The sequence below is a fragment of the Helicobacter sp. T3_23-1059 genome (genome assembly GCF_053654515.1).
In genome coordinates this window covers 1-57,671 of the sequence record NZ_JBSIUV010000015.1, presented here as the reverse complement: position 1 = coordinate 57,671, position 57,671 = coordinate 1, and the positions used below count along the sequence as shown (strand labels likewise).

49 protein-coding genes, 1 tRNA gene and 1 pseudogene (1 of these 51 running past the window's edge) are annotated in these 57,671 nt (G+C 37.8%); 35 read left to right on the top strand and 16 right to left on the bottom strand.

Features of this window, described 5'->3' with window-relative positions:
• The 12 genes and pseudogenes from ilvA to ACWIX0_RS05990 form a co-directional block, all read left to right on the top strand.
• Positions 1-383: the 3' portion of a threonine ammonia-lyase gene (gene ilvA, locus ACWIX0_RS06045; protein WP_454172807.1), read on the top strand. The gene continues 826 nt to the left of window position 1, outside the view; 383 of the gene's 1,209 nt are visible here — the last part of the coding sequence; its start codon lies off the left edge, out of view; its stop codon occupies positions 381-383.
• Positions 384-494: 111 nt separating this feature from the next.
• Entirely contained in the window at positions 495-1,802 is a 1,308-nt protein-coding gene (locus ACWIX0_RS06040) for a hypothetical protein (protein ID WP_454172805.1), read from the top strand.
• A 113-nt stretch (positions 1,803-1,915) separates the two neighbouring features.
• Positions 1,916-2,632, top strand: coding sequence for a pilus assembly FimT family protein (locus ACWIX0_RS06035; protein ID WP_454172804.1), 717 nt, complete (start codon positions 1,916-1,918; stop codon positions 2,630-2,632).
• Positions 2,633-2,772: 140 nt separating this feature from the next.
• Positions 2,773-3,996 carry a DegT/DnrJ/EryC1/StrS family aminotransferase gene (locus ACWIX0_RS06030; protein ID WP_454172803.1) on the top strand — a complete coding sequence of 408 codons (1,224 nt, stop codon included), beginning with the start codon at positions 2,773-2,775 and terminating at the stop codon, positions 3,994-3,996.
• A gap of 551 nt (positions 3,997-4,547) precedes the next feature.
• Positions 4,548-5,180: pseudogene (locus ACWIX0_RS06025) on the top strand (PDC sensor domain-containing protein); the annotation flags it as partial.
• Between the two features lie 291 nt (positions 5,181-5,471).
• Complete coding sequence (locus tag ACWIX0_RS06020; RefSeq protein WP_454172822.1) at positions 5,472-6,647, top strand: methyl-accepting chemotaxis protein; 1,176 nt, start codon at positions 5,472-5,474, stop codon at positions 6,645-6,647.
• Between the two features lie 301 nt (positions 6,648-6,948).
• On the top strand, positions 6,949-7,641 hold the full coding sequence (locus ACWIX0_RS06015) for a chemotaxis protein (protein ID WP_454172801.1): 693 nt from the start codon (positions 6,949-6,951) through the stop codon (positions 7,639-7,641).
• Between the two features lie 109 nt (positions 7,642-7,750).
• Complete coding sequence (locus tag ACWIX0_RS06010; RefSeq protein WP_454172799.1) at positions 7,751-9,100, top strand: peptidase U32 family protein; 1,350 nt, start codon at positions 7,751-7,753, stop codon at positions 9,098-9,100.
• Positions 9,101-9,598: 498 nt separating this feature from the next.
• Positions 9,599-10,333, top strand: coding sequence for a hypothetical protein (locus ACWIX0_RS06005; protein WP_454172798.1), 735 nt, complete (start codon positions 9,599-9,601; stop codon positions 10,331-10,333).
• 11 nt (positions 10,334-10,344) lie between these two features.
• Positions 10,345-10,932, top strand: coding sequence for a hypothetical protein (locus tag ACWIX0_RS06000; protein WP_454172796.1), 588 nt, complete (start codon positions 10,345-10,347; stop codon positions 10,930-10,932).
• Between the two features lie 57 nt (positions 10,933-10,989).
• Positions 10,990-11,427: a hypothetical protein gene (locus ACWIX0_RS05995; protein WP_454172795.1), complete on the top strand. Its 438-nt coding sequence runs from the start codon at positions 10,990-10,992 to the stop codon at positions 11,425-11,427.
• A gap of 9 nt (positions 11,428-11,436) precedes the next feature.
• Positions 11,437-11,826 (top strand): hypothetical protein, encoded by a 390-nt coding sequence (locus ACWIX0_RS05990; protein WP_454172793.1) that lies wholly within the window; start codon positions 11,437-11,439, stop codon positions 11,824-11,826.
• A 171-nt stretch (positions 11,827-11,997) separates the two neighbouring features.
• Here ACWIX0_RS05990 and ACWIX0_RS05985 read toward each other — a convergent pair whose 3' ends face one another.
• Both ACWIX0_RS05985 and ACWIX0_RS05980 read right to left on the bottom strand, forming a co-directional pair.
• Positions 11,998-12,450: an acyltransferase gene (locus tag ACWIX0_RS05985; protein WP_454172820.1), complete on the bottom strand. Its 453-nt coding sequence runs from the start codon at positions 12,448-12,450 to the stop codon at positions 11,998-12,000.
• A gap of 97 nt (positions 12,451-12,547) precedes the next feature.
• Entirely contained in the window at positions 12,548-14,644 is a 2,097-nt protein-coding gene (locus ACWIX0_RS05980; protein WP_454172792.1) for an N-6 DNA methylase, read from the bottom strand.
• A gap of 200 nt (positions 14,645-14,844) precedes the next feature.
• On the opposite strand from ACWIX0_RS05980, the gene hisA reads away from it, so the two are divergent.
• The 11 genes from hisA (at position 14,845) to ACWIX0_RS05925 (ending at position 28,510) form a co-directional block, all read left to right on the top strand.
• The gene (gene hisA / locus ACWIX0_RS05975) at positions 14,845-15,576 is read left to right on the top strand and encodes a 1-(5-phosphoribosyl)-5-[(5-phosphoribosylamino)methylideneamino]imidazole-4-carboxamide isomerase (RefSeq protein WP_454172790.1); all 732 of its coding nucleotides are present in this window, start codon (positions 14,845-14,847) and stop codon (positions 15,574-15,576) included.
• A 193-nt stretch (positions 15,577-15,769) separates the two neighbouring features.
• Positions 15,770-16,144: a chemotaxis response regulator CheY gene (locus ACWIX0_RS05970; protein ID WP_023927681.1), complete on the top strand. Its 375-nt coding sequence runs from the start codon at positions 15,770-15,772 to the stop codon at positions 16,142-16,144.
• 62 nt (positions 16,145-16,206) lie between these two features.
• Complete coding sequence (locus tag ACWIX0_RS05965; protein WP_454172788.1) at positions 16,207-17,397, top strand: 50S ribosomal protein L11 methyltransferase; 1,191 nt, start codon at positions 16,207-16,209, stop codon at positions 17,395-17,397.
• 72 nt (positions 17,398-17,469) lie between these two features.
• The gene (gene ftsH, locus ACWIX0_RS05960) at positions 17,470-19,401 is read left to right on the top strand and encodes an ATP-dependent zinc metalloprotease FtsH (RefSeq protein ID WP_454172786.1); all 1,932 of its coding nucleotides are present in this window, start codon (positions 17,470-17,472) and stop codon (positions 19,399-19,401) included.
• Positions 19,402-19,579: 178 nt separating this feature from the next.
• Positions 19,580-20,179 (top strand): phosphatidylserine decarboxylase, encoded by a 600-nt coding sequence (locus ACWIX0_RS05955; RefSeq protein ID WP_454172784.1) that lies wholly within the window; start codon positions 19,580-19,582, stop codon positions 20,177-20,179.
• A 158-nt stretch (positions 20,180-20,337) separates the two neighbouring features.
• On the top strand, positions 20,338-21,075 hold the full coding sequence (gene pssA, locus ACWIX0_RS05950; protein WP_454172782.1) for a CDP-diacylglycerol--serine O-phosphatidyltransferase: 738 nt from the start codon (positions 20,338-20,340) through the stop codon (positions 21,073-21,075).
• 138 nt (positions 21,076-21,213) lie between these two features.
• Positions 21,214-22,902 (top strand): 2-isopropylmalate synthase, encoded by a 1,689-nt coding sequence (locus tag ACWIX0_RS05945; protein WP_454172780.1) that lies wholly within the window; start codon positions 21,214-21,216, stop codon positions 22,900-22,902.
• Between the two features lie 64 nt (positions 22,903-22,966).
• Positions 22,967-25,723: a heavy metal translocating P-type ATPase gene (locus ACWIX0_RS05940; protein ID WP_454172778.1), complete on the top strand. Its 2,757-nt coding sequence runs from the start codon at positions 22,967-22,969 to the stop codon at positions 25,721-25,723.
• A 21-nt stretch (positions 25,724-25,744) separates the two neighbouring features.
• Positions 25,745-25,972: a heavy-metal-associated domain-containing protein gene (locus ACWIX0_RS05935; protein WP_454172776.1), complete on the top strand. Its 228-nt coding sequence runs from the start codon at positions 25,745-25,747 to the stop codon at positions 25,970-25,972.
• 81 nt (positions 25,973-26,053) lie between these two features.
• Positions 26,054-27,808 carry an ABC transporter ATP-binding protein gene (locus ACWIX0_RS05930; protein WP_454172774.1) on the top strand — a complete coding sequence of 585 codons (1,755 nt, stop codon included), beginning with the start codon at positions 26,054-26,056 and terminating at the stop codon, positions 27,806-27,808.
• Positions 27,809-27,847: 39 nt separating this feature from the next.
• Positions 27,848-28,510: a hypothetical protein gene (locus ACWIX0_RS05925; protein ID WP_454172773.1), complete on the top strand. Its 663-nt coding sequence runs from the start codon at positions 27,848-27,850 to the stop codon at positions 28,508-28,510.
• A gap of 79 nt (positions 28,511-28,589) precedes the next feature.
• Here the strand turns inward: ACWIX0_RS05925 and ACWIX0_RS05920 are convergent, their stop codons facing one another.
• Both ACWIX0_RS05920 and ACWIX0_RS05915 read right to left on the bottom strand, forming a co-directional pair.
• Positions 28,590-30,500 (bottom strand): lipoprotein N-acyltransferase Lnb domain-containing protein, encoded by a 1,911-nt coding sequence (locus tag ACWIX0_RS05920; RefSeq protein WP_454172772.1) that lies wholly within the window; start codon positions 30,498-30,500, stop codon positions 28,590-28,592.
• Positions 30,501-30,587: 87 nt separating this feature from the next.
• On the bottom strand, positions 30,588-31,007 hold the full coding sequence (locus tag ACWIX0_RS05915) for a hypothetical protein (protein WP_454172770.1): 420 nt from the start codon (positions 31,005-31,007) through the stop codon (positions 30,588-30,590).
• A gap of 226 nt (positions 31,008-31,233) precedes the next feature.
• Here ACWIX0_RS05915 and ACWIX0_RS05910 point away from each other — a divergent pair, with 226 nt between their 5' ends.
• Complete coding sequence (locus ACWIX0_RS05910) at positions 31,234-32,442, top strand: peptidoglycan DD-metalloendopeptidase family protein (RefSeq protein WP_454172768.1); 1,209 nt, start codon at positions 31,234-31,236, stop codon at positions 32,440-32,442.
• Positions 32,443-32,544: 102 nt separating this feature from the next.
• Here the strand turns inward: ACWIX0_RS05910 and ACWIX0_RS05905 are convergent, their stop codons facing one another.
• Both ACWIX0_RS05905 and ACWIX0_RS05900 read right to left on the bottom strand, forming a co-directional pair.
• Positions 32,545-33,858: an MFS transporter gene (locus ACWIX0_RS05905; protein ID WP_454172766.1), complete on the bottom strand. Its 1,314-nt coding sequence runs from the start codon at positions 33,856-33,858 to the stop codon at positions 32,545-32,547.
• 222 nt (positions 33,859-34,080) lie between these two features.
• On the bottom strand, positions 34,081-35,595 hold the full coding sequence (locus ACWIX0_RS05900; RefSeq protein ID WP_454172764.1) for a phospholipase A: 1,515 nt from the start codon (positions 35,593-35,595) through the stop codon (positions 34,081-34,083).
• Positions 35,596-35,898: 303 nt separating this feature from the next.
• On the opposite strand from ACWIX0_RS05900, the gene ACWIX0_RS05895 reads away from it, so the two are divergent.
• From ACWIX0_RS05895 to ACWIX0_RS05880, 4 genes are all read left to right on the top strand, one after another.
• Complete coding sequence (locus ACWIX0_RS05895) at positions 35,899-37,344, top strand: phosphomannomutase/phosphoglucomutase (protein WP_454172762.1); 1,446 nt, start codon at positions 35,899-35,901, stop codon at positions 37,342-37,344.
• A gap of 328 nt (positions 37,345-37,672) precedes the next feature.
• Positions 37,673-37,957, top strand: a complete 285-nt coding sequence (locus ACWIX0_RS05890) for an HU family DNA-binding protein (RefSeq protein WP_454172760.1) — start codon at positions 37,673-37,675, stop codon at positions 37,955-37,957.
• Positions 37,958-38,013: 56 nt separating this feature from the next.
• A tRNA-Arg gene (locus tag ACWIX0_RS05885) sits at positions 38,014-38,090 on the top strand.
• Positions 38,091-38,193: 103 nt separating this feature from the next.
• Complete coding sequence (locus ACWIX0_RS05880; RefSeq protein ID WP_454172818.1) at positions 38,194-38,886, top strand: YggS family pyridoxal phosphate-dependent enzyme; 693 nt, start codon at positions 38,194-38,196, stop codon at positions 38,884-38,886.
• 435 nt (positions 38,887-39,321) lie between these two features.
• Here the strand turns inward: ACWIX0_RS05880 and ACWIX0_RS05875 are convergent, their stop codons facing one another.
• Both ACWIX0_RS05875 and corA read right to left on the bottom strand, forming a co-directional pair.
• The gene (locus tag ACWIX0_RS05875) at positions 39,322-40,044 is read right to left on the bottom strand and encodes a TerC family protein (protein WP_454172759.1); all 723 of its coding nucleotides are present in this window, start codon (positions 40,042-40,044) and stop codon (positions 39,322-39,324) included.
• Between the two features lie 131 nt (positions 40,045-40,175).
• Positions 40,176-41,135 (bottom strand): magnesium/cobalt transporter CorA, encoded by a 960-nt coding sequence (corA, locus tag ACWIX0_RS05870; RefSeq protein WP_454172757.1) that lies wholly within the window; start codon positions 41,133-41,135, stop codon positions 40,176-40,178.
• A 622-nt stretch (positions 41,136-41,757) separates the two neighbouring features.
• Between corA and ACWIX0_RS05865 the strand changes: the two genes are divergently transcribed.
• Positions 41,758-42,966, top strand: coding sequence for an outer membrane beta-barrel protein (locus ACWIX0_RS05865; RefSeq protein WP_454172755.1), 1,209 nt, complete (start codon positions 41,758-41,760; stop codon positions 42,964-42,966).
• Here ACWIX0_RS05865 and ACWIX0_RS05860 read toward each other — a convergent pair.
• Positions 42,963-43,181, bottom strand: a complete 219-nt coding sequence (locus ACWIX0_RS05860; protein ID WP_454172754.1) for a hypothetical protein — start codon at positions 43,179-43,181, stop codon at positions 42,963-42,965. The two genes, ACWIX0_RS05865 and ACWIX0_RS05860, sit on opposite strands and share 4 nt — an antisense overlap.
• A gap of 178 nt (positions 43,182-43,359) precedes the next feature.
• On the opposite strand from ACWIX0_RS05860, the gene ACWIX0_RS05855 reads away from it, so the two are divergent.
• Positions 43,360-43,482, top strand: a complete 123-nt coding sequence (locus ACWIX0_RS05855) for a hypothetical protein (protein ID WP_454172753.1) — start codon at positions 43,360-43,362, stop codon at positions 43,480-43,482.
• 17 nt (positions 43,483-43,499) lie between these two features.
• Here the strand turns inward: ACWIX0_RS05855 and ACWIX0_RS05850 are convergent, their stop codons facing one another.
• The 4 genes from ACWIX0_RS05850 to ACWIX0_RS05835 all read right to left on the bottom strand — a co-directional run bounded on the left by ACWIX0_RS05850 (position 43,500) and on the right by ACWIX0_RS05835 (position 47,234).
• Complete coding sequence (locus tag ACWIX0_RS05850; protein WP_454172751.1) at positions 43,500-43,706, bottom strand: hypothetical protein; 207 nt, start codon at positions 43,704-43,706, stop codon at positions 43,500-43,502.
• Between the two features lie 360 nt (positions 43,707-44,066).
• Positions 44,067-45,047 carry a TIGR01212 family radical SAM protein gene (locus ACWIX0_RS05845; RefSeq protein WP_454172816.1) on the bottom strand — a complete coding sequence of 327 codons (981 nt, stop codon included), beginning with the start codon at positions 45,045-45,047 and terminating at the stop codon, positions 44,067-44,069.
• Between the two features lie 170 nt (positions 45,048-45,217).
• Entirely contained in the window at positions 45,218-45,622 is a 405-nt protein-coding gene (locus ACWIX0_RS05840) for a hypothetical protein (RefSeq protein WP_454172749.1), read from the bottom strand.
• A 16-nt stretch (positions 45,623-45,638) separates the two neighbouring features.
• On the bottom strand, positions 45,639-47,234 hold the full coding sequence (locus ACWIX0_RS05835; RefSeq protein WP_454172747.1) for a hypothetical protein: 1,596 nt from the start codon (positions 47,232-47,234) through the stop codon (positions 45,639-45,641).
• On the opposite strand from ACWIX0_RS05835, the gene ACWIX0_RS05830 reads away from it, so the two are divergent.
• Entirely contained in the window at positions 47,227-47,406 is a 180-nt protein-coding gene (locus ACWIX0_RS05830; protein ID WP_454172746.1) for a hypothetical protein, read from the top strand. The two genes, ACWIX0_RS05835 and ACWIX0_RS05830, sit on opposite strands and share 8 nt — an antisense overlap.
• Positions 47,407-47,574: 168 nt before the next feature.
• Positions 47,575-48,486, top strand: a complete 912-nt coding sequence (gene cysK, locus ACWIX0_RS05825; RefSeq protein WP_454172745.1) for a cysteine synthase A — start codon at positions 47,575-47,577, stop codon at positions 48,484-48,486.
• Between the two features lie 526 nt (positions 48,487-49,012).
• Here the strand turns inward: cysK and ACWIX0_RS05820 are convergent.
• Entirely contained in the window at positions 49,013-49,672 is a 660-nt protein-coding gene (locus ACWIX0_RS05820) for a hypothetical protein (protein WP_454172743.1), read from the bottom strand.
• A gap of 119 nt (positions 49,673-49,791) precedes the next feature.
• Positions 49,792-50,679, bottom strand: coding sequence for a hypothetical protein (locus ACWIX0_RS05815; protein ID WP_454172741.1), 888 nt, complete (start codon positions 50,677-50,679; stop codon positions 49,792-49,794).
• Between the two features lie 183 nt (positions 50,680-50,862).
• Between ACWIX0_RS05815 and ACWIX0_RS05810 the strand changes: the two genes are divergently transcribed.
• The 3 genes from ACWIX0_RS05810 (at position 50,863) to ACWIX0_RS05800 (ending at position 56,917) form a co-directional block, all read left to right on the top strand.
• Entirely contained in the window at positions 50,863-54,369 is a 3,507-nt protein-coding gene (locus tag ACWIX0_RS05810) for a UvrD-helicase domain-containing protein (protein WP_454172814.1), read from the top strand.
• 88 nt (positions 54,370-54,457) lie between these two features.
• The gene (locus ACWIX0_RS05805) at positions 54,458-56,245 is read left to right on the top strand and encodes a sensor histidine kinase (protein ID WP_454172739.1); all 1,788 of its coding nucleotides are present in this window, start codon (positions 54,458-54,460) and stop codon (positions 56,243-56,245) included.
• Positions 56,246-56,266: 21 nt separating this feature from the next.
• Positions 56,267-56,917 carry a response regulator gene (locus ACWIX0_RS05800; RefSeq protein ID WP_454172737.1) on the top strand — a complete coding sequence of 217 codons (651 nt, stop codon included), beginning with the start codon at positions 56,267-56,269 and terminating at the stop codon, positions 56,915-56,917.
• 300 nt (positions 56,918-57,217) lie between these two features.
• Here the strand turns inward: ACWIX0_RS05800 and ACWIX0_RS05795 are convergent, their stop codons facing one another.
• Entirely contained in the window at positions 57,218-57,427 is a 210-nt protein-coding gene (locus ACWIX0_RS05795; protein WP_454172735.1) for a hypothetical protein, read from the bottom strand.
• Between the last annotated feature and the right edge of the window lie 244 nt (positions 57,428-57,671).

The window sequence follows — 57,671 nt, the reverse complement described above, 5'->3', positions numbered from 1 at the left end:
CAGGAGCTAGCGGAGTGGCAGCCCTGCTTCATCGCAAGCTAGAAATCAAGCCAAATGAGCGCGTAGGCGTGGTGCTAAGCGGTGGAAATATCGATGTAACAATGCTAAATCTTATCATTCAAAAAGGGCTTATCAAAACCCATAGACGATTGCAACTCCAAATCGTGCTTATGGATAAGCCCGGTGCCTTGCAACGCTTGACAGAGATTTTGGCAAGTGCAAATGCAAATATCGTCCAAACCGATTATGATAGGACTTCGATAAATCTAGCCTATGGTGATGTATATATCACGCTAGCTATTGAAACAAAAGGCGAGGCACATAAGCAACAAATCTGCAAAGAGCTAAAAGCAAATGGCTATGAGTTTAGCGAGATTTTGTAGGTTTGTGGCGTTGGATTTTGCTAAAAAAAAATGTAAAAAAATGGATTTTATAAAATCGATTTTGTGGTGCAGGATTTTTTAAGATTTTCAAACTTATGGGATAAACATTAAATGGCAACTGATACTAATTTGACAACCAAAATGAGTCAAATCCTTAAAAAAATCTATTTTTATGCAGCGATTTGGGCGGATTCTACCAAGCGAGTGGAGCGCAAATACGATTTAGTGGATTTGGGATTTTTGTGCATTGTGCTAGCTAGTGTCGCCACGCTTAGTGTTATGATAAACCAAATCTCTATCAGTAGCAAAGAAATAAACTCACTTCTAAACGCAAAAGATTCTTATCTTTTTTCGTGGGTAAATTTGTGTCTTGAGATTTTTGGGAGCAGTGATTATGGACTTCGCGGAAGTTTTGTAGCATTGCATTGCCTAAATATGCTACTTATGTATAATCTAGGCAGAATCTACCTAAAAAAACCTAGCGATTCGTTGCTACTTATGGCGTTATACGCGCTTTTGCCCGCGACAAATCTAAGCGCGATTTTGCTATATAAAAGCGGGTTTATTTTGTTTGTTTTATTGCTTATTTGCTATTTGCAGATGAGATTTTCTCGTCCGCCTTATGTGATTATTTTTGTAGCAGGGTTATTAGATTTTGCCTTTAGCGCGGTATTTGTAGCGCTTGGGGCATTTGCGATAAAAAAAGGCAAGACAAAGACATTTATCGCTTCGATTTTGGGATTTGGCATAAATATGTATTTGTATGAGGATTCTATCGGTGGCGTGCCAAAGGCGTATTGTTTGGATTTGCTAGGAAATATGGCTATGCTTTTTTCGCCATTTTTGTTTTTGTATTATGTTTATACGCTTTATGCAGCACTTGCACGCAGGAGGGAGGATTCTCTTATGGTGTATATTGCCACTAGCTCTTTGGTGCTTATGTTGCTATTATCATTGCGTCAAAAGGTGGATATTACGCAATGGACACCATTGCTTTTGGTAGGGCTTCCCGTGCTTGTGTTTGGATTTTTTAGTGATATTCGAGTGAGGCTAAAACCTTATAAAAAACGATTCAAAATCCGTCTAAGTTTAATAGTCGGGCTACTTGTGCTTGAGACATTGCTACTTTTTGGCAACAAAATCACTTATCTTTTTTCGCCTAAGCCAAATTTTGCTTACTCTTATTATGTCGCAAAAGATTTAGCAAATGAGCTAAAAAAGCGCGAGATTTTTGCCATAAAGACGCAAGATTCTAGCCTTGCTTTGAGATTAGGATTTTATGACATAGGAGTTGGCAATAACGCCTGCCTTTATCACTCTAAACCAAAAGGATACAAATCTGAAAAAATCGATATAAATTATTTTGGTGTCTTGGTGGAGAGATTTTTTTTGGTTCGGCATAATGGTTGCCGTGTCTAAATTATGTAGATTTTGCTAGATTATGATAAAGTAACGATTTTGCAACATAGATTTTAGAAAATCGTGGTTTTTATCAAAATCGTTTTTTGATTTTTGAAAGGTTTTATATAGTTATGCGTGATGGTTTTAGTTTGCTAGAGCTTGTTTTTGGCGTTGTGATTTTGGGGCTTTTTGTCTTTTTTGCTATGCCAAACAAATCGATAAATACGCATATTTCTTTGCAAAATGCCACCTTGCATACACTCTCTCATATTCGCTATACACAGCATTTAGCACTAAATGATTCACTAGATTTTGCAAATACTGCCCAAACTAGCACGCTAAGTAAAATGCACCCCTCAATTAGCCCAGACAAACTCACAGAGCCACATAAAAACTTTTGGCAAATCCAATTTCATCAAAGCGGAATCTACACGCCACAAAGTTTTAGTGTGTATTTTGATACGCCTAGATTTTCGCCTACCACCGATAGAGATGAGCAGCCAAGCGTGGGCGATATAATCGCTGTGAGCGGCAAAAACAAACGATGTCTATCAGGGTATAGCAATGTAAATATTTCCATAGAATGTCGCAACAATGCTGAAATTTCTGTGCGTTTGGGAGAGTATTTTGGGATAGATTTTATCTCGCTAGATTCTATTTTTTACTGCCAAGAGATGGGGACTTTTCGCATAAAATTTGACAAATTTGGTAAGCCTTATTGTGGCAAAAACGCCCTTGCGCTAAACGCACCGCTAAAAATCACACTGCATAAAAAAGAGGCAAAAAAATCCATTTGTATCCTGCCAAATACGGGCTATGCTTTTATCTCGCAAAATGGCGTATGTTAGATTTTCTTACACAAAGCTAAACATATAAAAAGCATAAATAAAAAATATTGTTAAAAAAACTTGCCGATTTAAAATTTGCTTGCGGGTTCAAAAAGCCCCGCAAAATAACTGCTATGCAAATAACATAAAAAGGCAAGGAGATGAAAGAAGTAAAAAAAGTCCCATTTTTGGACTTAAAAGCGCAGTTTGAGGATTTGCAAAAAGAAGTGCTAAAGGGCATAAAAAGCGTATGTGAAAATGCGGATTTTGTGCTAGGAAGCGCAGTTAGGGAGTTTGAGGAAAATTTTAGTAGTTTAGTTTTTAGTCAAACGCCTAAAAAACCAAAAGAAAAACTAGATGAAGCGGTAGAGGAGCTACTACATAGCGCGTATCACAAAAATCACTGCGTAGGCGTGGGTAATGGCACAGACGCGCTTCAAATCGCGCTAAGGGCGTTAGATTTGCCACCTCATAGCGAAGTGATAATCCCTGCAAATACTTATTTTGCCTGCGCAGAAGCTGTGCTAAATGCGGGGCTAAATCTCGCCATAATTGATTGTGATAAAAAAGGTAGATTTCACATAAGCAAAGAGAATCTAAGCCCTAATACTCGCGCTTTTATCGCTGTGCATTTATATGGCAGGGTGCTTGATTTGGATTTTTTAAGTGATTTTGCTAAGCAGCATAATCTAGCCTTTGTCGAGGACTGCGCTCAAGCACACGGAGGTGCTGATAAAAAAGGGCGAAGCGTGGGCAGTGTGGGCGATATAGCGACTTTTAGTTTTTATCCGGGTAAAAATCTAGGTGCGTATGGCGATGGCGGAGCGGTGCTATCAAAAGATATAAATCTACTCCAAAAAGCTAGACAAATCGCAAATCACGGGCAAGAATACGCAAATGACGCGTTTGTAAAAAATCACCACATAGCAATAGGATACAACTCAAGGCTAGATTCTATCCAAGCAAAGATTCTAAACATTAAGCTAGCATTGCTCCAAACGCATAATGAATATCGCACTAGGGCTGCTAGGAGGTATTATCTTAGATTAGAATCTTTAGCGAAAAAGGGACATTTTATCTTGCCAGAATTTAGCGAATCGCATGTATGGCATCTTTTTGTCATAGAATGGCTTATGGAGGGCGAAAAAAGCAGGGATAAACTATGCGAATTTTTGCGACAAAACGGCATAGAATGCGGTATGCACTATCCAACCGCGCTTAGTGATATAGAGGTGCTAAAAAATGATAATCGCGTGCGGATAATGTCTACGCCAAATGCTTCAAGACGCGCCAAAACTATCTTAAGCCTGCCTATGGGAGAGCATCTAAAAAACAAGCATATCGAATATATTAGCGATAAAATCGAGGAGTTTATCAAAAAATAGATTTTGATTAAGTTTGTATCATACTTTGGTTTTAATCTAAAATCAAAGTATCCAAACGATTTTTTGATTTTTTGCTTTGTGTGAGAAAAATCGCATTTAATAGATTTTGGGTTTTTTTTGTGCTATCTAAATATCATAAAATATAATAAAAAGTGTCGCAAAAAAGTATCGCTAAAAACATAAAAAACTTGCCAAATTCCACAAACAACATAAAAAAATCACAACAAATAAAAATCTAAAATGTGTATAAAATCCATAAAAAAACCTAAAAAACTTTGATATTTCATTGTGTAAGAAAATGTTTGCAAAATCTAAGCAAAACAAGCAAAATCTAAGCGCATAAATATCACAAATAAACTACATATATTTATAAAAAATGCCGATAAAAATCAAAGCGAAATGTTTGGAAAAACTTTTGTAATTTGTCCTTATTTTACGCTAATAAATTTTGTATTTTTGGTGTATTTTTTGTGTTTTGTTAGCCTAAATTAAGGAAAAATTTGCAAAAATTCCACCACTTCAAATCCAAATGCAAAAGGAAGGAAAAAGCAATGTTGCAAAATATGAAACTTGGGACAAAAGTCGTGCTGTTTATAAACGGCATTGTTATGGCGATTATGGCGATTATGTGCATCACTATCTATATGCGCTCCGCTAGCATACAGACAGAAGAGAGCAACGCCCTAATCAAGTCGATTTCAGAGCGATATTCTCAATATATGAGAAGATATATGGGCGAAGTGGTTAGCTCACTAAAAACAACTGAAGTCGTGCTAGAATCGCTTATCCAAAGAGGTGGTGGCAGTGCGTATAGCCAAGAAATGATGCAAAATGTCTTAATCGGTGCGCTAAATAGTAATGTAACGGCTAGCTGGACATATCTGTATCTAAAAGACCCCGCTTATAAGGGGGAAGCTATCGTAAATCCAAAACATAGGCTATCAAATGGAGAATTTTTGATTCTCACAGAAGATATTAACCACACGCAAAAAGGCTCTTTAGTATCTGCTGATGATATTGTGCTAAGTTTTAAAGGACTAAAAAGGGCGATAGAGAGCAAAAATATCGCTATAAGTCCGCCCGCGTTTAAAAAAGTCAATGGCAGACAAATGTATGGCGTATCTGTGAATGTGCCTATTTTTGATGCTAATAGAAATGTCATCGGCGTGATTGGCACGCTAGTAGAGACAGATAGATTTAGAGAGAGAATCATAGAAGGGCTAAAAGCTGGGCATATAGAAGGGGCATTTCCTTTTGTGTTGCTAGATGATGGGACGATTTTGGTGCATAATGACTTAAAGCTACAAGGGGATAATCTTGCAAATGTAAATAAAGACGCCACCGTATCAAAGCTGCTTCAAGTAGTAAAATCCCACCAAGATAGCGTGCAAATCTACAAAACCACAGCTGGATTATCTGGCTATGCGAGTATCAGCTCTTTTGAAGTATCACCGGGTAGCGGGACTTATTGGAGTATGGTAGTGGCTGCGCCTGAAGATTCTGTGATGGCGCCTGTGTATGCTCTGCGAAATGTCATCGTGCTAGGCTGTATCGTGGGGCTTATCGCTATTGCGTTGCTTGTGGCGTGGTATATTAAATCTCGCGTGGTGATGAGAATCGGCAAAGTTTCTGCGACACTTCTAGCGTTTTTTAAATATTTAAACCACGAGACAAATACCCCTCCACCACCGCTTAAAATCATAGTCGCAGGCGATGAAATCGGTGCTATGGGAATCGCGCTAAATGAAAATACCAAACGCACGCAAGAAACCCTTGAGCAAGATGCAAGCGTGATAAAAGAAGTGGTGCATATGGTAGATGAAGCAAAAGCGGGTAGATTTGGCAAAAATATCACACAAAGCACCAACAACCCTCAAGTAAATACGCTAAAAGAGAAAATCAACGAAATGTCTCAAACGCTATTTAACCTTGTCGGTGGGGATTTGGAAAATCCTGCAAGAGTGTTTGCTTCATACCAAAAAAATGACTTTACGCCAAGAATCAATAATCCTCAAGGACTAGAAAAAAGCATAAATCAGCTAGGGGATTCTATCGTGGATATGCTAAAAGTCTCTGCAAACTTCGCAAAAGAGCTAAAAGGGCAGGCAGAAGAGCTAAGCAAGTCTATGCAGATTTTGACAGAAGGCTCACAAACCCAAGCTAGCTCTGTGGAGCAAACCGCCGCAGCAGTGGAGCAAATCAACTCATCTATGCAAAATGTCGCAAGCAAGACAAACGAAGCTACACAACAAGCTGAAGACATAAAAAATATCGTAAGCGTGATAAAAGACATAGCCGAGCAAACAAACTTGCTAGCTCTAAATGCTGCTATCGAAGCAGCAAGGGCTGGAGAGCACGGACGCGGATTTGCAGTCGTAGCAGATGAGGTGCGAAAGCTAGCAGAGCGCACCACACGAAGCCTTAGCGAAATCGAAGCAAATGTAAATATCCTCGTGCAATCAGTAAATGAGATGAGTGAATCTATCAATGAGCAAACAGAGGGCTTAGGACAGATAAACGAAGCCATCGAGCAGTTTGAGAGTATCACTCAACAAAACTTGCAAGTGGCAAACAGCACAAATGAGGTTACTAAGCGCGTAAATGGCATCGCCCTAGAAATCGCTAATGACACGGACAAAAAGAAATTCTAAGCCTTTTTGAATGTGTTTAGATTTTGTGCTTTTTTGCGCGTGATTTTTGTGCTTGAGAGGTTTTGATGGCTTTTTATTAGGCGTCAAAACTTCTCATTAAAGTTTTGTAATTTATAAATTTTTTAGAGAATCTTTGCTTTTTTAGAGTTGTTTTTTACAAATTATTGTTTATATTTTATGTCATTTTTTTTAGTTGATTACGCTTATTTTGCAAACGCAACGCAAAAACAAAGTCCCTAAATCTACCCAAAAATTTCAAAAAAATGCTATAATCGCGCAACTTCTATCGTTAGGAGCGATAATGACCCAAGAAGAATTAGACGCGCTAATGAGTGCAGGTGCTACCAGCGCGGAAAATGCCGAGTTAGATTCTGCTACACAAGAATCTAACTCTCAATCCAAAGCCAAAGATGATTTTGATACAAGCAATTTTCGTGTAGATGCTTCCAAAGAGTGGCCCCCACCTCCACCAAATAGCGACCATAAAGTCGTTCATCAGCTTGATGATGTTACGCGTGATACAGAGGCAAAAGCGGGCGAAGTGTTTGACCAGCTAGATATTATCGGGGCAAACGCTGATGATGTCGCAAAAGCTGCAAAATCCCTAAAAGAATACCTAGCAAAACAAGAAGAAATATTTGCAAAACTTACAGAAAAATTCCCAAATGTCAAGGCATTTGCAGAATCTGCTGAAAATACAAAAACTGCCAAAGATAGCGTGGCAAAAATCATTGATGGAGCAAATGCCTGCTCTGATGCTATGCTACAAGCGATGGATATAATGCAATTTCAAGATATTAACAGGCAGAGAATCGAGCGCGTTATCAATGTGATGCGTGCATTAGCGCAATATATGAACTCCCTCTTTGAAAGCAAAATCGATGATAGCAAACGCGTATCAAGTGCCGTGTATATACAGGGCGATGATAATGCTGATGTGGCAAATGCCGAAGAAATCGAAAATCTAATCGCCTCTTTTGGTGCAAAAAACTAGACAAACTAGAAAAAAACTAATGGCGCAAAAAAACCAAGCAATGCAAAATCTAGCTAATAAATCATAGATTTTGAAGCGACACTTACCAAAGATTTACCAACACTAAAAAATGCAACATAAAAAATATCCACAAATCCCGCAACTACTATCCCCCGCAGGCAATCTACACAAACTAAAAGTATCCATAGCTTACGGCGCAGACGCGGTGTATGGTAGCCCTAGTCAGTTTTCTTTGCGCTCGCGTGCGGGGCAGGATTTTGGGATAAAAGATTTTGCTTTAGGCATAGACTACGCACACAAAAAAGGCAAAAAAGTTTTTGTAACCATAAATGGATTCCCGTTTAACTCCCAACTAGAATCCTTAAAATCCCATATCTTAAAAATGGCAGAGCTAAAACCAGATGCCTTTATCGTAGCCGCCCCGGGCATAGTAAGGCTTTGCAAAAATCTAGCCCCGCAAGTGCCTATCCATCTATCCACCCAAGCAAATGTGCTAAATGTGCTTGATGCGCAGGTGTTTTTTGATATGGGGGTAAAGCGCATAGTCGCCGCACGCGAGCTAAGCCTAAAAGACGCGCTAATCATCAAAAAAGAGATTCCCAAACTTGAATTAGAGATTTTCATACACGGCAGTATGTGTTTTGCATTTTCAGGCCGTTGCCTTATCTCATCGCTACAAAATGGACGAATGCCAAATCGCGGAAGTTGCGCAAATGACTGCCGATTTGACTACACATATTTTGTGCGCTCAAAAAAAAGTGGCGAGTTAGTAGAATTTGATGAAAATGAATTTTATGCTAAAAACCCCGATAATGGCGTGCTTTTGCGACTACAAGAAGAAGAGGGGTTTGGCACGCATATTTTTAACTCCAAAGACTTAAATCTAGCTAGCCACATAAAAGAAATCATCGATAGCGACTGCATATCCGCGCTAAAAATCGAAGGACGCACCAAAAGCACATATTACGCAGGCGTTACCGCACGCACTTACAAAATGGCATTAAATGACTATGAGCGCGGAATCTTTACCCCACAAATCTACCAAGATGAGCTTCACACGCTTAAAAATCGCGGATTTACCGATGGATTTTTGGTGCGAAAGCCATTTGAGCGACTAGATACGCAAAATCACTTCACAGCCATAAGCGAGGGAAGTTACCAAGTGAATGCCGAAGTAAGCGAGTGTGGCGAGCTAGCGATGTGTCGGCATACTATCCGCGCAGGCGAGGAAAAAGAAATAATAACGCCGCTAGATTCTCATATTTGCGAAAAAAAGGGAGTTTTTGGCGAAATCTACAAAAAAATCGAAAATGGACGCGAAAAATATTTTATGCGATTTGAAAAAATCCTGCTAGAAAATGGCAAAGAGCTAGATTCTATCCATAGTGGCAATACAAACGCATTTGCATTGCCCGTGCCGCTCCCGCCTTTTAGCTTTTTGCGTGAGCGGATTTTGTGAGTTTTGGTGTTTTTAGATTTTATGGATTTTGCGCGTTTGTAGATTTTTGTGTTTTTAGCGTTGTTTAGGGGTTTGCTACCCATAAATCGTGTCAAAATCTATTTAAAATCTACCCAAAATTTAGCAACAAAAACAGCTTAAGCAAAAAAATTACGCGTTTTTTAGAATCTCACATTTTGTTTATAAAAAACAAAATTCATTTTTTTAATTTACTTTTTTTGTGTGTTTATGCGTTATGATTCTTACTTGTTTTTTGCTTGAAGCTAAAATGCACAAAACACATTTCAAAAGGAGTTTATCTATGAACTACAAAGCCTCTCTCTCTCTCTTGTAAATAGCTTTTTTCTTTTATCGTGTCTAGCGTGTCTTTCACTCGCACAGGCTAATCAACTTGAAAATTCGTTAGATTTTTCATCTAATAGCACTCAAACTACACAGCCAAATCAATCAAATCAACCAACAACGCAAGATTTTCAAACCACCAAACAACTAAATCAAGTGCCTACAAAACTGCAAAATCGAAATAAAGGCAATTTTTCTTTTGAATTTGGAATAGGATATGTCGCAAGCTGGTTTAGTGCTAGACAAAATTTTGCAGAACCTGTAATATTTGCAGACGGAAGCGTGCGACAAGAATTGCACAAAGACAAATCCCGAGCAGATGGCGTAGATTTGTATTTCAATGGAAACTATTACATAAAAGAACGATTTGGCTGGACTTTTGGCGTAGGAATGGAATTTATAGATATAAATTGGAAAAATGGTGGGCTTGCTGAATTTTCTTATTACAGCACGAGTAGCGTGAGTGTAGAAGCAAACAAAAGTGATTTTTTATACGCTATGTATTATCACACAGGATTTTTTGGCGATGTGTGGAGGCGCAAAAATCAATCATTGCGACTTTTTGGGACGATTGGTGTGTCGATAGATTTTTTAATCGGCGGTTTGTATGAAAAAGAAAAACCTGATTGTAAAAATTCATACTACGGTGGAATCTGCACGCCAACATACACAAGCATTTATAGCACAAAAGACAAAACCATTTCTGCTACCCTGCCTATCCAACTAGGGCTACGATATAGCTTTGCTACGCGACACGGAATCGAAGTTTTTAGCAAATATCACGCATTAAGTTGGAATTTCACGCAAGCGCATAATAGCTTACCAAATCTATACACAAGGATTTCGCGCGGTGCAAGCGTGGGCGTGCGCTATGTGTATGAATACAAATAAAGGAGCAAGAAATGAAAAAACTTATCATAAGCCTTTGTGCTATTGCGCTATTTTCTAACGCAACCCAAGTAAAGCAAAAATATGATACAAACAAAGATTATGGATTTGTGCTAAATGAAAAAATAAATGGCATACAAAATCCACCGCAAAACAAAGCTAGAATCTATGGCTTTATGCCAAATAAAACTTTTTACTATTTCACTCGCTACAACGCCACTATACACACGCTAGAGCAAGCAAATAATGATTTTAGTGAAGGATATTTCTTTGGATTTGCGCGACCGGGCGAGGTGTTTTATATCGATATTGTGCCAAGTGGAGAGCCTGTATTTATTTCTGTTAAGACGGTCGCTAGGAAGCATATTTATTTTACTCCACAAGCTGGGAAAATCTATTGTGTCAAAATGGAGCTAAGAGGAGGGGCAAAATTCACGCTCGTTGAAAAACAAGAATGCACCACCTATGTATCACAGCATATTAGAAGCGATTTTATGAGGCAATGGCTTGAGGATAAGCAGAGGTTTGAAAATCCACCAAAAAAAGAGGAAAAACAAACCAACTCAAAAAGCAACTCACAAGATGGCGAATGGGATTGGTAAAAAAACTTAAAAAACATAGAAATATCAACACATATCAACACAAAGGAGAATCTAAGTATGAAAACAGAGCTACATTTGTTATGTATGGTGATTTTTGGGATTTTGTTTAGTGGCTGTGCTACGATGATAGATGGAGCAAAACAAAAAGTGTGGCTTATAGCACAAGATAGGCAAAGTGTAGTCGCAACTATTGGCAAAGAAAAAGTGCAACTGCCCGCAGAAGTAGAGCTACCACGAAAAGGCGTGCTTATCGAAGTGTTAGAAGTAGATAATGCGGGCTATAAAGATAGCAGGGTGCATTCAAGCAGTATTGGGGCTACAATAGCAAATCAAAGTGTGGCTAGTCGTATTAGTTCAGGTATTGGCGGAGCTATTTTTATAATTCCTATAAACTTGATACCAAAGATCGTTGATGGGATTTCAGGTGCTGCATATCAATATGGCAATGAGCAACTAATAATCCCCGTATATCCACAAAAATGCAACATAAAATAAGGATACAAAATGAAGTATGTTTTGAATAATATTTTGAAAATATCAGCATTTGGTTTAATGGCGTTTCTTTTTAGCGGTTGTCAAAAAGCGTTTGTAACAATGATAAGCTCTGATGGAGGCAATCCTATCATCACAATCGATGGGCAAAAAGCTAGGCTTCCTGCAAAAGTGTGTTTTAACTGCAACAAAAAACAAGCACAAATCAAAGTAAAACGCAAAATGTTTAAAGGTGGCAAAGAAGTGCAGATTCTAAATGAGGATAACCCAAGCTATGAAAATAGTTCGGTAAATGCGGAGTTTTTGATTTTTGGCGCGCAAAAGGCAAAAAATCTAGGAATAAAAAATGGGGATAAAAAATCAAAATATGTGATTGTCCCTGCTTATCCAAAATGTCAATAAAGCCATAAAATCCTAACCCGACAAAAAAGCGCAAGCACAAAAATCCTAAACCCAAAAAATTACAATCAAGTAGCAAAATCTAATATTTGAAAAATGTTAGATTTTAATATACGCAAAAATCCCCTACAAATTTATAAAGATTTTGCAAAATCTTATATCTTGCGATATGTCCTACAAATCGCGTATTTTTTTTGCTGGATTGCCCGCGTAGATTCCGCTTTTTGTTATGTCTTTGGTTACTACGCTTCCTGCGCCGATTACGACATTATCACAGATTTTCACGGGCAAAATCGTAGCATTACTCCCGATACTTACGCGATTTCCTATGTTTGCGCCACGCCATTTGGATTTACTAGCACTAGGCTTACCCTCACTAAACAAATCATTTACAAATACCACGCTATGCCCGATAAAGCAGTCATTGCCAATGCGCGTAAGAGAGCAAATAAAACTATGGCTTTGGATACGGCAGTTATGCCCGATTGTTACTTCGCTTTGCACTTCTACAAATGGTCCTACAAAGCAATTATCCCCAAAATGACAGCCATATAGATTTGTAGGGCTTACCACGCAAAAATTTTTGCCCATTGTGATATTTTCAATCCCGCTTTGCAAAATGTTGATTTTGTTTTTTGGTTGCGTAAAATCGCGTGAATTTTTTCTTTTTTGTGGATTTTTGCTAGGTTTTTGCGTTTTTTGATTTTGTGTGTTTGGATTTTTTTTATTTGCCATCTTTTATGCCCTGTATTTCCCATTCTATCGCATAGATTTTGTTTTTTGCGCTATCTAGTTTTTCCATTTTTTGTGCGGCGTTTTTGTCATAGTCGCTTGGCACGCGCAAAGCTAGCAGGCTTTGGGTATCCATCACGCCATCAGCATTTGTTTTGTATAGCCTTGAGAGGATTTCCTCGCCCTGTGTGGAAAACAAGTAGCAATAAAGCCCGATAGCCACCTTTGCGCTTGGAGCGCGAAGCACGATGATTCCTGCATTTACCACGCTTGGGATTTTGTCTATGCGCGTTGTGTCTATGTTTTTGGTTTGCCACACTTCTTTTTTGTGCATAGCCTGCGTGCCTACGATGGCGATTTTGGGACTTATGCCACGAAGGGATAGCAAAATATCATAGGGTTTTATGTGGTATTTGTGGATTTTAGCGATATTGCCTTTAGTTTTTTTGCTACCAAAACTTTGCGTCCAGCCACAAATCGCAAAATCCGCAATCCCAATATCATAAAACTCAATATCCTCATCTTTGTGTGTGCCTTGCACTCTTTGCCCGCGAAAAATCTCCACGCCTAAATCTTGCAAACTAAAATCTTTTGCAAGATTTAGGGGGGTTTTTATGGCATTGTGGTGGCTAAAATGGTTTAGTGTGCTTTGTGCTAATGGCTGTAAGCGCGAGTTTATGTAGCTTTGGGCGCGCAAATCTTTTGGGTAGATTTTGCTAAGCGGGGTTAGGGCAGAATGCGGGGTTAGCTTTTTGTATCGATAGATTTCTAGGATTCTATCGATATTTTTTAGGCGATTATATTTGCCATCTTTTGTGTAGAAATGCTCATTATTTGTGTTGATATGCAAAATCTCTTTGTTGCCTTTTGAAATCACAAGCACCGAAAAATCATAATTTTGATGAGGGAAAATATTTTTTGGTAGCTCTATGATTGCTTCTATAAGCCCATTTTGGCACAAATATGAGCGGAGTTTGCCCTCTAGTGCGGATTTTAGCAGTGTTTGATTTCGCACGATAAAAACGCCTTTTTGCTTCAAATGCGCTAGAGAATGAGTCAAAAAAACTAATTCTGGATAGGATTTTACTAAGATGCCTGTTTTTGCAAACCTTGAATCATCTTTTAGATTTTCCGTGCTCATTTGCGCATTTAGCGGGGGATTGCAAAGGATTTTATCAAACTTTACAAAAACGCTAGATTCTGTATTTTGCTTAGATTTTGGATTTTTTAGGTTTTTTATATTGTGATTTTGAGCGAGATTTTTTGCAGTATTTTGTGCGGGATTTTGCAATGCGTTGATTCTAAAAAGTGGATTTACCAAAATATCGCTTACACCTAAATGTGTGTTTTTTATCCCGCTAATATGCGCAACCAACCTTGCAATAAATGCTAGCTTAGAATCTAGCTCCTCGCCATAGAGTTTGATATTTGGATTTTTTAGGCTTAAAAATACGCTTCCTATTCCATAGCAGGGATTGTATATTTCTTCGTTTTCTTGTATGTCTAAAATCCCTATTAAAAGATCGTTTATTTCGCTAGGCGTGGAATAAAAATAAAGTTTGTTTGAGGTTTTTTTCTGCGTGATAATGTCTAAAAATCGCTCGATAAAAGCATTGCAAAAAGCAGGATTTTTGCTTGAAATTGGGCTTTGTTCAATAAGTCGCAAAATCTTTTGCATACTTGCTTTAGAATCTAGCGGGATAAACTTCGCGTGGCTAAAATCTACATTTATTTTTGTGGCTTGGGATTTTGTAGCTGGGATTTGACTAAGATTTTGGCTAAAATCTATTTTTGATTCTAAAAGCGTATGAAATAGCTCTCTTGCGCTGTTTTTGTCTAGTTTTAGCAATTTGGCGTAGTCTTTTTTGTAGTGTATTTTTAGCAAGCAGATTTGGAGTATCACGCAAAGCGCGTCAAGCGCGTCAATGTAGTATGGTTTAAGATAATCAAAACATTTTATGAGAGAAAAAAGAGAATCGTTGTCTATACATTGCGGATTTTGGCGCGGATTTTGGCATTGTGTTTTTGGGTTTTGTAGATTTTGGGTTTTAAACTTTTTTGGCTCTAGATTTTGTTTTTTTAATGGCATAAAAACTCCATTTGCTAGAAAATATGCGCAAGATTTTAGCAATTTTTGCCTAAATCTTAGTCTAAAACCTGCTAAAAGGCTATAATTTTGGTTTTGATTTTGCGTAATTTGCATAAATCTAAAAAATAAATGCGAATCTACAAAACAAAATCTACAAAATCTAGGCAAGATTTTTAAAATTTTTGATAAAGGTGGTAAAAATGCTAGAGATTTTTCCTGCGATTGATTTAAAAGGTGGCAAGGCTGTAAGGCTTTATCAAGGGGAGTTTAGTAGCGCTAAAGTGTATGGAGAGGCGTTGGACTTTTTGCGTGAGTTTGAAAAAAGCGGGGCAAAATGGGTGCATATCGTGGATTTAGATGGCGCACTTAGTGGCAAAAAAGAAAATCTAGCCCTTATAGAATCTTTGCGCAAAAACACTGCGCTAAAAATCCAAGTGGGCGGAGGAATCCGCGATGAAGAATCTATCCAAAAATACATAAATATCGGTGTAAATCGCGTGATACTAGGCTCTATCGCGCTACAAAATGTAGATTTTACCAAACAAATGGCAAGCATTTATCCTGTGGCTGTTGGCATAGATGCGAGGGGAGGAAAAGTCGCCATAGAGGGCTGGGGAAGCGTAAGCGAGATAGAGGCGACTACGCTAGCAAAGCGATATGCAGATTCTGCCATCGAGGCGATTATTTGCACGGATATTTCAAAAGATGGGGCATTAAGCGGGGTCAATGTGGATTTTACGCTATCGATTGCCAAAGCCTCTGGCAAGCCAACTATCGCAAGTGGCGGGTGCAAAGGCATAGAAGATGTGGTTGCTTTAGTAGAATCTTTTGCAAAAGAGAATCTAAAAGGAGGGCTTATCATCGGCAAGGCGTTTTATGAGGGAAAAATCGATTTGAAAGAAGCGTTGCAAACAAGCATTTCAAAAAAATAGCTTTTATCTTTTGTAAGATTTTGGCGATTTTATTGCGTTTGTCAATCGCATATCATAATTTCGCAAAATACACAATAAGCTAAGAATAGGAAAATCTTAATGGTTTTTATGCTATTATTCCATAATTTTAAAAGGTGCGTAGCATTTTGCCGATTTGCCCTTTAACTTAAAAAAATAATTAAAGGAGTTTCCCTTGAGATTATTAGTCGTAGATGATAGCTCCACAATGAGACGAATCATAAAAAACACTCTTGAGCGACTAGGCTACCAAGATATTTTAGAGGCTGAACACGGCGTGCAAGCGTGGGAGATTATGGATGGGCAAGAGGGCATAGGGGTTTTGATTACAGATTGGAATATGCCTGAAATGAATGGACTAGATTTGGTAAAAAAAGTCCGCGCTGATGGCAGGTATAAAGAAATCCCAATTATTATGGTAACTACTGAGGGTGGCAAATCTGAAGTCATAACCGCGCTAAAAGCAGGCGTAAATAATTACATTGTAAAGCCATTTACCCCCCAAGTGTTAAAAGAAAAACTAGAAGTCGTGCTAGGGGTAAATGACTAGCCAAAAAGTTATCGGCAAAAGCGTCTTAGTCGCGTCTTGCCACACTTTATTTATTATAGATTATGAATCCTTACTACTACGAAACTTGTATTATTCCCACAGATTATGTTGATATTTTTTGTGATTTTGTGCTAGAAATCACAAAAGAAGCTATCGAGCAAAAAACTATCACTTTACAAGAATGGCAAGAATCCTCAAAAAACACTACAAACAAAAACACCAAAAACACTAAAACTACCAAATCTGCTAAAAATTTCAAATGGGATTTTTGTAGCACAGATTTTAGTAAAATCTGTGCTACCGCAAAAAACACAAAATCTAAAACAATAAATTCCATAATTATCCGCTCAATATCAAATCCTAAAAAATTGCTAGAATCTCTAAAAGATTTTGCAAATGTCTTAAGCGAGCGAGTAGATAAAAAAATCGGCTTTGCTTACAAAAGTCAAAAATGCAAAAACATTGATTGGATAGAGGCTTATAAAAAAGGGGTTAGCCCTATAAAATGCGCTAGATTTTATATCCGTCCCTCTTGGTGTGAGCCTTTGTCTAAATCTTTAGAATCCAAAAATCTATCTACAAACACTACAAACGCCACAAACGCGATAAACGCTGTGCAGGCAAAAAGCCACAAAAACAGCGAAAATAGCGCAGAAATGGTTGAAATGATTATTGATCCTTCGCTTGCATTTGGCTCTGGGCATCACGCAAGCACTTTTTTGTGTTTGGAGAGTTTGCATAGGCTTGATTTAGAAATAGGGCTAAAAGATAAAATGTGCTTAGATTTAGGTTGTGGGAGTGGGATTTTAGGCATAGCGATGGCAAAAATGGGGGCAAAAGTTGAGGTTTGCGATATAGATAAATACGCCATAGAGCAGGCACAAAAAAATTTCGCTCAAAATGCCGTGAGCTATGAAAAAGCGCATATAAGCACGCTTGATAAACTTCTAGCACAAAATGAAACGATGACAAATCGATATGACATTATTTGTGCCAATATTTTAGCTGATGTGTTGTTGCCTTTGCGAGATGATTTTTTGTGCGCGCTAAAACGCGCTTCAAAGCCTACAAATTCCACAAACGCCACGCAAAATCAATCAAAATCTACCAAGCATTTGATATTATCAGGAATCATACAGGATAAAGCAAACCTTATCATTTCACATTTTTGCGCAAAAGATTCTAATTTTGTGCTGTTTAAGGAAACAAGCAAAGATGAATGGGTATGTCTAAATTTTGCTTTATTAGCCTAATTTCTTGCCAAAATATATTATAATTTCGCCTTTAAGTCTTTTGACACAATAAACATTATTTAAGAGGAAACAATGGAGCAAAATACACAAAATAACCAACAAAATGGTGGCAAAAAGCCACCTACACCACCGATTAAGCAAAATCCTATTTTACTTTTTATCGTATTTGCTGTGATTGCTATGTTTGTGGTGAAATTTAGCAGTGGCGAATCTACGCTTTTTAGCACTGCATTTGGTGGCGGTGCTACTCGCAGTGTTGAATATTATGAGCTAAAACAGCTTATTGCTAGCAGGCAGGTTAGCAATGTAAGTATCGGGCAGACGCTCATCAAAGCAAATGGCATAGATTCTAATGGTGCAAAGATTACTTTTGTAGCGAGAAAAGTGGCTGATCCATCGCTTGTGCCTCTGCTAGAGGAGCATAATATTTCTTATGGTGGTTTTAGCGAGAGCAACTTTTTGACTGATATGTTTGGGTGGCTTTTGCCTATTTTGATTTTTCTTGGGCTGTGGATGTTTTTGGCAAGTCGTATGCAAAAAAATATGGGTGGCGGAATCTTTGGTATGGGAAGCTCAAAAAAGCTAGTAAATGCCGAAAAACCAAAAGTCAAATTTGATGATATGGCAGGAAATGAAGAGGCAAAAGAAGAAGTCGTAGAAATCGTAGATTTTCTAAAATACCCTGATAGATATTCCGCTGTGGGTGCAAAAATCCCAAAAGGTGTGCTTTTAGTAGGACCTCCGGGCACAGGCAAAACCCTGCTAGCAAAAGCCGTAGCGGGCGAAGCAAATGTGCCGTTTTTTTCGATGAGTGGGAGTAGCTTTATTGAAATGTTTGTAGGGCTTGGCGCAAGTCGTGTGAGGGATTTGTTTGAAATGGCAAAAAAAGAAGCCCCTAGCATTATTTTTATCGATGAGATTGATGCGATTGGCAAATCTCGTGCGGCAGGAGGAATGGTAGGTGGAAATGATGAGAGAGAGCAAACGCTAAATCAACTTCTAGCAGAAATGGACGGATTTGGTAGTGAAAATGCTCCCGTAATCGTGCTAGCCGCGACAAATCGCCCTGAAGTGCTTGATCCTGCGTTGCTTAGACCGGGTAGGTTTGATAGACAAGTATTGGTAGATAAGCCAGATTTTAGTGGCAGGTTAGAGATTTTAAAAGTCCATATCAAAGCTGTGAAACTTTCTCGCGATGTGGATTTAGAAGAAATCGCAAAACTTACCGCAGGGCTTGCAGGAGCGGATTTAGCAAATATCATCAATGAAGCTGCACTTCTTGCAGGCAGAAATAACCAAAAAGAAGTATCCCAAAGCAATCTAAAAGAAGCCGTAGAGCGCGGAATCGCGGGATTAGAAAAAAAATCTCGCAGAATCTCTCCAAAAGAGAAAAAAATCGTGGCTTACCACGAAAGCGGACACGCCCTAATCGCTGAAATGACAAAAGGAGCTTCAAAGGTAAATAAAGTCTCTATTATCCCTCGTGGTATGGCAGCTCTGGGCTACACGCTAAATACACCCGAAGAAAATAAATACCTTATGCAAAAACACGAATTATTAGCAGAAGTTGATGTATTGCTAGGGGGTAGGGCGGCTGAAGATGTATTTTTGGGCGAAATATCCACAGGTGCTAGCAATGACTTAGAACGCGCCACAGATATATTAAAAGCGATGATAAGCTATTATGGTATGACAAGCGAAAATGGGCTAATGGTGCTAGAAAAACAACGAAACGCATTTTTGGGTGGTGGATTTGGTAGCTCTAGGGAATTTAGCGAAAAAACGGCTGAAAGCGTGGATAGCTTTGTGCGAGGTATGTTAGATTCTCGTTTTGCTGAAGTAAAAAAGACGCTAAAAAGCTATGATGGCGCAATAGAGCTAATGGTAAAAGAGTTATTTGACAAAGAAGTCATCGATGGCTCGCGTGTACGCGAAATCATCACGGATTTTGAAACAAAAAATAATATGCCAACGCGTATTATCCCACAAGAAGAGGAAGCATAAAATCTAGCAAAAATCTAAAAATGGCAAATAATGTCAAAAGTTGTATCAATTTTGCCCTAAAATTTTGTGATAATTTTTATGACAAAGAAGCCAAAAAGTCAAGCAATGTGTGGTAAGATTTTCTTCGTATAGCTTATAGATAGGCTAAAAGTAGTCCGCTAATTAAAAAGGAGTCAAAATGAACAACACACAAATCATTACCAAAGAGAGTTTTAATGGACTTTTTGTGTTTGGAGTTTGGATAGTGTTTTGCTGGTTTTTTTGGGGTTGGGGTTCATTTGGTGTGTTTATAGGCATTGTTGGTGGGCTAGCTTGGATTTGGGCTTATAGAAATCCTGAGCGCATAGCCACACAGCAGGGAAAAGACATAGTCCTAGCTCCCATAGATGGCTATATCACAAATATTGAGCAATTAGAGAATGGTATTTGCATACATATTAAGGTTGGATTTTTTGATGTGGGTTTAGTTCGTGCGCCTACAAGTTGCAAAGAGATTAGCATCTCTAAGCAAGCTGGACTTTTGGCGTATTTTTCCCCTCTAAATGAAAGTCTAAATGAAAGCCTGCACGCAAAATGCAAAAATTTTGAAATGATACTTTTGCCACGCATTTTTAGACATTCTTCATTTTATGCGCCTATCGAATACAGGGCAGGCGATAGAATCGGGTTTATGAAAGTGGGAGAGGTAAAAATGCGCGTTTATGGCAATATTGAAATGATTGCTAGGATTGGGGATAAAACCCAAGCAGGCGTAAGCGTGATAGGCAACCTACGCTAAAAAACGGCACAAAAGGCGAGTTTTGGCAAAAATCAACACAATTTAGATTTTTACCGAAATCTTTATCGCAAAATCGCATAAAAAAAGTCGCATAAACTAGATTTTAGCATTTAAAGAAAAAACACAAAATGGCTAGAATCTGATTTTAAGGATAAGCAATGAATATCAATCCTCTTTTTGTCCTACCAAATCTTTTTACCGCAGGGGGAATCTTTTGCGGTGTGGTAAGCATTATGCTTGCTTCAAATGCTAGATTTGAGCTTGCTGCGTGGCTTATCGTGCTTGCTATGGTGTTTGACGGGCTAGATGGGAGGGTGGCTAGACTTACACACACTACGAGCAAGTTTGGCGTGGAGTTTGATTCTCTAGCCGATATTGTGGCATTTGGGGTAGCTCCTGCTATGTTGCTTTATTATTATATTCCACAGATTGGTGCAAATTACGGATTTGATGGCGAATATGGATTGTATCGCATTTTTGTATGCGCGTTGTTTGTGATTTTTGGTGCGATACGATTAGCGAGGTTTAATGTAACCACAAGCAACATTGAGCCAAATACATTTATAGGGCTTCCCATACCAAGTGCCGCAGTGATTTTGGTGCTTTGGATTTTGCTTGATTTGCGATATGGATTCTTAGCTCCCAAGTTTAGCTATACGCTTCTTATTTTGGCATTTGCTCTAAGTATTTTAATGGTAAGCAATATCCGCTACCCTAGTTTCAAAAAATTGCGCTGGAATCTAAAACTATTTGTTATCTTGCTAATCGCCCTTGCGGCGATTATTAGTTCAAAATTTTATGTGGAGATTTTTTGCGCGTTATTATCCGTGTATATGTTGTATGGCATTGCGCGTTTTATCGTGCTTATGTGCAAAGTCCTCCTTAAAAAATGTTAGAGTTTTTGTGTGAAATTTGTGCTAAAAAAATGTAGCACGATTGCTATTTTGGATTCTAAAAATAGATTTTTAAATGCAAAAAAATCTAAAAACATAGAATCTAGTTTTGTAAATAAGGAAAAATAAAAGGAAAACAAAATGAAAAATACAACTAATGATAGAATCATCATATTTGATACGACATTGCGAGATGGCGAGCAAAGCCCCGGTGCTTCGATGAATATCGAAGAAAAAATCCAAATCGCATTGCAATTAGAAAAACTAGGCGTTGATGTCATAGAAGCGGGTTTTGCAGCATCTAGCCCCGGAGATTTTGAAGCGATACACCAAATCGCCCAAAGGCTTACCACTACGAGCGTTTGCTCCCTAGCACGCGCAGTGGATAGCGATATAGAGTCCGCCGCAAAAGCGATAAAACCCGCAAAATTAAAGCGAATCCACACCTTTATCGCTACAAGTCCCATACATATGCAATACAAGCTAAAACTCCCTCCAAATGAAGTCATAAATCGTGCGATAAATGCCGTGAAATTAGCAAAATCATTGTGCGAAGATGTAGAATTTAGCTGTGAAGATGCGCTTAGAAGCGATATAGGATTTTTAAAAGAAATCTTGCCAGCAGTAGTCCAAGCGGGGGCTAGCACGATAAATCTCCCCGATACTGTTGGGTATCGTTTGCCAAATGAGATTGGAGCATTTATGGGCGAAATCTATGCGTTTTTGCAAGATAGGGTAGGGGATAAGGCATTGTTATCTACGCATTGTCATAATGATTTGGGGCTAGCTGTGGCAAACTCAATCGCAGCAATCCAAAATGGCGTCCGTCAAGTAGAATGCACTATAAATGGTTTGGGTGAGAGGGCAGGAAATACCGCGCTAGAAGAAATTGTGATGATATTAAAAACGCGCAAAGATTTGTTTGCGCAAGATTTTGCAAAAAAAGCCACAAAATCAAATGAGCAAAAAATCTCGCTTGATACGCGCATAAACACCAAAGAGATTTATGCCACAAGCAAGCTAGTAGCAGACATCACAGGTATCCGTCCACAGCCAAATAAAGCAATCGTTGGCAAAAATGCCTTTGCGCATGAAAGCGGAATCCATCAAGATGGTGTGCTAAAAAATCCGCAAACTTATGAAATAATGCGCCCTAGCGATATTGGCATACCTAGTTTTAGTGGCTTAGTGTTGGGCAAGCATTCGGGCAGGGCGGCATTTAGGGATAAAATCAAAGATTTAGGTTTTTCATTAAACGATGATGAAATCCAAGTGGCATTTGAAAAATTTAAGCAACTTTGCGATAGCAAAAAAGAAGTATTTGATGAGGATATTAGCGCGATTTTGCGCGAGCAATCAAACCATATCCCACAAATCTTTAGTCTAAACTTACTTCAAGTGAGCGCGTGTAGCAGTGGCAAATACTGCGCTGCTGTAAGCATAAGCAAACTAGAATCTAAAAACGCTTCAAAAACCTCCAAAGAATCTAAGCACACAAAAGAATCTAAAGATTCTAGCGAAAAAGATTCTAAAGATTCCACAATAGAGGTGGAATACAGCGATTGTGCGCTTGGGAATGGCGCGGTAGATTGCGTGCTAAAGAGCATTGATAGGATTAGTTGCATTAGTGGGCATTTGCTTGACTACAAAGTAGAATCCGTAAGCAAAGGGAAAGACGCCCTAGCAAAAGTCGTAGTCAAAGTCGCCTTTGAGGAAGCAAAAAAGGCGATGATAGGACACGGCATAGATATTGACACGATGAGGGCTACTGCAAAAGCGTATATTTCCGCGCTAAATAGCTATATTTCGATGAAAGAGTTTTTAAAATAAAGTAGGGCTTGTGCAAAAAGCGTTTTTTATAAAAAAAGCAGTTTTTGGAATGTAAGATTTTATGATGAAAAATGCTAGCTTAAAAAATGCAAAATCTAGCGAAGTTTCATTTGATAGATTTTGTGTTGCAAGATTTTATATTGATGGTATGAGCTGTTCTGCGTGCAGTGCGAGCATACAGAGGGCATTAGAGCGTAGAGATTTTGTCAAATCCGCACAGATAAACTTAATCGCAAAATCCGCTATTGTCAAATATGATAGTAAAAAAGCGGATTTAAGCGATATTTTTGCTATTATCTCTAAGCTAGGTTTTAGCCCATATTTAGCGCAATCTAGCTCGACAGAAATCCCAAAATCTAGCCTAGACACTTTTTCAAATCTAACTACAAATTTAGCCCAAAATCAACCCCAAAATCCATCTACAATATTTGCAAACATTGTTGCCAAAATCAAATCGTTGATCGCCACTTTTAACGCACTTGATAAAAAGTTTTTGCCCACTAAAATCCGCGTTTTTATTAGCGTTGTTACTACACTTTTTGTGCTTTATCTTTCAATGTTTCCTATGCTTGTTGAAGCATTTGGGATTTTTAGCGATTTTGCGCTTATTTCGCCATTTGATGACGCACGCATAAATATCGCCGCACAGATTGTTTGCGCGCTTATTGTCGCACACATTGGCAGGGATTTTTATTTCAAAGGTTTTGCCTCACTCATCGCAAAATCCCCCACTATGGATTCTCTTATCGCCATTAGCACCACAAGTGCGTTTGTATATAGTTTGTGGCTGTTATTTAGCGTTGAAAATGCCCATTTGCATGAAGTTCCACATTTATATTTTGAAAGCATTTGCGTGATTATCACATTTGTATTTTGTGGCAAAACCTTAGAATCTAATGCTAAAACGCAGGCAAATGAAGTCATAAACGCCCTTTTATCGCGCAATGCAAAAAATGCCATAAAACTAAAATCTAGCAATATAAATTTGACAAACAATGAAATATCTGTGCCTGTGGGCGAGATAAAAGAGGGCGATTTGTTAAAGATTTTGCCTTTTAGTTTTATCCCTGTTGATGGAGTGGTGGAGAGCGGGAGTTGCGCGATTGATGAGTCAAGCCTAAGTGGCGAAATCTTGCCCGTGCCAAAAAGCATAAATTCCCCCCTTTTTGCAGGCTCGCTAAACACTTCTCAAGCGTTTGTGATGAGGGCTACTTCTAGTGCTGAGCATAGCTCTTTAAGCGCGATGATAGCACTTGTAGAGGAGGCTATCACTTCAAAGCCAAATATTTCGCGCATAGCCGATAAAGTCGCTAGCGTGTTTGTGCCAGCTGTGATTGTGATTGCGCTTGTTGCGGGGGGGATTTGGAGTGTGGCAAAGGATTTTAGTTTTGGATTTGAGATTTTTATAAGCGTATTAGTGATTTCTTGTCCGTGCGCTTTGGGGCTAGCTACGCCATTAGCCGTGATGATAGGCAATGCTTTGGCAAACAAAAATGGCATTTTTTTCAAAAACGCGCAAAGTTTTGAAATCGCTTCAAAAGTAAATAATGTCGTATTTGACAAAACAGGCACGCTTACCCAATCTAGCCTAAAAGTTTGTGAAATCTTATCTTTAAGCGAGTTATCAAAAGAAGAGATTTTAGCACTTAGCGCGGGGCTAGAGAGTGGGAGTGAGCATATTATCGCAAATGCGATTTTAGCACACGCCACACGCGATAGACATTCCACACATAATTTGCAGGAAAAATCACCACTTCTAAAATGTGAATTTAGCGATTTTGTCGCTTATGCAGGGCTAGGGATAAAAGCGACATTGAAAGGAGTTGGACTAGATTTTATGGATTTGAGCGCAAAATCTAGCGCAGATTTTAGTAAAAGCATTTATCCAAAATCTAACGACAAAAAACCTAACACAAAATCTAATTTGGATATATTTCAAAAAGGGCAGATTTTTGCGCTTGGAAGCGCGAAGTTTTTTAACGAGCTAGATTCTAGCGTAAATCTTGATAGCTTGGAGGATACATTGCAAAAAGAAGCGATTTGCGTGTATTTGGGCGTGCAAAACAAAACATCTTATAAGATTTTAGGAGCAATTTATTTGCAAGATAGCATTAAGCCTACTGCCTTGCCACTCATAGATGCGCTAAAAAGCGAGCATATCACGCCATATATCTTAAGTGGCGATGCCCTGCCAAATGTAAGACGCGTAGCAAAAGAGCTAAAAATCAATGATTTTTTAGCACAAGCTAGCCCAAAAGACAAGCTAGAATTTATCAAAAATCTAAAAAATCCACAAACTACGCAAAATCTTTTTGCGCAAGATTCTATGCAAAAAGATTTGTTACAAGATAGTTCTTTGTCGCAGGCAAAATCTTTTGTGAATTTCGCGCAAAAAAAAGATTCTAATCAAATCATAATGATGATAGGCGATGGAATCAATGATGTGGGAGCATTGCAAGCGAGCGATATTTCTGTGAGCTTCAAAGAAGCTAGCGAGGTTAGCGAAAAAAGCGCGGATATTATCATTTATAACCACGATTTAGGCAAAATCTACTATGCGATTTTGCTAAGCAGGGCTGTGCTAGCAAATATCAAACAAAATCTTTTTTGGGCTTTTTGCTATAATGCGCTTTGTATCCCGCTAGCTTGTGGGGTGCTATATGGATTTGGTGTATTGCTAAATCCTAGCTTAGCGGCATTTGCGATGAGTGCTAGCTCTCTTAGCGTGGTTTTAAATGCGCAAAAATTGTGGGGATTTCACACAAAATTTGGGCAAAAATATGTTAAAAATTTGTCCCAAAAAACAAAAACACAAAAATAGATTTTACTAAAAGGAGCAAAAATGCAAAATCTACAAAATCTTAGTCTAAAAGTTGGTGGCATTCATTGCCAAAACTGCGCTAGCAAGGTAACAGCAGTGCTAAAAGGCATAAAAGGCGTAAAAAACATAGAAGTAGAAATCATCAAAAATGAGGGCTATGGAAATGTCAAAATCGATTTTACCTCGCCTGCAAATGCAAAAATGATAAAAGAGGAAATCCAAGATTTTGGCTATGAAATCTTAGAATAATGCCAAAGAAGCAAAATCTTAAAAAACATTAAAGCCATAGTGCTACAATTTTGAATCCAAACCAACAACATAGGGCAATCAATGATACCACAAACACTACCTAAGGTAACGCTAAGGGATTTTTATAAGAGATTTTATCCTTATATAAAAGATTATTTTTTATTGTTTTTTTTAGTGGTTTTAACAAGCGGGATAACCGCAGCTGGACAAGCTGGTTCAGCGTATCTTATCAAACCCGCGCTAGATGATATATTTTTAAACAAAGATACATATATGCTAAAGTTAGTGCCATTTTTGGTGGTGCTAGCATATTTTGCTAAAGGTGCTGGCTCGTATGCGCAAGGTTTTTTAATCACCTACATAGGCTCAGATATTGTGCGTAGAATCCGCGAAGATGTCTTAGAGCATGTGCTAAAGCTAGATTTGCAATTTTTTAACAAAATGCGCACAGGAGAGCTTCTATCTCGCGTAACAGGTGATATAGAAATGGTTCGTGCTGCGGTTACAAACTACTGCACGGATTTGGTGCGCGAGGCTTTTACGATTTTAGCCCTTATCATAGTGGTGATTTATCAAAGCCCTATGCTTGCGTTTTATTCCTTTGTGGTGTTGCCTTTTTCTGTCGTGCCTGTGCTAATTTTGATGCGACATGTCAAGCGATTAACCCGCAAAGGTGTAAATAAGGGTGCTGATATTACCTCAAAATTAACCGAAGTCCTTAGCAGTGCTGAAATCATCAAAGCAAATAATGGCGAACAATTAGAGCTAGAGCATTACAAAAAAGAAAACAAAATCCTTTTTAAACTCGGCATAAAAGGAGCGTTAATTGGCGGAATCAATTCCCCGTTAATGGAATTGCTAGGTGCTATTGCCATAGGCATAGTGATTTTTGTAGGGGGAAATGAAGTCATACAGGGCAGAATGACGGTTGGGGAGTTTGGGGCTTTTACTGCGGCATTATTTATGCTTTGGACGCCTATTAAGCGATTGGTTGGGATTTTTATGGGTTTTCAAAGCGCGCTTGTGGCAGGGGAGAGAATCGCATATATTATGGACTTACAGCCTACCATAATCGATGGCAAAAAGACATTGCAAAAACCCATAGAATCCATAAAAGTAGAAAACGCCAAACTACGCTATGACGAAGTAGTCGCGCTAAATGGCGTAAGCATACAAATCGCTAGAAATGAAATCATCGCCCTTGTAGGAAAATCTGGCAGTGGCAAAAGCTCTTTAGTAAATATGATTTTGCGACTTTATGATCCAAGTGAGGGGAGGATTTTGATAAATGGCGAGGATTTGCAAGATTTTACGCAAAAATCTGTGCGCGATAATATCAGCATTGTTACGCAACGAATCTTTATTTTTAATGACACCATTGCGGCAAATGTAGCCTATGGTAGCAAAATCAACAAAGAGCGCGTAATAGACGCGCTAAAAAAAGCCCAAATGTTAGATTTTGTGCAAAGTATGGAAAATGGCATAGATTCTAAACTAGATGAGTTTGGCACAAATCTAAGTGGCGGACAACGACAGAGAATCGCTATCGCAAGGGCGATTTACAAAAATAGCGATGTGCTAATTTTTGATGAGGCGACTTCCGCACTAGATATAAAGACAGAGGAAGAAATACGAAAAACCATAGAATCTATCAAAAAAGATAAGCTAATCATTTTAATCGCCCATCGCCCTAGCACCATTTCTCTAGCGCATAGAATCTATCATTTAGAAAATGGGCTTATCACGCACATAAACACACCTGAGGAATTTTTCCGTGATGAAAAATTGCGAGAAATGCTAGAAAAAGAGCAAGAGAGCAACGAAGCAAAATCTTAAAATCAAATTGCAAAAAGTAATAAAAATAAGAGATAAATAATGAAATATCGCATAAATCTTGATACTTTTTTGATTTCAGATTCTCATTTTGGGCATAAAGCCGTGATGAAAAAAGAGCCATCACGCAAGGTCGCGCTAAAAAAAAGCCCTTTTAAATTGTTTGAGGATTTGAGTGTGTATGAGTGGAATACGGTGGTAAATCGAGGCGATAAAGTCTTGCATTTGGGGGATTTGTATTTTGGCGATGGGTATAAATATCTGCCAAAACTAAGCGGGGATAAAATCTTGCTTGTGGGAAATAATGATATTGGGAAGTTTGAGCGAGTGCAAGAAATGGAGGATTGGCAAGTGTGTGCTAAGCTAAAACTACAAATCCCGCATAAAAAGAAAATCTTGCGCAGGCTTGTTGAAAAATTTGGCAAAGAGCAAGTAAAAAATATTTATGCAAACGCTATTGTGCTTGACATTGGCAAAGAGCGAGTAATGTTTAGCCATTTTCCCGTGATGAATCGCAAGGCAAATGATAGATTTTGGCAGGCTAGAGATGTGCTAGATGAAGCATATCGCTTGAGTGAATGCACTCTCAATATCCACGGGCATACGCATACGAAAAAAACGCATAATAAATTTTGCATAAATGTGAGTTGCGAAGAGACGCAATTTCGCCCCATAAGATTATCTCAAGTGCTAGCTATGAAGTAGATTTTGCAAGTGGATTTTGCAAATATGTTTTGTATGTTGTGATTAAAATAAGATTACTAACTCACAAAATCCTTGCATACTAAAAATTCACACTTATCCCGCTTTTTAGCCCTAGAAATTCATTTCTTTGGTAGGATATTTGCCTGCCATATTGATAATTATGCGGGGAAAATAGATTTTGATACAATGCTCCCTCCACAAACAAATCCACATTTTTATACACACTTATTCCCAAAAATATCGAAAATCTACTATCAAATCCGCGATTATTTTTTACCATATCATAATACATTGTGTAATCTGCTATTATCCTTGTTCTAGGGATTTTAGCGATAAATCCACTCTTTAGTCCAAATGCCACATTATGGATAATCTCATAACGATATTCTAAAAAAGGCAATGCAAAAAATGCTATTTTGTGAAGTTGATTGCCCGCATAAGTGCCAAATCCTAGCCCAAGATTGATATTTGGATATAGCCTTGTTTGGTGGTTTAGCTCTTTTGTGTAGGTTTTTGTGGCTTTATCATAATCATAAATATTTGGCACAAAAGAAATGTTTAACATTTTTGATAGCGAGCGTGTGCGGATAGTGTCATTTATCGAATATAAATGTAATAACTCGATTTTAGATAAAAATCCTTTTGTATAAGTTTGCCCCTTGCTATTTTCTAGCACAGCTAGCCTTGCTTGCAATGACAAAATCCTAGATTCTATAAATTCTTTATAAGCATTATCCGCGCTTTTTATGTCTGAGTAAATAGGATAAAATGACAAAAATGCCATATTTGGATAACTATACCCAAAAGAGATTTTTGAGTTTTTATAAGATTGTAGCACTTTATTTGTGCCAAATTTTTGGACAAATGATTTTTTGCGCTCGGGAAGTAGCACTTCATCTAGCGTTATTTTTCCCTTTTTGTCTAAGTGTTGCAAATATTGCGCAGGCGTGCTAAATAGCTTTTTGGAGCGATAAATATTATCCAAATCTAGCACAGCTAAAATCTTTTCTATGCCATTTGTGCAATTATGCTTTATAAATGAATACTTGATTTGTTTATCTTTTAGCTCCCATAAATGCAATGCAAACAACTTCAAATCCTCTTTACTAGCCTTAATTTCATAGCGATAAATCGACCGTTTATCATCATTTAGATATTTACTAGAAGTGCTAGCATAAGGCGATAGCGCGTAATATCCTTTTAGATTTCCAACTATCGCACGGATATAATCTAGCGGATTAAAAAATTCACTCATCGTGGCATAATAGCTCATTGAATAATCTTGGATTTGCCCTTTGGTGCGCGAAAAAGGCGTATCCTCAAACACTCTTATAATGTCTTTTTGCATAACCCCCTGCAAATGCAAAAACAAATGCCCCATAGAAGAGCCCGGATATATATCACTCTCTGCGGCAAATTCTATAAAGATTTTTTCTAAAGGCACAATATCTAAAAAATCTTGCAAACTAGCGCATTTGTGTATATCTGTCATTTCATCAAAAAGTCGTAATTGCCCTTCTCTAATGTCATAAATATGGGCATTTTGTGTGATATATGTTTTGATTGCTTGCATTCGTGCAGGATAAATACAGGCGATAGATTTTGCATTAGAATCTACAACAAAACTCGTGCTAGATTTTGCAATAGATTTTGTATTAGAATTAGCGTTAGAATCTACATTAGCGTTAGGATTTTTTGCAAAAAGTAGTCGCAAAGTTTCCTCATACTCGCTTTTTGGATTTTTATATCCTTTTTTGTGTAAGAAAAATGGAGAGGTTTTGTGGATACTTGATTTATATTTGCCATAGTGCAAAAGTGCGCGCCACTCTTGTGTAGCGTATATAGGCAATGTAAGTAATTTTTTAAACAGGGGATTTGATAAATCATTTGAAAATTTTTGAGCAGATTTTTGTTTGGGGGTAGAATCTTTTGTGAAATCTTTTGGACTAGATTGTGGCAATAGACTAAAATCTGCAAAGCAATGAGACAAAAAGCATTGCCCTAGTATCAGTGCGCTAGGGACAATGCGAAAAAATTTGCGCAAAACGCACGCTAAAGTAAAATCTAGCAAGTTAGGTTATTTCTTTTCAGAAACAGGAACTATAAAAGTTGGATTCCCATAAGTCCACATACTCCCTGATGCGCCGTCTGTAGTTGAGCCAAAAGTCCCCATTGAAAGTATATTTCCCCAAAACCAACCGCTTACATTGTGTTTTCCTTTGATGATAAGCAATGTATCTTCATAATTAGGATTATCCACTTCTAGCACCCTAATTGTGGCACCGTGTTTGCGAGATAGCTTAATTTCAGCTGGGATATTTATTTTTTGTCCATCTACTTCCGCCACAACAGGTTTGCCATTTGAAGTGGTGATGGTAACGCTTTGCTTTGTGCCATTTGAAGTAAGCGCACAACCTGAAAAAATAGAACCAACGATAAACACGCTTGATACAAGCGCGACAGAAGCAACTTTTGTCGCATATTTTGAGTATTGCATTGCAAAATCCTTTGAAGTGAAATATATAAAGGCAAGCTAGGATTTTACAAAAAAAAAAAAACGCTTAGTAAGATAGAGGGTAAATGGCAGGAGGGATTTTGTGAAGTTGGCTGTTGTTTTGGGATTAGGCATTTTTGGGTAGAATCGCTATTTTTAGCTTTTTCTAGCTTTTTGCATAATTTCTTTTATATGATTTTATGCGTATTTTTATCTTAAGGAAACGACAATGAAAAATCCACAAAACAACATTCAAATAATTTTAGAAACAAAACTTTTGCAAAAAAACCTCTTGCAAACAAAACTACTTCAAGCTAATTTTTTGCAAAAGCGTTTTTTGCAAAAAATCCACCCACGCAAGCAAAATTTGCAAAAAATTAGCGGCGTTATTGTATGTGTGATTTTTTCTAGCGTCTTAGCATTAGCACAAAACACCTCACAAAGTACGCCACAACAAACCACGCAAAAAACTTCTCCAAAAACTTCTACAAAAGTTACGCAAAGTAAAACCCAAAAAACCACACAAGATTCTGCTAAAAACCCAAAAAATACCACTGCAAATAGCAAACAAAATCCACCTAAAAATTCCCAAAACCCTACAAAAAATCCCGCCCAAAATCAATCCACCACCACTCCACCAAAAAGCCAAACCCCACTTACTTCCCCTAGTCTTATTAACGCTCAAACTCCACATATCGCATACAATGGCACGACATATATTTTCATCAGTGATGAGGAAAATCCAAAGCCTTTAAAATTTGGCACAAAACATATTGCGTGGCTAGCACACCCCACAAAAGCAAACTCAAAAATCGCGCTTGTAGGTGTGCCATATCGCGCAAATTTAGGCAAAGTTTCGCTAAAAGAAGGGCTAGTTTTGGAAGTCAAAGCAGCAAATTATAAAAAAGAGCAAATCACTGTAACAGATACTTCCAAAGTCCGCCCCAACAAAGAGCAACAAGAGCGCATAGCACGCGAGCTAGAAGAAGCAAACAAAATCTACTTAACCCGCACGCCAAAACGACTATGGAGCGAAAAATTTGAGCTACCTTTGGGGAGTGTGATAACAAGCCATTATGGCAATGCTAGAATCTTTAATGGTGAGGTGAAAAGCTACCACGCGGGGACTGATTTTCGCGCGATGATAGGCACGCCCATAAAGGCAGCAAATGACGGAAAAATAGCATTGGCAAAAGAGCGATTTATGTCTGGCAAAAGTGTGGTAATCGACCACGGAGAGGGGATTTATAGTGCGTATTTTCACTGCAGTGAGCTAAAAGTCCAAGTCGGGCAAAGCGTAAAAAAAGGGGAAATAATCGCGCTAAGTGGCGATACGGGCAGGGTTAGCGGAGCGCATTTGCATTTTTCGATGATGATACAGGGCGTGAGTGTCGATGCCCTGCATTTTATCACTACGCTAAACGCGCTATTTGAATAAAAGCAAAATCTAAAATTAGATTTTGCTAAAACAAAATCTAAGTAAAATCTACGCGATAAAATTTCTATTTGTGAAAAAAATCCACATTTCAAAAATAAATCATTAGTTTATGATACCCCGTTTTGGCAATAGCAGTGCGACAGCTAGCATAATTGCCATCATTATGGTTACATAGATAAAAAATCCATTTTCGATTCCTGCGTTTTTAAAATTTAGCGCGACATATTGTGCTGAACCACCAAAAATCGCATTTGGTATCGCATAGCCAAATCCTGTGCCAAGTGCGCGAATGTGCATAGGGAAAAGTTTTGCCTTAAAGATTCCAGCCACCGAAGTATAAAAGCTAAGAATCATAAATAACGCCATTATCACGCCAAAGGCAAGATAATGATTTCCGCTTAATCCAGCCTTGTTAAGTAGCATAAATAGCGGATAGATTCCACACATTGCAAGAGTAGCAAAGATAATAAGCGAGCGTTTATGCCCGATTTTATCCCCTAGCAAGCCAAAAAGAGGTTGCATAATCATAAGAAAAAACAAGGCATAAATCATAATGCTATTTGAAGTAGCGGTGCTTATGTGTGCAGAATGTATCATAAAAGTCTTAGTGTAAGTCGTAATGGTATAAAACGCTAGAGAGCCACCTGAAGTGATGCCCACCACTAGCAAAAATGGCTTCCAACTTTGCAGTAAGGCTTTTAGAGTGCCTCTATCTTCGTGCTTGTCTAAATCCTGCGCACTTTCTGTCATAATACTACGCACAAAAAGCGAGCCTAATGCTAAAATGCCTCCCACGACAAATAATACCCTCCACGCCCACTCTTTCATCTCTGCTTCGGTGTAGAAAAATAGCATTATGCTTATGCTTGTTACGGCTAGTAGTTGCCCACCGATAAGCGTAACATATTGAAATGATGAGTAAAATCCGCGCTTGCCCTCACTTGCTAGCTCGCTAAGATAAGTCGCTGCGATTCCATACTCGCCACCTACGCTAAGCCCTTGAATTAGCCTAGCGATAAGCAAAAATAACACGGCAAATTCGCCTACGCTCTCTTTGCTAGGCAAAAAGGCTATCATAAATGAGCCAAATGCCATAAGCACGACTGAAATCACCATAGAGGATTTTCGCCCGATTTTATCCGCCAAAGAGCCAAAAAGCCAAGAGCCAATCGGGCGCATAAAAAAGCCAAGTGCAAAGATTCCAAATGCGTTTATTTGCTGAATGGTTGGGTTTGCTGAAGTAGAAAAAGTATGCGCAAAATACACCGCGCTAAATGCGTATATGTAGAAATCAAACCATTCTACTAGATTGCCAGAGCTTGCAGCGATTATGGAGCGGATTTTGGCTGATTTTGATATGTCGTTTGATATGTGTGGGGAGTTGCCTTTGCGTGAAGCGTTGCTTGAAGTTTGCATTGTTAAAAATCCTTTATGTAAAAATTTAGCGCGAACATTTAGAATCTAAGATTCTTAAAAATCATAACCGATAGATTCTAAATACGGCAAATTTTATGTATTTTTGGTGTGGAGTTTTTGTAGCAAGGTTACAAAAATGCACACAAAAACAAAATCCAAAAAACGCAAGATATTGTTTGGCTAGATTTTGGTAAATAATGTGATTTTTTTGATAGCGTTTTTTTAGCGCACAAAGCGGATACCTAGCCCGATTCTGTGGGCAAATGTGTTGTATTCATAGAGTATGTCGCCATAGCCTACAAAGTATTGTAAATATAGTCCATAATATTCATTTATCTTATAAGTGTAGCTTGAGCGAAAATATGGGGTAGGGTGGGGCTTAGCTATATCATAAGGAGGCTGGGCTATGCCTAAAATCCCACCTACTCTAATATCAGCTAAATGCCTGCCATAGCGCATATTTACCGCTGTTTCAAGACTTCCTAAATATTTATAAATATCGCGATTTTCGCTATAAAATCTCGTAGGCAAAAAACCCTCTATATCTAATCCCCAATGCTTGCTAGAAAATCTTGCCTTTATGATAAATCTATCACTTCCCCTGCTTCTATCTGCGATTCCGCCTTGTTTTTTGTCTATTTCGCCATTGCTGATATGTCGCCACCCTGTGGTGATTTCTTTGAGAGGGAATCTTTTTTTGGCAATGCTACTAGGACGATAGGTAAGCAAAAATTCTGGCTCAAAATCATTATCCCGCATAGGCGAGCTAGCTTTTTCGTTAAATAGCTGAAAATAAAATGTGTTGGTAAAAGCAAGGTAAAAAATCAAATCTTTGTGGAAAAATTTAGGAATCACAGGCACGCGGAAACTTATCTGCCCTTTTAGCTCGCCACGAATGTATTGCGGATTTCTCATAGGCGTTAGGTTATAAACATACAAAAAGTAGGTATCCCGCCAATCCTCTAGCCACAAAAACGCAGTATTTTCTTTTGGGTAAGAAATCGCATCTGGCGTAATATCGCTGTTGTCTTCGTTAGTTTTTGCATTATTATCATTGTGGGAATCTTTGTTTGCAATGACGGGGTTTTTGTCATATTGAGGTTTCGCAAAAACCAAAGCATCTCTTTTTTTGTCATATTGAGGGAGTGAAACGACCGAAATATCTCTGTTTGTGTTGTTAGATTTTCTAAAGAAGCTGTGCTTTGAGATACTTCGGGCTACGCCACCAGTCTGACAAAATATTTCGTCATTGTGAGAATTTACATTGCCGTCATTGTGAGATTTTGCGCATAGCGTAGAATCGTGGCAATCTACATTGTTTGCATTATTGTATAGATTTTGCTTGCGCAACTGCGACAACTCGAGATTACGCGCTAAAACGCTACTTCGTAGCTGTTGGCTTGTGCCACGCGTGGAATAGCCACACTCGCAATGACGGGATACCCACCCCCTAACCCCCTCCGCAAGGGAGGGGGAATAAAAGGCAAAATCCTCCGCAATGGAGGGGGAAATAATGCCATCATTGCGAGAAAAACCGTTAGGATTTTCGTGGCAATCTATTTTAGAAGTAGAAAAATTTAGCGCGGAGTTACTCTCTCTCTCTCTCTCTCGTTTTTGGGTTTTATATGTTGATTTTTCTAACGCAGTAGCATTACAAAGGATAGAATCACAGGGCAATCTAAAATCTATCCCCATAGCAAATGTGCTAAAAAACATTATCGCAAATGATAGAAACAAAAAGTGATTTTGTAGGTATTTTATTTATGCTACATTGTCCATATTTTTTCCTTTTTTTTATGGGATTAGTTTATTAGGTGTTGCATTTAGGTTGTTAGCGGTTGGTTTTTGACATTGATTTTTGCCTTTTTGCGCTATTGATTTTTATTAAGATTTTGTAAGGCATTTTGTAAAAATCTGCAAATTATACAAAAAATATTTTGTTTTTAAGTGTTTTTTAGTAAGTATCATTTCTTATTAGATTCTCATTAGTGAGAATGTAGGAAAATTTGAGGCAAAAATTAGGCGATAAGGAGCGCAAAAATGAGTGCTAAAGTGGATATGAATATGTTTAGAGAGTATGATATTCGCGGGATTTTTGGGGAAAATCTTAGCAAAGAAGTCGTGCAAGGCATTGGAGCATTGCTAGGAGAGTGTATAAAAACAAGTGGGGGAAAATCCGTAGCCATAGGCTATGATGCTAGGACGCATTCGCCTATACTATATGAATGGCTAAAAGATGGATTTATAAAAAGTGGTGTGGAAGTGTATTTTATGGGTATGATTCCAACGCCTGTGGCGTATTTTGCGACATTTGCGAGTGAAAAATTTGCAAGCGTAAATATCACAAGCTCGGTAATGATAACAGGTAGCCATAATCCACCACAATATAATGGGTTTAAAATCACTATTGATAAAAAGCCTTTTTATGGCGAGGATATAAAGCGTATCGGAGCAGAGCTAGCAACAAATATTGATTCTATGGATTTTGGCACGCAGGGGGCAAAAGCACAGAATCTAGACGCGCTAAAAAACTATGAGGATTTTTTGGTGGAGCATTTTGCGGGGCTAAAAGATTTTCCATACCAAATCGTGCTTGACTATGGTAATGGCGTGGGGGCGTTGGGATTAGAAAATGTGCTAAAAAGGCTAAATATCAAGCATACAAGCCTATATGAAACCCCTGATGGCACATTCCCAAACCACCACCCAGACCCAAGTGAAGAACAAAATCTAGCTGATATTTTAAAATACATAAAAGAGCATAAAACGCCTATTGGAATCGCATTTGACGGAGATGCGGATAGAATCGCGCTAATGACGCAAAATCATCTCTACAAAGGCGATGAAATGGCGATATTGTTTGCGCGAAATATCGCAAAAACCACGCCAAATCCCACTATCATAGGCGAAGTCAAATGCTCTCAAATAATGTATGATGAGATAAATTCATTTGGCAAGGCGATAATGTATAAAACAGGGCATAGCAACCTAAAAGTAAAGCTAAAAGAGTTAGATGCACAAATGGCGGCAGAAATGAGCGGGCATTTGTTTTTTAATGATAGATATTTTGGGTATGATGACGCGCTATATGCGACTTTGCGGGCGTTGGAGTTGTTTTTGGATTCTACGCCTAGCGAGGTAGAATCTAGTATTAAAGCATTGCCAAAGCTGTATTCTACTGATGAGGAAAAAATCTCTACTACCGAAGAGGCGAAATTTACCCAAATCGCAAATCTAAAAGAACGACTAAGCGCGATAGCACGCGATAGCCGAGACATAACCATACATACCGAATCCCATCGTAAGTTTCCGCGAATCTGTGAGATAATCGATATTGATGGAGTGCGAGTGGTGTTTGAAAATGGCTGGGGGCTAGTGCGAGCTAGCAACACTACGCCTGTGCTTGTAACGAGGTTTGAGGCAAAATCTAAAGAGGAGCTAGAGCAGTATAAAAACGCTATTTTTTCTGTGCTAAAGGGGTGTTAGTGGCGTTTTTGTCTTAAATAGTTTAAAGTTTTTTTGTGTTGGTTTGTGTGTGGGGTGGATTTTGCGCTGATTTGGTTTTGCTACTTAGTTTGTGTTATGCTGTCGTTAATTATTTTTGATTGTCGAAAAAATTGCCATAAAACAATGCATCATCTACGAGGCGAAAAACTATGCAAAAAAGGGCAATGTAGGACAAAAATCCTGCAAAATAGCCTAAAAATAGGGAAAAAATCGCATTTTTTTGTAAAATTTTGCGTAAAATCCTTGATTTTAGGTAAAAAATTGTATAGAATAAGCACGCTTTAAATTTCACCTCAAAGGAGACACGATGAATAAAGCAGAGTTTGTAGAACTTGTAAAAGAAGCTGGCAAGTTTTCAAGCAAAAAAAGCGCGGAAGACGCAGTAAATGCTTTTGTAGCAGCTGTGGAAAAAGCTCTTAGCAAGAAAAAGCCTGTTGAGCTAGTTGGTTTTGGTAAATTTGAAACCGCTTTGCAAAAAGGTAAGTCTGGTAAAGTTCCCGGAAGTAACAAAACTTACAAAACTGCGGACAAACATGTTCCTAAGTTTAAACCCGGTAAGAGCTTGAAAGACCTTGTAGCTAAGGCTAAATAAGTCTTTTCCCCCATTTATTTGGGGCTTGTCCCCTTTATAATGGGGGCTTGGGGCTTGTCCCCGTAGCTCAGCTGGATAGAGCGTACGATTCCTAATCGTAAGGTCGTGGGTTCAAATCCCGCCGAGGACACCACTTTTTGACTTCTTTTTTACTTCTCTAAAACACTTATAATAAAAATCCGCAAAAAAACCAAAATCTAATAAAGCAAACTAAAATTTATAAGGTTTAAAAAATGATAGATGCTTTTGCGACAAATCTAAAAACTATCCAAAGCAAAATTCAAACAATTTCCAAGCAATACGCACAAAAACACAACATAAAATCTCACAATATCAAACTTATCGCTGTTTCAAAATACCACAGCATAGATGAGATTTTGACTATGCACTCTTTGGGGCAAATCTCTTTTGGCGAAAACAAAGTCCAAGATTTAAAAACAAAAATCAGTCAAATATATTCTAGCAAAAACTTTGAATGGCATTTTATCGGCTCACTTCAGCGCAACAAAATAAACGCCCTCCTTGCGCTAAATCCCACACTTATTCACTCCATAGATTCTCTAAATCTCGCTTATGAAATAGACAAAAAATGCAAACAACTAGGCAAAATCCAATCTGTCCTCCTCCAAGTAAATAGCGCAAATGAGCCTAGCAAACACGGATTTGACTTAAAAAAAGCCAAAGAAGCGTTTTTAAAAATCAAAGAAAATACAACAAATCTACATCTATGTGGGATAATGACTATCGGCGCACATAGCGAGGACAAAAGCAAGATAGAGGATAGTTTTGCTCGCGCAAAAGAATTGCACGACAGCCTAGCAAGTGCTGGCTCTAGCGTGCTATCTATGGGTATGAGCGGGGATTTTGAGATAGCGTTACAAAATGGAGCAAATATGCTTCGCATAGGTTCTGCGCTTTTTAAGCATTAGATTTTGTAAAATCATTAGTTTTTGCAAAAAAATCTAAAAACATAGATTTTTGCAATTTTTATTTTTTTTGCAAACATAAAAAAATATTTCTTGCATAAAAAGACATTTTTTTGCGCAAATCATACATTAAAAAAAAGAGTAAAAAAAGTAAAAAGAATCAAAAGAAGCAAGGACTCATCACGCGGTTTTTTACAAGGAGTTTGAAAAACATTTCTGTCGGGTTTGTTGGTTTAGCACCAAGTGCAACTTTCAAGGCAAGTTGCCAGCCCTGTGATGAGCCTTAGCCGAAATTCTAAAAAACAAAAGTATATGATTTCTAAATGAAATATCTATTTTTGTAAAAAATAGATATAAATTGCAAAGAAAGTGTGTATTTTTATACTTCTAAACGAATATTTTAGATTTTGCTAGCTTTGTGCGTAGGGATATTGCGCATTAGGATTTTTTGTTTTGTTTAGAGGTTGCAAATATATTTAAGCATTCTATGAGTAGCGAAAAAGCCATAGCAAAGTATATATAGCCTTTTGGGATTTCGTAGTGCAAGCCATCGGCGATAAGCACCACGCCGATGATAAGCAAAAATCCTAATGCCAAAATCTTTAGGCTAGGGTAAGCCTCTATCACAGCGCAAATCCACTCGCTAGCAAACATCATCGCCACCACAGCGATTAAAATCGCACATATCATCACTTCTAAATGCCTAGCCATACCCACCGCTGCAAACACAGAATCTAGCGAAAAAATAATATCCAAAAAGCCAATTTGCGCGATGATAAGCCAAAAACTAGGCTTTTTTGTCAAGCTAGATTTTGCGTGGCTAGGTTTGAATGCTAGCTCGTGGATTTCTTTGGTGCTTTTATATAGCAAAAAAATCCCGCCTAAAATAAGGATAATATCCCTACCTGAAATCTCTAGCCCAAATGCGACAAAAAGCGGATTTGTAAGTTTGGTAAGCCAAAAAAGAAACCCAAGCAACGCTATGCGTGTAAGCCCCGCAAAGCTAAGCCCTAAAATCCTAGCTTTTTTTTGCTCCTCTTTTGGCAATTTAGCAACCAAAATCGCTAAAAATATAAGATTATCCACGCCAAGTGCAATCTCTAAAAGCACAAGACTAATAAGCGCGAACCACGCTTGTGGCGAAGCAAGAATCTCTAACATTTTTTCGTCTTTATCATAAAATTTTTAGTATATGGCAATGACTTGTATGATGGAAAATTATGGCAAAATCCGTGCAAAATATTACGAAATATTGCAAAATTCACACAAAATCTATCTCTACATTGCCATAATTACAACCAGCCTTTTTTCTTAAAAATCACGATAGGAATCGCGGTAGAAACCACCATAGCCACTAGCACCACAGGATAGGCATAAGGCAACTCAAGCTCAGGCATATTAGTAAAATTCATACCATAAATCGTGCCTATGAGCGTAGGTGGCATCATTGCCATTGTCGCTACGGTAAATAGCTTTATGATTTTATTTTGTTCGATATTGATTTGGCTTGTGAAAATGCTTTGGGTATTATCAAGCATACTTAGATTTACATTGGTAAATTCTACAAGTGAATTTAAGTCTTTTAGCACGATTGTCAGCTCTTTTTTGATGTCTTGCTCCACTTTGCCACTGCGCAATAACGCCATAATCGCACGCCTCTTATCAAAAAGAGAATCCCTCACGCTTAAATTTAGCTCTTGGAGGCTTGAGAGTCTAGCAAGCCTTGCGATATGGTCGTGTTCATTTGAAGTTTCTTCTAGCGCAGATTTTCGCAAGATTTTGGTTAGCTTTGCAGCACCCTCTAGCATATCGGCATCTTGCTCGACACGCACTTCAAAGATTCTACTTACGATGTCAAACCCATCTTCAAATTTTCGCGGACTAATTAGCACACTTTGATGAATCTCATTAAACACCTTAAAATCCTCATAACGAATCGTAAATAAGATTCCCTTTAGCAGTAGAAAAGTAACAGTTTCATTATGCAACTCTAGCTCCGCATCACGCGTAAGGAAATAAGTGTTTATCGTGATTGTGTCCGCATCTTCTGCATATCTCGCACTCTCTTCGATCTCCTCTCTCTCTTCTTTTGTAGGAATATCTAGCGCGTAAGTTTTGGCGATATAAGAGACTTCCGCAGCGGAGGGGTGAAGCAAATCTATCCACAAAATCGCACCCTCTGGCAATGTGAAATTATCTTGGATTTTCTTTTGCACGACCATTGAGCCTTGCTTAAAAAACACATTCATCATTGGAAGCCTCCTTGTGTAAGATTTTGGTATAAGATTGTATTTGCGTTAAAAATCGCATTACAAGTCAATATTTAGATTATAGTAAAATCGCAAAAAACCAAAAAAGCATTATAGCAAAATCGCAAAAATCATATTATTAGATTTGTATTTTTTGCGCTTTAATAAACACTTTTTTTATTTCGTTTTTTTTGATTTTTTATGGGCTATGTATTTTTATTATGTTTTTATTATGTGTTTTGCGTGATTGTTTTTTTTGCGCTTTTGCGTATTTTTTTGTATTGTTTTTAGCATTTTTTTAGCAAATTTTTTTTTTTTGCTATTATCACCATTGCGAGCAAACCCGCTTATAGATTCTAGTTGCAATCCATAAAAAGAAAAAACTCTTTTTCATAACCCAAAAAACCGACAAAAAAAACAACAAAAAAACGCCAATGCCACCACAAATGCCACTTTCAATCAAATTTTTTGCGTTTTTTTTTTTTTTTGTATTATAATCACATAATATTTTGCAAAAACAAGCAAAATATCCACATTTTTTATCGCTTAGCTTGACAAATGATTTTGCAAAAATAGCGCAAAAAGTGCGAACGCAAAATAAAAAAGCAAAAACAAAGGAGATAAAATGCAAAACCTAAAATCTAACCTCACCATTTCTAATACACCCCCTGCAATCTCGCTTATTTCAAACTCACATAGTTTATCTAGGTTTTTTGGTGTAGCTTTTGCGCTCCCTGCGCTATCTTGCGTTGCGTTTGTTGCTTTAGCTGAGCCTGCGCAGTCCGCACAATCTATACAACCTACACAATCAACACAACCTGCGCAATCTACACAATCAACACAGCCTGCACAACCTGCGCAAAATCCGCAACTTCAAAGCCTGCATCATCAAAAAACATACTTGCAAGAGCAACTAAAAGATTTAGAAAAAAACGAGCAATACCAAAAAGACATAGAAACCCTGCAATCCAAAATCCAATACCTAAAGCAAAAACAAGGGCTTATCCCACAGCAAGACACGCAGCCCACGCAAAGCACCGAGCCACAATCCACACAACCCCAAGAAATAACGGAATCTAGCGATGAAAATCTAGAGCAAGTCGCTGAAAATGAACAAAAACTACCATTTGAAATCGAGCCTATGAATAAAGAAAAAAGTGGTGCATTTATAGGGCTAACCTTTGGTGTAGCTTCTTTCACTAGCAACCAAAATACAGACTATTATGGTAAAAAGGGTAATGTAGAGTATTCACCTTTTACTTCATTTGCTAGTTTGGATAAGGCAGTGGGAATTTATGGACTTATGATAGGCTATAAGCATGGCATTACGGGTGGGTTTGGCTTGCGATATTATGCGGATATAAACTATATGCCACAAAATAAAATATGGAGTATGAACTATGCCCTAAATATTGATGGCTTACTAAATATCGTAGAGAAAAATCATAATTTCTTTGGATTTTTTGCAGGGGTGGGCGTAGGGGCACAGACTCACGGTTGGAGCGATAGACTATTAGAATCTATGCTAGAAGTAGCAGGGGATAGCGCAGGCACGACAAAAGGCGTAACCCTACAAGGTAGCCCAAATAATCACAAAGACAGAAATTTTAGCAATCCCAAAACTAGCGTAAATGTCGCTATAAACTTCGGTATCCGTGCTTCTTTGGCAAGACACCACGATATAGAATTAGGCGTTAGATTTCGTCCATTGCGAACCACGCTCATCGAAGAAAAAATCGAACCACAAGTATATAGCACCACAAAAAAATTTGGAATACAAGGCAGAATCGGCTCGCCTTATGATATTTTTCTCCGCTATGTGTATGTGTTTTAGGATTTTGGCGTAGTAGTTGTTTTTTGCGCTTTTTTGTGATTGTTGTATTTGTCTAGCTTGTTTTTGTTGATATGATTCTTTGTCGCTACCATACTTAGAGACATAGTTAGAAATATCCATTTTCCCTCCCTACTTTTGCAGGTGCTTAAGGGGCTGTTTTTTTGCCATTGCGATAAAATCGCTAGATTTTGCGTGGCAATCCAACAAATCGTCATACTTGAGCGTAAGCGAAGTAACTCAAAAAAACTCAAAATGCAAATAGAGATATTTTGCGCTTACACACTCAATATGACAAAGAAAATCCCGTCATTATAGGCAATGACATTATTTCCCCTCCATCGCGTTAGTGGCAACGCTTTTTAAAGCCCCCTCCCTTAGCACGATGGGGATTAAATGACGCAAGATTTCCCCCTCCCTTGCGGAGGGGGATTAAGGGGGTGGGTTTCTTTGCAAGAATCTGCATTTTTGTCATTGCGAGTTTTTGCCACGACTTTGCCAAAAGCTACAAAAATCTAACACACGACAATCCACACTCACTCCGTCACTGTAAGCAATGATTCTGCTTCTGTTATTGCGAGAGGTTTGGATTTTTTAGAATCTAAACCGCGTGGCACAAGTCCACAGCTACAAAGTAGCGATTTAGCGCGAAGTCGCGAGTAGGCGCAGTTTGCGCAAGCAAAATCTATATACACAAAGCAAAAAAATGCGTTTTTAACAAATCTAATAAAATAGATTGCCACGATTCTAGCCTTTTTGACAAAAGTCTAGAAACTCGCAATGACACCACCCCAATCCAACCCCCCAAACCATCTGCAAGGGTGGTTTTATGCGAATTGCCACTCGTTGCAAATTGCATTATTGTGGATTGCCACGCCGACACACATTGTAGATTTGAAAGCATTGTAAAATATCGCTATTTGCATTACAAATGCAATGCTTTGCAATAATTGCTAATCGTTGCCCCACCCCAAAAAAAAAAAAAAAACAAAAAAATACAAAAAGCAAGACAATCTACACTAATACCAAACCCCCTATTTTTAGCAACTTTATAGCCCGCGATAATATCAAACCTCTATCTCTACCAAACTTTATAACCCACGCTAATACAAAACGCCCATTTCTAGCAACTTTTCGCGCAAAAGTCGCATTTGGATATTTTTGTCAAAGCACCATTTTGGCGCGATTAAGCTATCTATGTGTGCGCCAGAGCTTACGCGCTCGATGATGACTTCGCTAGGCAAAATCAACATAGATTTTGCGATAAGCTCCACATAGCAATCCAAATCGATTGGTTCATACTTGCCCGCTTCATACATTTTTGCTAGCTTTGTGCCTGCAATAACATAAAGCGGGTGGATTTTGATAGCATCGATTCCCCATTGCAAGGTGGTTTTTAGAGAATCTATCATCATAGATTTATCCTCATTTGGCAGCCCATAGATTAGATGAGCGCACACTTTTATGCCTTTTTTGCGCGTGGCGTTAAAAAGCTCTTTTGCGCCTTTGGTGCTATGAGCGCGATTTATGAGTTTTAGCGTAGAATCAAAAGTGCTTTGCACGCCGTATTCTAGCCATATTTCTTTGCCATTTTTTACATAGTCGCTCAAAATCTCTAGCGTGGCATTTTCTATGCAGTCTATGCGTGTGCCGATATTTAGCCCCACTACGCCTTCAAAGCTAAGTGCTTTGTCCCAAAGGGATTTTAGCGTGTGTGGGTGGGCATAAGTGTTGCTAAATGATTGAAAATACACCATATATTTTTTCACGCCAAATTTGCGTTTATGAAAATCCGCGTGCCATAAAAATTGCTCTTCTAATTGCGCTAATTGCGTGTTTAGTATGGGATTTGATTGCAAATAAAAATTCATCGTGGGGATAGATTTTTTGATTTGGGATTTTTGATTTTGGATTTTGATAAAGCTAGGCGAAAAGCTTGCATTATCACAATAAATGCACCCGCCCCTTGCCTTGCTACCATCGATATTTGGGCAAGTAAAGCCAGACAAAGAAATAGGGATTTTTCTAACCCTCTCGCCAAATCGTTGCTTAAAATACCTGCCAATCGTTTGTAGCTCACGCAATGGCATTTGCGCAGAATCTGTGTCTATCATTTGAGATTTCCTTAAGTTTAGAAATATTGATTTTGGGCTTGCAAAAATCGTAAAAAAAGTGTCAAAACGCGTGGCGTAAGTGTAGCATTTTTTGCCTAGCGCAAATGCTATAAAGCAAAATCTATTTGCAATATTTTTATTTATTTTTCAAACAAATAAAAATGCCCATACCAATCTTTTTGCATAGCACTTTGTCTGTATCCGAAAGGCGTGTCAAATGGCGTCTCACCGATAAAATAAAACGCTTCCAAACCGCGCATTTTTTCTTGCAATTTCGCAAAATCTGGCTCGACTATGTAGCGTTGCGTATCATTAAACGCAAATACAAACGCACCTTGTTGCCACGATAATGTTGGCAAATGCACGATTACAGGAATGCTAGGATTTTGCGCAAAAATAAATGGCTCTTTATACAAATACTTCACATTGTAATTTATCAGCAAACTTACAACAAAACACACGCCAAAAACCCCGCTCAAAATCGGGCTTTTAAGGGCATTTAGCACCAAAATCACACCAAAATACAAAAATGCAAAAACAGGCATCACATAGCGCAAATCCTTATACGGCGCGACAAAAAAAAACCAAGCAAAACCACGAAAAAGCCACTACAAAAATCCCAAACAAAAATATGGCGTTTTTGGATTTAATGCTAAATGTGTTAGATTCACTAGATTCGCGCTCATCGCACTCAAAGTTAGATTTGCACACCAAATCGCTACCAAAATCTTTGCTCCACGCGATTTTTGCGTATTGCACATAAAATGCGATTAAAAAACTAAATCCAAGCAATGCTACATAATATCGCCAAATCGCATTTAGCAATGGCGTAAAATCCACGCGATAGCTTAAAACCCCAAGATTTTTGTCTGCTTTATCTCCCAAAATCACCCTTAAATCTTGCGTGGTGGTAAAATCTATGTAGCGATTTTTTACTTGCGTGATTGTGATTTTGCTAGAATCTATCGCGCTATCCCACGCGATAGATTCTACGATGAGATTGCTTGTGGTTTTTGAGCGAGCGTTTAAGATTTTGTTTGTGTAAAAAATCTTGCCCGTGTAAGCAAAATGCCCTGAATCTGTCATAATTGGGACTAGCGAATCTAGCCTTATTTGTGCATTTTGTGTGCTATCTTTTGCAAGGGCGATAAGGATAAACGCCACGATATAGGCAAAAATCATAAACGCGCTTAAAGCGATAAAAATCTTTTTAAATCTAATATATTTTTTTGCCAAAAATAGCGCGATTCCACACGCCACACAAACAATCACAAATCCATACGCATTGCAAAAATGCGTTTGCAAAATATCCGCCCCAGCCTTAAAACTATTATTTAGATTTTGCCAAAAATTATTTAGTAGCAATTTCTCCGTGCTTTCATTTGCGCGGTAACCGCCAAGGACTTCGCTAAAATAGCCCTTATATAAAATCTGTGCGATTGCAAAACTTCCAAGCACCACAATGCTTAAAGGAAAGATATTTTTGCGCGAGATAAACGCTAAAAAAATAAACGCAAATGCGATAAAAAATAGTGAAAAATAATGCGACAAACACAAAAGCGCGGTGGCAAAAATAAACCAAATAAAGAACAATTTATGCTTTGAAAAAGCCTCTTTTGCGCTTCTAAAATCTAGCCTATAAAACACAAAACAATTTAGCACAAACACCATCAAAAGCATTTCTTGCAGGGCATAAGGGCGCATAAAAATCGTATTTGTAACACTTGCAGAATTTACAAACGCAAATGCCAAAAATAGCGGGACAAAAAGATTTTCGCGTGAAAAAATCTTTGTTATTAAAATAAAACTAGCATAAAATCCAAGCGCAAAAAAGACTAAATTTAGCCCGATTCCACGCGCTTTTAGCCACGCAAAATCGCCACTTTTGACATCAAAACTCCACGCACGAAGCAAAATGTAATAAAGATTTGTGTGAGACGCGCCATCGCCATAATTATTTTTCCATAGCTCTTTTAAGTCGTGCGTTAAATCGCTTATAGAATTATCATCAAAATAAATTCGCTCTTTTAGCTCTTTGCCAAAGTATGTGCCTTCTTTGATTTTGGAGGGCATTGAAATGCCATTTGTGGCTATGGAAATACTCCAAGATTCATCGACATGAAAACCGCTTTTTTGATAGGCAAAGCCGATGCGCAAAAGTAGCGCGACTAAAAATACAAAAATGCTTAAAGATAGGATAATGTGGCGTTTGTGCCTAGCTAGAAAATCCGCGCTACGAGAGAGAGAGAGAGTAAAGCAGAATCTACATTATTTGTGTTTTGTGTTTTTTTATCCATTTTGTTGCCTTTTTTGTTTTTGGGGGCTTTAAAAAAACTGCGATTATAACAAAAAAAAAAAAAACGAACAATATCACAAGGCATAGCAAAATCTATGACAAAAACTAGCAAAATCTATTAAAATTTATATGCTACACTTGAAGTGGCTTTGACAAATCTACAAAAAGTCAGAGCATAAAAAACGACAAAAAGGAGACACAATGTCAAGCAAAGTCTATGAAAATATCACCGACATTATCGGCAAAACACCAATCATAAGCCTAAAGCAAATCGCGCCAAACCTCTATGGCAAGTGCGAGTTTCTAAACCCTAGCCATTCGGTCAAAGACAGGGCGGCATACTCGATGATAGATGAGGCACTCAAAAGTGGCAAGATAAACCAAGACACCACCATTGTAGAATGCACAAGTGGCAATATGGGAATCTCACTAGCGATGATTTGCGCGAGCTTGGGGTTAAAGATAATCCTCACAATGCCAGAATCTATGAGTATCGAGCGTAGGAAAATGGTGCAACTCTTTGGCGCGAAGCTCGAGCTAACCCCCGCAAGCGAGGGAATGAAAGGCGCGCTCAACAAGGCAAATGAGATTTTAGCTAATACGCCAAATGCCTTTATGCCAAGCCAATTTAGCAACCTTGCAAACAAAGAAATGCACAAAAAAACGACTGCAGTTGAGATTTGGGAGAGCTTTGGCTCTAATTTAGATTATTTTGTCGCGGGATTTGGCACAGGCGGGACGATAAGCGGTGTGGGCGAAGTGCTCAAAGAAAAAAACCCAAATATCAAAATCATAGGCGTTGAGCCAGCTGCTTCGCCACTGCTTAGCAAAGGACAAGCAGGCGGGCATAAGATTCAAGGCATTGGCGCGAACTTTATCCCTGAGATTTTAAACCGCAATGTGATAGATGAAATCGCGTGCGTGGAGAACGATGACGCTATCGCTATGGCACAAAGGCTTGGCAAAATCGGCATAATGGTGGGAATCTCAAGCGGTGCAAATGTAAGCGCGGCTCTAAAAATCGCACGCGAGCATAGCGATAAAACGATTTTAACTGTGCTTAATGACACTGCAGAGCGATATTTAAGCACGGATTTGTTTAATACTTTGTAGGTTTGGGATTATAAATTTGCAAAAAGAGTGGGCGTAAAAAAAGGGTAAAGATTTTGTAGTTTGCGGAGTTTTTGCGATTTGTGGAGGCGGGCAGTGGAGCAGGTGTAGGCAGTCGCAGATAAGCAGACATAGGAAAGTAAGCTAGCTAGGCTTATGCGGTTTTATGCTAATGCTTTTTACGCTAAGGGATTTTGATTTGGAGGGGGAATCTTAAAGACTAATGAAAACAAAATCTACAAAATTTTTAGAATGCTTTTTGTAAAAAATCTTTGGTAAAACGATGATAAAAATGCTAGGAAAAATTTTAATAAATATTTGGCAAGATTTTTTTCATAAAGATTCTAACCATACTTAGTTTTTATAGATTTTGGATTTTTTGCAAATTTTGGATTTTGTAGATTTTATAGTTTTCGTATTTTGCAAGATTTGACAATCAATTTATAAGCCTTGTTTTATTATTAGATTTTATACAATCTTTTTACGGATTTTATTTTGCTAGATTCTAGTGATTTTTGACTATTTTGCGCTATTTTAGGGTGGATTCCTCATATTCTTTAGCTGTTTTTTCAAACTCACTTACCGCTTTTTCATACTCATTTGTCAATGTTTCAAACTCGCTTATCAAAGTCGTAGCTTTTTTTACTGTGTTTTCATATTCGTTTATGATTGCTTCAAATTTGCTTAGTGCGACACTATTGCCCTCTTTTGCTTTTTTATAAGTGCTTTCTATCTTGTCTTTGATAGTTTTTGCCTTATTTAGCTCCGTGCTAGCCTTGCTTGCTATCGCCCTAGCATCATCGCTTATTTCCATTACCTTAAAAGTCGCGCTCATATACTCGCCCTCTTTTACTTGAGCGTTTGTAGAGGTTTGTTTATTTGCTCTTGTGGCTATATCTTTTTTTGCTGCTGCTATGGCTTTGTTTTTGGCGTTATTAGCCCTAGTTTTGATAGTTTTTGTTTTTTCTAAAATCGCTTCTATGTTGTTTAAATTTGTTTTGTAGTCATTTTGTGCGGCGACATATCTAGACTCTATGGCATCAAATCTGCCATTATCACTCTTGCTAGACTCCGCATTGCAGAGGCTAGCAAGCCCTAGATGACACACCGACACAAATACGCTAAAAACAACCAAACTACCCACAAAGCCACTACAAAATCTACGAGACTTTAGCGCAAATTTTTTCATTTTTTATCCTTGCAAAAGCATTTTTTATGAAACGCACTTGCCAAATCGTTTTTTTGCAAGCATTTAGATTTTGACAAACGCCACAAACTGCTTAAAAATTTGATTCTAAATTTTTTGTCTTAAAAAATAAACGCCACAAAGAGTTGGAATTTATCATAAGCAATATCATAGACATCTCGCCCTCTTGCGTGAGTGATTATTTCGGTAGAAGTGATACCATTTGCTTCAGCGACTGCATCGGGTTTGGTATCGTTTTTGCGGTTTGTCATATCGCCGTGAAAATAGCGAAAACCGATATTTATCACATTGCTTAGCTTATATCCAAGCCCCGCCCCATAGATAATCCCATCATAGCTTGTCTCCACTCGAGGAAATGCCCCGCTTCCTTGTGCGTTTGCCACAGGGTAAATATCATTCATAAATAGCCAGCCATAGCCCACAAGCCCCGTTAGATAAAATCCACTTTTTTCTATTCCTATCATTACAGGGATTTCACTCCCCCAGCCTAAGATTCCATCATAATCTTTTTGCTGAAACCCTCTATGGTCGCTTAAAATATTGGACTTGCCACCAGCTTTTAGATAGATAGGGAAATTTACCCCAGCACCAGCGATGAAACTAACCCCGCCTTTTGTGCTATCAATCGTGCGCAAATATACATTATACCCCAAATCCACAGCCCAATAAGTCGCATTGCCAAGCATACTATAAGAGCCACCCACAGCACCTTCGTTAAATATATACCAACGCCGTTCTGAATTTCTAGAATTTGCCTTTGAGCCAGAGACGATTGAGCCGCTTGCAAATCGGCTAGTAAATTTGCTTTGATTGCTTTGTAGATTTTTGTAGTTATTGCTTGCTTTTTGTTTGTTTGTCGCAGCTTGCGCGTTGCTAAAAACCCCTGCAAATCCACAGATTCCCACAACAAAAGCCACAACTAGCAATAAAGAATCAACCCTAATGCCACTCATCTTTTTTTTCATTTGGAAAGTCATTTCATACTTCATTTTCCATCTCCTTTTAAGGAATTTTTGCTATGATACCACATCGGCAATAATGCAAAATCAATAAATAATCAAGTATTTTTTATGGATTTTGCATTATGTTTTGCATTGCAAAATATCGCTAAAATTTCTTTGTAATATCACAAAAAAGCCACAAAAATACCATAAAAAGGCAGTTTGGATTCTATGATTTCGCACGATTTAAATACGACTAAACATTCTACGCAAATTCCACAAAATACACAAAATCCGCTTGCGCATTGTTTTTTAGCACTCAAAGCCTCCGCAGGCAGTGGCAAGACTTTTAGCCTTGCTTTGCGCTATATATGGCTACTTTTTAGCGGGGCAAAGCCTAGCGAGATTTTAGCCCTTACTTTTACCAATAAAGCCACAAAAGAAATGCAAGAGCGCGTAAAAAACGCCCTAAAAGAGCTTGCAAATCCCATTACAAACGAGACTTCGCCATTTATAAACGCACTTCAAAATCTAGGGCTTAGCAAGCAAGAAATCCGCGCAAAATCCCATAAAATCTATAAAGAATTTTTAGATTCCACGCCCAAAATCTGCACCATTGATTCGTTTTTTAATTTAATCTTGCATAAATTTTGCTGGTATGTGGGGCTTAGCCAAGATTATAAAATCGGCGAAAATATCGATGAAAACGAACTTTTTGAAGCATTTTTAGCCACGCTAGAAAAAAACTACGCAAAATCTACACAAATCTTAAATTCTAATACGAGTTTTCAAAATTTACCACACGCTAAAGCCCAAAACCTATCAAATACCCAAAATCTTTCAAACGCTTTTAGTCATCTTGTGCGATTTTGCTTTGATTTTGACATAGATTTTACTTCGGTTATGAGGCATTTACAAGCGTGGCACAATGACAAAATCCACTTTAATGAAGCTTTTTTAAGCGAGCTAAAATCTTACTCCCTAGATGAGATAAAATCCCAAATAAAACAATGCGAATCTAGCATTTTATCCACGCTTAAATCAATGCAAGAGATTTTGCAAAAAGGCGAAGTAACTGATAAAGGCATAAACGCATTGCAAGCCTCAAATATGGCAGAATTTATAAAAAAAGAATGGACTTTTTTAGGAAAAGATGAGCCAAATGAATATAAGTATTTTAAAAAACCATTAAAAAATGAGAATCTAAACGCAGAATTTCGCCCGCTTTTTTTTGAGCTAAAAGAGAATCTAAAGCAGTATTTTTTGCTAAAAGAGAGGGTGATTTTCGCAGAATTTGCAATGATTTTAGAAGCATTTGGCAAGGCGCAAAACGCCACTTTGCAAGCAAGCAAAAAGCTAAGTTTTGAATCTTGCGCGTTAAAAGTGTATGAGTTGTTGATTTTGGGTGAAAATCTACATAAAGACACGGGCGGGATTGATCCGCAGTTTTTTTATTTTCGTATGGATAATGCTATTAGCCATATTTTGATTGATGAGTTTCAAGATACAAACCCTATGCAATATGCGATTTTAGAGCCGTTGATTGATGAGATTTACGCGGGGAAGGGCAGAGACATAAAAAATCTAGCAGATAATAGTGAAAACAATAGAAGTGTGTTTTTTGTGGGGGATTCTAAGCAGTGCATTTATGGATTTCGGGGGAGTGAGGCTAGATTTTTTGATGAAATCATCGCTCATTCGCCACTGCATACGCACAATCTCCCACATAACTATCGTAGTCAAAAAACTATCATAGATTTTGTAAATGCGTGTTTTGCGCAAATTTTTGGCGATGAAAAATACCAAAATCAATCCTTGCCAAACCCTACGCAAAACGCGCAAAATAAAAATACTAGCCCAAAATCCTTTGTATGCGTGGTGCAAGAAACTCCGCTTATAAAATCAACTAGCACAGAATCTAAAAAAGAATTTAGCCAAAATGATTTTAGCGAGGATTTTAACGCAGAATCTATGCTAGATTTTAGTCAAAATAGCAAATCTCAAAATCCACAAAATAAAACGCAAAATGACGCACAAAATGAGTTGCTAAATGAAACACAAAACGAAGCGCAAAATGAAATTATAAAAAAAGTCTTAGATAGCATTCAAACGCTCTTAATGCTTAATATCAATCCAAATGATATTGCGATTTTGTGCTTTAGAAATGATGATATTTTTAGCATTAACGAAGCGATAAAACAGCGATTTGGCGACATAAAAACCACCCCTGAAATCAAATCTGCATTTATCCAAAAACCAAGCGTTAGATTTATCTTAAGCGCGTTAAAATTTCTTGATATGCAAAGCCGCAATAATGCAACAAATAACGAGCAAACACCACGCGATAAATCGCTACAAAAAACAAGCGATTTTTATATTTATGAATGCTTAAAAATCGCGGGCAAAAGTGCTTTTGATATGTCAAAAGAAAAAAGAGAAAACTTAGTAGAATCTTTTAAATCAATATTGATAGAATGCCTAAAAAAATCAACCAATACAAAAGATTTTAATAATCAAAAAGACGCGCAAGTTGCGAGTGAGATGGCATTAGAAACACCATTAAAAGAGGTAATTTATAAGCCTAGCAAATGTATCTTAGAAATCATAAAATCATTTCAAATCTGTGATAAAAATGCCCAAAAACTCATTGAAATAAGCCTAGAAAAAAAGAGCGAAAATCTTAGTGAGTTTATCGCTAGGGCAGAATCTCAAAGTATCACTTCGCCCAAAGAAAATCAAGTAGGGCTTAGGATTTTGACTATTCACGGGGCTAAGGGGCTAGAGTTTCCATATATCATTTTGGCTGATAGACTTGGCGGAGAATCAACAAATCACAAGCAATTTATTTATGACAAAGCTGTGTATTTTGCGATGAATCAAAAGCAAAGACGGATTGTGGATAGTGAGTTTGCCTCCGCGCTAGAATCTAGCAAAAAACTAGAAGAAATCGAAAAGCAAAATGTGCTTTATGTGGCTTGCACGAGGGCTAAAAATGGGCTTATCATCGCCCCCAAAAGCGATAGATTTAAAACAAGCGAAAAAGAGGGAACATCAAAAAGCGCGTTTAGCCCCATTTTAGAAGCGATAGAAACGCCATTTTTTGCAGAGCATTTTGGTAGTCTAAGCACTTTGCAACAACTACAACAAATCGCTACACAAAATCCAAACCCACTGCCACAAAGCACGCAAAACCAAACTTCTGCTAAACCCAAAATCCTATCCCAAAAATCATTTGGAGCGCAAACTCAAACGCTAAAAAATGCGCTACCTAAAAATATGTCGCCAAATGCAAAAAATATGCGATTTGGCGAGGCGTTGCACTTAGTGCTAGAATACGCGCTAGGTTTTGGGACAAAAAAAGAGATTTTAGCTTCGCTTTTGCAAAATCATTTTGGAGCGCAAATTGACATTGTTCATATTTTAATGCTTGTAGAAAAGACAAAAAAGCAACTAGATGATTTTTTGCAAAAACAGATTTTGCAAGAGCAAGATTTGCAAAAACAAATTTATGTGGAAATTCCGTTGTTTTTTGATGGCGAGCTAAAGAGAATCGACTTACTAGCACAATGTGAAAATAAGATTTTCATACTTGATTACAAAAGTGGGATAAATTCTAAAGAAGAGCATAAAAAGCAAGTAAATGGCTATATAGACGCGCTAAAAACGCTTTATAAAGACTATGAAATCAATGGCTATGTAGCCTATATCCGCGATGAAATGGTGTGGGAAAAATGTTAGTAGCCCTATTTTTAAGCAAAGCTATATAGTGGATTTGTAGCAAAATCCCACAAAATCCACATTTGATAACATCTAGCAAAGGACAAAAATGGCGTTTATCAATTTTACCCTCATACCATTAGGGCGACAAACAAAGATTTTGTTATTGCTTATTGCGTTTGGTTTTGGACTTATTTCGATTACAAGTTTGCTAGCACTAAGCGGGCTAAAAAATGAATATGACGCAAATATCAGCACAAGAGTGCATAAATCAAAATCACTTCAAAATATACAAAAATTTTATATTTCCCTGCCTGCATATTCTGCTTCGCATTTTAATGCAAACTCCCAAGCGCATTTTTATGAAAATCTACAAAACCAATATGAAAACAACCTACAAGAATGGCAGACTTATGAGCAAGATGGGGAGCAAAATGGGATTTTGCACTCATTAAAAACGCTATACCAAAATCTATTTTTTGCAAAATCTCTATCTCAAATGAAAGAAAAAATCGCCCAAAAAAATGAGCTAAAAAACGAACTCTCTATCCTTATAAACAATACAAAACATATCGTTATGCAAGAAACTTTACAAGAAACTTTACAAAAAAACTCGCAACAAAATGCGCAAAAAAAAATTCAAAACAAAATCCAAAAAAACGCCACACATTCACAAACTTTTTCGCAAAATCTACTAACCCACAGCATAGAAGTCAGCAACAAAATCAATGAGATTTTTGAAAAAAATATCGAGATTTTTAGCTTGCAAGATAGTATCACAGATACGATGTATGACAGCACAATGATATTTTTGCTAATCTTTATGCTTTTTGTTAGCATTATCACGGTGTATTCTTCAAGTGTTTTTATGGGATTTATGCGAGGGAAAAATAAGCGACTAGAAAAAATCATTTTACAAAAAACAAATGAGCTAAAAAAGCATAACCAAAATCTACAACAAACCATTAGCGAGCAAATCGAACAATCGCGCAAAAAAGACCAAATAATGTATCAGCAAGCCCGCTTTGCAGCGATGGGGGAAATGATACAAAATATCGCACACCAATGGCGTCAGCCACTAAATTCACTCATTATTCTTATCCAAAATTTCAAGCTAAAATTTGATAATGGCACTTTAAGCCAACATATTGTCGAAACACAGACAAAAGACGCGCTAAAAATTGCGAATAATATGTCTGATACGATTGAGAATTTTCGTAATTTTTTTCAGCCACATCATAAAAAAAAGAATTTTTTTATTTGCGCGAGTATTAAGGATTCTATCGCGCTTATCAAGCCTACTTTGGAGCAAAATAATATCCAAGTGTTTTTTGAATATGAGGAGGATATAGAGATTTTTGGGTATGAAAATGCCTTTAGCCAAATAATCCTAAATATCATCAAAAACGCCCAAGACGCGCTTACACAATGTGCTTTAGGATTTGAAGCGCAATCTAATAACACGCAATCTAGTAGCAAGGATTTTAGCGCAAAATCTAGCCTAGATTCTAGCGCGCAAATCTTAAGAGATTCTATCGATTTGCAAGCCCAAAGTGGCATTATCCAAATCACTTTATCACGCAACGCAAAATGCGCCCTGCCCCAAAATAATCCTATAAATCCTAGCGTGAGAGGCTGTGCTGAAATCTGCATAATGGATAATGGAGGCGGAATCAAAGTAGCCCAAATGGAAAAAATCTTTGAGCCATATTTCACCACCAAGCACAAATCCATAGGCACAGGCATAGGGCTATATATGGCAAAACAAATCATCGAAAAACAAATGGGTGGGTGTATCGAAGTGGTAAATGATGCGTGGGTAGCTAAAGCACTCAATAAAGAATGTTATGGTGCAAAATTTATGATAAGATTTCCTTTATCAAATGTAGCGCATTAGCCATAATTTTAAGGGGACAAAATGCAAAATCTAGCAGAGCTAAAAAATCTCACATTGCTTTATGTCGAGGATAATGAAGAAGTCGCACGAGTAAGCACAATGGTGCTAGAAGACTACATAGAGCGAATCTTTGTAGCAAAAAACGGCATAGAAGCCTTAGAGATTTTTGATACCCACCAAATCGATTTAATCCTAAGCGATATTTTGATGCCAAAAATGAATGGGATTGAGTTTGCTCGCAAAGTGCGCGAGGGCAAGCACAACACCCAATGCCCAATCATTTTTACCACCGCGCACACGGAGGTAAATTACTTGCTTGATGCAATTTCGCTAAGTGTCGATGGATATGTGCTAAAACCTATCAATGTAGCCGAATTATTAGCCACGATGCACAAGGCTATCCTCCCAAAAATCCAAGCCAAAGAAATAGAATCCAAAAATATGCTTTTAAGCGCGATAAATACTTTTGTGGGCGGCAAAAAAATCGAAATTATTCGATTTTTGCTTGAGCATTGCGATGATGAGGGGGTTTTTTATGGAAGTTATGAATATATTATCGAGGAATTGGGGGTTAGCAAACCCACGATTGTAAAGACATTTCATCAGCTAATGGAAGTGGGATTGTTAGTCAAAATAAGAAACAAAGTTTATAAAATCTGCTTAGAAAAATAATGTTTTTTGTTTGTCATAAGGGACCTTGGTTTGTCATATCTGCTCGGGGCAATACCTTTTAAGCACCTTACAACATTACGGGGCATTGCTTTGTGGAGGGGGGTTTGGTTTGTAAAGTGGGGTTTTTTCTTTGTGTAAGGGGGTTTTGTTTTGGCTAAGGACTTGCAACCCGTTGGGTTGAGATGGGTTTTTTTTGTCATTGCTAGAATTTGCAACTTAAACAAAAATTACAAAATCGTGGTAATTTATCGTTGTAAAATATTAAGAAAAACACACATTTGGCAAAAAATGATAAATGGATTACCACGCGGATTTTATACAAAATCCATTCGCAATGACGGAGTTTTTGTCATATTGAGCGTTTAGCAAAATATATCTATTTATATTTTTTTTAGATTTTGAGTTGCTTCGCTTATGTTCAGTATGACAAGGGTTAGTTATAGCGTTGGCTATTAAAGCCCCCTCCCTTGCGGAGGGGGAAATAGCTACATTGTCATAATGAGAGCGCAAGCGCGAAATATCTCTATTTGTATTTTTTAGATTTTATAAAGAAGTTGCGCTTTGAGATACTTCGGTTTCTTGCGCGAATCCATTTCTTAAGAAAAAAATAAGTTTTGTGAAGTTTGTGAAGTAAGAAACATTTTTCTCTAAAAAATTTGTCTAGCATTCTACAAATAAAATACTTAAATCAAACTTACAAAATCAAAAACCAAATCAAAAAAAAAAAAAAAAAGAATTTTCTAATCTTTAATTT

Coding starts and splice junctions, on each gene's coding strand:
- ACWIX0_RS06040 (WP_454172805.1), top strand. CDS start 495: ATGGCAACTGATACTAATTTGACAACCAAAATGAGTCAAATCCTTAAA.
- ACWIX0_RS06035 (WP_454172804.1), top strand. CDS start 1,916: ATGCGTGATGGTTTTAGTTTGCTAGAGCTTGTTTTTGGCGTTGTGATT.
- ACWIX0_RS06030 (WP_454172803.1), top strand. CDS start 2,773: ATGAAAGAAGTAAAAAAAGTCCCATTTTTGGACTTAAAAGCGCAGTTT.
- ACWIX0_RS06020 (WP_454172822.1), top strand. CDS start 5,472: ATGGTAGTGGCTGCGCCTGAAGATTCTGTGATGGCGCCTGTGTATGCT.
- ACWIX0_RS06015 (WP_454172801.1), top strand. CDS start 6,949: ATGACCCAAGAAGAATTAGACGCGCTAATGAGTGCAGGTGCTACCAGC.
- ACWIX0_RS06010 (WP_454172799.1), top strand. CDS start 7,751: ATGCAACATAAAAAATATCCACAAATCCCGCAACTACTATCCCCCGCA.
- ACWIX0_RS06000 (WP_454172796.1), top strand. CDS start 10,345: ATGAAAAAACTTATCATAAGCCTTTGTGCTATTGCGCTATTTTCTAAC.
- ACWIX0_RS05995 (WP_454172795.1), top strand. CDS start 10,990: ATGAAAACAGAGCTACATTTGTTATGTATGGTGATTTTTGGGATTTTG.
- ACWIX0_RS05990 (WP_454172793.1), top strand. CDS start 11,437: ATGAAGTATGTTTTGAATAATATTTTGAAAATATCAGCATTTGGTTTA.
- ACWIX0_RS05980 (WP_454172792.1), bottom strand. CDS start 14,644: ATGCCATTAAAAAAACAAAATCTAGAGCCAAAAAAGTTTAAAACCCAA.
- hisA (WP_454172790.1), top strand. CDS start 14,845: ATGCTAGAGATTTTTCCTGCGATTGATTTAAAAGGTGGCAAGGCTGTA.
- ACWIX0_RS05965 (WP_454172788.1), top strand. CDS start 16,207: ATGAATCCTTACTACTACGAAACTTGTATTATTCCCACAGATTATGTT.
- ftsH (WP_454172786.1), top strand. CDS start 17,470: ATGGAGCAAAATACACAAAATAACCAACAAAATGGTGGCAAAAAGCCA.
- ACWIX0_RS05955 (WP_454172784.1), top strand. CDS start 19,580: ATGAACAACACACAAATCATTACCAAAGAGAGTTTTAATGGACTTTTT.
- pssA (WP_454172782.1), top strand. CDS start 20,338: ATGAATATCAATCCTCTTTTTGTCCTACCAAATCTTTTTACCGCAGGG.
- ACWIX0_RS05945 (WP_454172780.1), top strand. CDS start 21,214: ATGAAAAATACAACTAATGATAGAATCATCATATTTGATACGACATTG.
- ACWIX0_RS05940 (WP_454172778.1), top strand. CDS start 22,967: ATGAAAAATGCTAGCTTAAAAAATGCAAAATCTAGCGAAGTTTCATTT.
- ACWIX0_RS05935 (WP_454172776.1), top strand. CDS start 25,745: ATGCAAAATCTACAAAATCTTAGTCTAAAAGTTGGTGGCATTCATTGC.
- ACWIX0_RS05930 (WP_454172774.1), top strand. CDS start 26,054: ATGATACCACAAACACTACCTAAGGTAACGCTAAGGGATTTTTATAAG.
- ACWIX0_RS05925 (WP_454172773.1), top strand. CDS start 27,848: ATGAAATATCGCATAAATCTTGATACTTTTTTGATTTCAGATTCTCAT.
- ACWIX0_RS05915 (WP_454172770.1), bottom strand. CDS start 31,007: ATGCAATACTCAAAATATGCGACAAAAGTTGCTTCTGTCGCGCTTGTA.
- ACWIX0_RS05910 (WP_454172768.1), top strand. CDS start 31,234: ATGAAAAATCCACAAAACAACATTCAAATAATTTTAGAAACAAAACTT.
- ACWIX0_RS05905 (WP_454172766.1), bottom strand. CDS start 33,858: ATGCAAACTTCAAGCAACGCTTCACGCAAAGGCAACTCCCCACACATA.
- ACWIX0_RS05895 (WP_454172762.1), top strand. CDS start 35,899: ATGAGTGCTAAAGTGGATATGAATATGTTTAGAGAGTATGATATTCGC.
- ACWIX0_RS05890 (WP_454172760.1), top strand. CDS start 37,673: ATGAATAAAGCAGAGTTTGTAGAACTTGTAAAAGAAGCTGGCAAGTTT.
- ACWIX0_RS05875 (WP_454172759.1), bottom strand. CDS start 40,044: ATGTTAGAGATTCTTGCTTCGCCACAAGCGTGGTTCGCGCTTATTAGT.
- corA (WP_454172757.1), bottom strand. CDS start 41,135: ATGATGAATGTGTTTTTTAAGCAAGGCTCAATGGTCGTGCAAAAGAAA.
- ACWIX0_RS05865 (WP_454172755.1), top strand. CDS start 41,758: ATGCAAAACCTAAAATCTAACCTCACCATTTCTAATACACCCCCTGCA.
- ACWIX0_RS05860 (WP_454172754.1), bottom strand. CDS start 43,181: ATGACGATTTGTTGGATTGCCACGCAAAATCTAGCGATTTTATCGCAA.
- ACWIX0_RS05855 (WP_454172753.1), top strand. CDS start 43,360: ATGACGCAAGATTTCCCCCTCCCTTGCGGAGGGGGATTAAGGGGGTGG.
- ACWIX0_RS05840 (WP_454172749.1), bottom strand. CDS start 45,622: ATGCCTGTTTTTGCATTTTTGTATTTTGGTGTGATTTTGGTGCTAAAT.
- ACWIX0_RS05830 (WP_454172746.1), top strand. CDS start 47,227: ATGCGCAAAAGTAGCGCGACTAAAAATACAAAAATGCTTAAAGATAGG.
- cysK (WP_454172745.1), top strand. CDS start 47,575: ATGTCAAGCAAAGTCTATGAAAATATCACCGACATTATCGGCAAAACA.
- ACWIX0_RS05820 (WP_454172743.1), bottom strand. CDS start 49,672: ATGAAAAAATTTGCGCTAAAGTCTCGTAGATTTTGTAGTGGCTTTGTG.
- ACWIX0_RS05815 (WP_454172741.1), bottom strand. CDS start 50,679: ATGAAGTATGAAATGACTTTCCAAATGAAAAAAAAGATGAGTGGCATT.
- ACWIX0_RS05810 (WP_454172814.1), top strand. CDS start 50,863: ATGATTTCGCACGATTTAAATACGACTAAACATTCTACGCAAATTCCA.
- ACWIX0_RS05805 (WP_454172739.1), top strand. CDS start 54,458: ATGGCGTTTATCAATTTTACCCTCATACCATTAGGGCGACAAACAAAG.
- ACWIX0_RS05800 (WP_454172737.1), top strand. CDS start 56,267: ATGCAAAATCTAGCAGAGCTAAAAAATCTCACATTGCTTTATGTCGAG.